The organism is Streptomyces sp. NPDC003034, assembly GCF_053591375.1.
This window is the reverse complement of the sequence record NZ_JBSFTS010000013.1, coordinates 57,425-112,560: the sequence shown is the minus strand read 5'-3', so window position 1 is coordinate 112,560 and position 55,136 is coordinate 57,425. Positions and strand designations below refer to the sequence as shown.

The 55,136-nt window shown below is 71.9% G+C and carries 53 protein-coding genes and 1 pseudogene (2 of these 54 running past the window's edge); 24 read left to right on the top strand and 30 right to left on the bottom strand.

Annotation, left to right across the window (positions count from 1 at the left end):
• The 4 genes in view from panC to ACWDX7_RS15930 are tightly spaced (at most 3 nt apart) and all read left to right on the top strand, a layout consistent with a single transcriptional unit that may run on beyond the window.
• Nucleotides 1-174, top strand: partial view of a pantoate--beta-alanine ligase gene (gene panC, locus ACWDX7_RS15945; RefSeq protein WP_451491365.1) — the final stretch only. It extends 822 nt beyond the left edge of the window; 174 of the gene's 996 nt are visible here — the last part of the coding sequence; its start codon lies off the left edge, out of view; it ends in the stop codon at nt 172-174.
• Nucleotides 171-1,958: an L-aspartate oxidase gene (locus tag ACWDX7_RS15940; protein WP_451491366.1), complete on the top strand. Its 1,788-nt coding sequence runs from the start codon at nt 171-173 to the stop codon at nt 1,956-1,958. Before panC ends, ACWDX7_RS15940 begins: the two co-directional genes overlap by 4 nt.
• Entirely contained in the window at nt 1,955-2,923 is a 969-nt protein-coding gene (gene nadC / locus ACWDX7_RS15935) for a carboxylating nicotinate-nucleotide diphosphorylase (protein ID WP_451491367.1), read from the top strand. Before ACWDX7_RS15940 ends, nadC begins: the two co-directional genes overlap by 4 nt.
• Nucleotides 2,924-2,926: 3 nt before the next feature.
• Nucleotides 2,927-3,736, top strand: coding sequence for a type III pantothenate kinase (locus ACWDX7_RS15930; protein WP_451491368.1), 810 nt, complete (start codon nt 2,927-2,929; stop codon nt 3,734-3,736).
• Nucleotides 3,737-3,766: 30 nt separating this feature from the next.
• On the opposite strand, the gene ACWDX7_RS15925 is transcribed toward ACWDX7_RS15930, so the two are convergent.
• A complete protein-coding gene (locus ACWDX7_RS15925) occupies nt 3,767-3,988 on the bottom strand; it encodes a hypothetical protein (RefSeq protein WP_451491369.1) in 222 nt (73 codons plus the stop codon).
• Between the two features lie 93 nt (nt 3,989-4,081).
• Here ACWDX7_RS15925 and ACWDX7_RS15920 point away from each other — a divergent pair, with 93 nt between their 5' ends.
• Complete coding sequence (locus ACWDX7_RS15920) at nt 4,082-5,203, top strand: DUF5937 family protein (protein WP_451491370.1); 1,122 nt, start codon at nt 4,082-4,084, stop codon at nt 5,201-5,203.
• A 240-nt stretch (nt 5,204-5,443) separates the two neighbouring features.
• Nucleotides 5,444-6,997, top strand: a complete 1,554-nt coding sequence (locus ACWDX7_RS15915) for a M28 family metallopeptidase (RefSeq protein ID WP_451491371.1) — start codon at nt 5,444-5,446, stop codon at nt 6,995-6,997.
• 216 nt (nt 6,998-7,213) lie between these two features.
• On the opposite strand, the gene ACWDX7_RS15910 is transcribed toward ACWDX7_RS15915, so the two are convergent.
• Nucleotides 7,214-8,224 (bottom strand): SAM-dependent methyltransferase, encoded by a 1,011-nt coding sequence (locus ACWDX7_RS15910; RefSeq protein WP_451491372.1) that lies wholly within the window; start codon nt 8,222-8,224, stop codon nt 7,214-7,216.
• Nucleotides 8,225-8,330: 106 nt separating this feature from the next.
• Between ACWDX7_RS15910 and ACWDX7_RS15905 the strand changes: the two genes are divergently transcribed.
• Together ACWDX7_RS15905 and ACWDX7_RS15900 are read left to right on the top strand one after the other, a co-directional pair.
• Nucleotides 8,331-9,530, top strand: a complete 1,200-nt coding sequence (locus ACWDX7_RS15905) for a sensor histidine kinase (RefSeq protein WP_451491373.1) — start codon at nt 8,331-8,333, stop codon at nt 9,528-9,530.
• Nucleotides 9,531-9,580: 50 nt separating this feature from the next.
• Nucleotides 9,581-10,249: a response regulator gene (locus tag ACWDX7_RS15900; RefSeq protein WP_451491374.1), complete on the top strand. Its 669-nt coding sequence runs from the start codon at nt 9,581-9,583 to the stop codon at nt 10,247-10,249.
• 31 nt (nt 10,250-10,280) lie between these two features.
• Here the strand turns inward: ACWDX7_RS15900 and ACWDX7_RS15895 are convergent, their stop codons facing one another.
• Together ACWDX7_RS15895 and ACWDX7_RS15890 are read right to left on the bottom strand one after the other, a co-directional pair.
• Nucleotides 10,281-11,567, bottom strand: a complete 1,287-nt coding sequence (locus ACWDX7_RS15895; RefSeq protein WP_451491454.1) for a PH domain-containing protein — start codon at nt 11,565-11,567, stop codon at nt 10,281-10,283.
• Nucleotides 11,568-11,773: 206 nt separating this feature from the next.
• On the bottom strand, nt 11,774-12,265 hold the full coding sequence (locus tag ACWDX7_RS15890; protein ID WP_451491375.1) for a PH domain-containing protein: 492 nt from the start codon (nt 12,263-12,265) through the stop codon (nt 11,774-11,776).
• A gap of 94 nt (nt 12,266-12,359) precedes the next feature.
• On the opposite strand from ACWDX7_RS15890, the gene ACWDX7_RS15885 reads away from it, so the two are divergent.
• From ACWDX7_RS15885 to ACWDX7_RS15875, 3 genes are all read left to right on the top strand, one after another.
• The gene (locus tag ACWDX7_RS15885; protein WP_451491376.1) at nt 12,360-13,502 is read left to right on the top strand and encodes an NADH-quinone oxidoreductase subunit D; all 1,143 of its coding nucleotides are present in this window, start codon (nt 12,360-12,362) and stop codon (nt 13,500-13,502) included.
• A gap of 83 nt (nt 13,503-13,585) precedes the next feature.
• A complete protein-coding gene (locus ACWDX7_RS15880; protein ID WP_451491377.1) occupies nt 13,586-14,428 on the top strand; it encodes an arylamine N-acetyltransferase family protein in 843 nt (280 codons plus the stop codon).
• Nucleotides 14,429-14,456: 28 nt separating this feature from the next.
• Entirely contained in the window at nt 14,457-14,672 is a 216-nt protein-coding gene (locus ACWDX7_RS15875) for a hypothetical protein (protein ID WP_451491378.1), read from the top strand.
• Nucleotides 14,673-14,684: 12 nt separating this feature from the next.
• Here the strand turns inward: ACWDX7_RS15875 and ACWDX7_RS15870 are convergent, their stop codons facing one another.
• On the bottom strand, nt 14,685-15,509 hold the full coding sequence (locus ACWDX7_RS15870; protein WP_451491379.1) for a LysR substrate-binding domain-containing protein: 825 nt from the start codon (nt 15,507-15,509) through the stop codon (nt 14,685-14,687).
• A gap of 58 nt (nt 15,510-15,567) precedes the next feature.
• Between ACWDX7_RS15870 and ACWDX7_RS15865 the strand changes: the two genes are divergently transcribed.
• Nucleotides 15,568-15,963: a DUF5997 family protein gene (locus ACWDX7_RS15865; RefSeq protein ID WP_451491380.1), complete on the top strand. Its 396-nt coding sequence runs from the start codon at nt 15,568-15,570 to the stop codon at nt 15,961-15,963.
• Nucleotides 15,964-16,273: 310 nt separating this feature from the next.
• On the opposite strand, the gene ACWDX7_RS15860 is transcribed toward ACWDX7_RS15865, so the two are convergent.
• The 4 genes from ACWDX7_RS15860 to ACWDX7_RS15845 all read right to left on the bottom strand — a co-directional run bounded on the left by ACWDX7_RS15860 (nt 16,274) and on the right by ACWDX7_RS15845 (nt 19,902).
• Nucleotides 16,274-17,335: a hypothetical protein gene (locus ACWDX7_RS15860; RefSeq protein ID WP_451491381.1), complete on the bottom strand. Its 1,062-nt coding sequence runs from the start codon at nt 17,333-17,335 to the stop codon at nt 16,274-16,276.
• Nucleotides 17,336-17,433: 98 nt separating this feature from the next.
• Entirely contained in the window at nt 17,434-18,423 is a 990-nt protein-coding gene (locus tag ACWDX7_RS15855) for an ABC transporter substrate-binding protein (protein WP_451491382.1), read from the bottom strand.
• An 89-nt stretch (nt 18,424-18,512) separates the two neighbouring features.
• Nucleotides 18,513-19,208 carry an ABC transporter permease gene (locus ACWDX7_RS15850; protein WP_451491383.1) on the bottom strand — a complete coding sequence of 232 codons (696 nt, stop codon included), beginning with the start codon at nt 19,206-19,208 and terminating at the stop codon, nt 18,513-18,515.
• 4 nt (nt 19,209-19,212) lie between these two features.
• The gene (locus tag ACWDX7_RS15845) at nt 19,213-19,902 is read right to left on the bottom strand and encodes an ABC transporter permease (RefSeq protein ID WP_451491455.1); all 690 of its coding nucleotides are present in this window, start codon (nt 19,900-19,902) and stop codon (nt 19,213-19,215) included.
• Nucleotides 19,903-20,066: 164 nt separating this feature from the next.
• Between ACWDX7_RS15845 and ACWDX7_RS15840 the strand changes: the two genes are divergently transcribed.
• On the top strand, nt 20,067-21,029 hold the full coding sequence (locus ACWDX7_RS15840; RefSeq protein WP_451491384.1) for an ABC transporter ATP-binding protein: 963 nt from the start codon (nt 20,067-20,069) through the stop codon (nt 21,027-21,029).
• Between the two features lie 143 nt (nt 21,030-21,172).
• Here the strand turns inward: ACWDX7_RS15840 and ACWDX7_RS15835 are convergent, their stop codons facing one another.
• Nucleotides 21,173-22,282, bottom strand: a complete 1,110-nt coding sequence (locus ACWDX7_RS15835; protein WP_451491385.1) for an alpha/beta hydrolase-fold protein — start codon at nt 22,280-22,282, stop codon at nt 21,173-21,175.
• A gap of 152 nt (nt 22,283-22,434) precedes the next feature.
• Here ACWDX7_RS15835 and ACWDX7_RS15830 point away from each other — a divergent pair, with 152 nt between their 5' ends.
• From ACWDX7_RS15830 to ACWDX7_RS15805, 6 genes are all read left to right on the top strand, one after another.
• Nucleotides 22,435-24,285 (top strand): phosphatidylglycerol lysyltransferase domain-containing protein, encoded by a 1,851-nt coding sequence (locus ACWDX7_RS15830; protein WP_451491386.1) that lies wholly within the window; start codon nt 22,435-22,437, stop codon nt 24,283-24,285.
• Nucleotides 24,286-24,368: 83 nt separating this feature from the next.
• A complete protein-coding gene (gene folP, locus ACWDX7_RS15825; protein WP_451491387.1) occupies nt 24,369-25,241 on the top strand; it encodes a dihydropteroate synthase in 873 nt (290 codons plus the stop codon).
• A 25-nt stretch (nt 25,242-25,266) separates the two neighbouring features.
• Nucleotides 25,267-25,710 (top strand): nuclear transport factor 2 family protein, encoded by a 444-nt coding sequence (locus ACWDX7_RS15820; RefSeq protein ID WP_451491388.1) that lies wholly within the window; start codon nt 25,267-25,269, stop codon nt 25,708-25,710.
• A gap of 131 nt (nt 25,711-25,841) precedes the next feature.
• Nucleotides 25,842-26,201, top strand: coding sequence for a dihydroneopterin aldolase (gene folB / locus ACWDX7_RS15815; RefSeq protein WP_371677964.1), 360 nt, complete (start codon nt 25,842-25,844; stop codon nt 26,199-26,201).
• Nucleotides 26,198-26,806, top strand: a complete 609-nt coding sequence (folK, locus tag ACWDX7_RS15810) for a 2-amino-4-hydroxy-6-hydroxymethyldihydropteridine diphosphokinase (protein WP_451491389.1) — start codon at nt 26,198-26,200, stop codon at nt 26,804-26,806. The genes folB and folK overlap by 4 nt, the downstream gene beginning before the upstream one ends.
• Nucleotides 26,807-26,899: 93 nt before the next feature.
• Nucleotides 26,900-27,388 carry a DUF3180 domain-containing protein gene (locus ACWDX7_RS15805; protein WP_451491390.1) on the top strand — a complete coding sequence of 163 codons (489 nt, stop codon included), beginning with the start codon at nt 26,900-26,902 and terminating at the stop codon, nt 27,386-27,388.
• A 40-nt stretch (nt 27,389-27,428) separates the two neighbouring features.
• Here ACWDX7_RS15805 and folE read toward each other — a convergent pair whose 3' ends face one another.
• The 6 genes from folE to dacB form a co-directional block, all read right to left on the bottom strand.
• Entirely contained in the window at nt 27,429-28,037 is a 609-nt protein-coding gene (gene folE / locus ACWDX7_RS15800) for a GTP cyclohydrolase I FolE (protein WP_451491391.1), read from the bottom strand.
• 107 nt (nt 28,038-28,144) lie between these two features.
• A complete protein-coding gene (gene ftsH / locus ACWDX7_RS15795) occupies nt 28,145-30,178 on the bottom strand; it encodes an ATP-dependent zinc metalloprotease FtsH (protein WP_451491392.1) in 2,034 nt (677 codons plus the stop codon).
• A gap of 205 nt (nt 30,179-30,383) precedes the next feature.
• The gene (hpt, locus tag ACWDX7_RS15790; RefSeq protein WP_355410052.1) at nt 30,384-30,944 is read right to left on the bottom strand and encodes a hypoxanthine phosphoribosyltransferase; all 561 of its coding nucleotides are present in this window, start codon (nt 30,942-30,944) and stop codon (nt 30,384-30,386) included.
• 66 nt (nt 30,945-31,010) lie between these two features.
• Nucleotides 31,011-32,081, bottom strand: coding sequence for a tRNA lysidine(34) synthetase TilS (gene tilS / locus ACWDX7_RS15785; RefSeq protein WP_451491393.1), 1,071 nt, complete (start codon nt 32,079-32,081; stop codon nt 31,011-31,013).
• A gap of 297 nt (nt 32,082-32,378) precedes the next feature.
• Nucleotides 32,379-33,524, bottom strand: a complete 1,146-nt coding sequence (locus ACWDX7_RS15780; protein WP_451491394.1) for a zinc-dependent metalloprotease — start codon at nt 33,522-33,524, stop codon at nt 32,379-32,381.
• Between the two features lie 104 nt (nt 33,525-33,628).
• Nucleotides 33,629-35,080, bottom strand: coding sequence for a D-alanyl-D-alanine carboxypeptidase/D-alanyl-D-alanine endopeptidase (dacB, locus tag ACWDX7_RS15775; RefSeq protein WP_451491395.1), 1,452 nt, complete (start codon nt 35,078-35,080; stop codon nt 33,629-33,631).
• Between the two features lie 133 nt (nt 35,081-35,213).
• Between dacB and ACWDX7_RS15770 the strand changes: the two genes are divergently transcribed.
• Both ACWDX7_RS15770 and ACWDX7_RS15765 read left to right on the top strand, forming a co-directional pair.
• Nucleotides 35,214-35,708, top strand: a complete 495-nt coding sequence (locus ACWDX7_RS15770) for an inorganic diphosphatase (RefSeq protein ID WP_008742522.1) — start codon at nt 35,214-35,216, stop codon at nt 35,706-35,708.
• 198 nt (nt 35,709-35,906) lie between these two features.
• Nucleotides 35,907-37,547, top strand: a complete 1,641-nt coding sequence (locus ACWDX7_RS15765; RefSeq protein WP_451491396.1) for a threonine/serine exporter family protein — start codon at nt 35,907-35,909, stop codon at nt 37,545-37,547.
• A gap of 101 nt (nt 37,548-37,648) precedes the next feature.
• On the opposite strand, the gene ACWDX7_RS15760 is transcribed toward ACWDX7_RS15765, so the two are convergent.
• The 6 genes and pseudogenes from ACWDX7_RS15760 to ACWDX7_RS15735 form a co-directional block, all read right to left on the bottom strand.
• Complete coding sequence (locus ACWDX7_RS15760) at nt 37,649-38,359, bottom strand: VTT domain-containing protein (protein WP_451491397.1); 711 nt, start codon at nt 38,357-38,359, stop codon at nt 37,649-37,651.
• Nucleotides 38,360-38,487: 128 nt separating this feature from the next.
• Nucleotides 38,488-39,246 (bottom strand): MerR family transcriptional regulator, encoded by a 759-nt coding sequence (locus tag ACWDX7_RS15755; protein ID WP_451491398.1) that lies wholly within the window; start codon nt 39,244-39,246, stop codon nt 38,488-38,490.
• A 119-nt stretch (nt 39,247-39,365) separates the two neighbouring features.
• Entirely contained in the window at nt 39,366-39,881 is a 516-nt protein-coding gene (locus ACWDX7_RS15750; RefSeq protein WP_451491399.1) for a DinB family protein, read from the bottom strand.
• 107 nt (nt 39,882-39,988) lie between these two features.
• A pseudogene (gene mrdA, locus ACWDX7_RS15745) lies at nt 39,989-42,070 on the bottom strand (penicillin-binding protein 2); the annotation flags it as partial.
• A 142-nt stretch (nt 42,071-42,212) separates the two neighbouring features.
• Nucleotides 42,213-43,670, bottom strand: a complete 1,458-nt coding sequence (locus ACWDX7_RS15740; protein ID WP_451491400.1) for an aldehyde dehydrogenase family protein — start codon at nt 43,668-43,670, stop codon at nt 42,213-42,215.
• A gap of 89 nt (nt 43,671-43,759) precedes the next feature.
• Nucleotides 43,760-44,638: a helix-turn-helix domain-containing protein gene (locus ACWDX7_RS15735; protein WP_451491401.1), complete on the bottom strand. Its 879-nt coding sequence runs from the start codon at nt 44,636-44,638 to the stop codon at nt 43,760-43,762.
• 321 nt (nt 44,639-44,959) lie between these two features.
• Here ACWDX7_RS15735 and ACWDX7_RS15730 point away from each other — a divergent pair, with 321 nt between their 5' ends.
• Entirely contained in the window at nt 44,960-45,469 is a 510-nt protein-coding gene (locus tag ACWDX7_RS15730) for an ATP-binding protein (RefSeq protein WP_451491402.1), read from the top strand.
• 121 nt (nt 45,470-45,590) lie between these two features.
• On the opposite strand, the gene ACWDX7_RS15725 is transcribed toward ACWDX7_RS15730, so the two are convergent.
• Entirely contained in the window at nt 45,591-45,836 is a 246-nt protein-coding gene (locus tag ACWDX7_RS15725) for a DUF397 domain-containing protein (protein WP_451491403.1), read from the bottom strand.
• A 124-nt stretch (nt 45,837-45,960) separates the two neighbouring features.
• Nucleotides 45,961-47,145 (bottom strand): DUF2786 domain-containing protein, encoded by a 1,185-nt coding sequence (locus ACWDX7_RS15720; RefSeq protein WP_451491404.1) that lies wholly within the window; start codon nt 47,143-47,145, stop codon nt 45,961-45,963.
• Between the two features lie 353 nt (nt 47,146-47,498).
• On the opposite strand from ACWDX7_RS15720, the gene ACWDX7_RS15715 reads away from it, so the two are divergent.
• Nucleotides 47,499-49,247, top strand: a complete 1,749-nt coding sequence (locus ACWDX7_RS15715) for a bifunctional 3'-5' exonuclease/DNA polymerase (protein ID WP_451491405.1) — start codon at nt 47,499-47,501, stop codon at nt 49,245-49,247.
• A 74-nt stretch (nt 49,248-49,321) separates the two neighbouring features.
• Here ACWDX7_RS15715 and ACWDX7_RS15710 read toward each other — a convergent pair whose 3' ends face one another.
• Nucleotides 49,322-50,401: a DMT family transporter gene (locus tag ACWDX7_RS15710; protein ID WP_451491406.1), complete on the bottom strand. Its 1,080-nt coding sequence runs from the start codon at nt 50,399-50,401 to the stop codon at nt 49,322-49,324.
• Between the two features lie 159 nt (nt 50,402-50,560).
• Between ACWDX7_RS15710 and ACWDX7_RS15705 the strand changes: the two genes are divergently transcribed.
• Nucleotides 50,561-51,013 carry an Lrp/AsnC family transcriptional regulator gene (locus ACWDX7_RS15705; RefSeq protein ID WP_451491407.1) on the top strand — a complete coding sequence of 151 codons (453 nt, stop codon included), beginning with the start codon at nt 50,561-50,563 and terminating at the stop codon, nt 51,011-51,013.
• A gap of 72 nt (nt 51,014-51,085) precedes the next feature.
• Here the strand turns inward: ACWDX7_RS15705 and ACWDX7_RS15700 are convergent, their stop codons facing one another.
• The 5 genes from ACWDX7_RS15700 to ACWDX7_RS15680 form a co-directional block, all read right to left on the bottom strand.
• Nucleotides 51,086-52,267: a histidinol-phosphate transaminase gene (locus ACWDX7_RS15700; protein ID WP_451491408.1), complete on the bottom strand. Its 1,182-nt coding sequence runs from the start codon at nt 52,265-52,267 to the stop codon at nt 51,086-51,088.
• Between the two features lie 30 nt (nt 52,268-52,297).
• On the bottom strand, nt 52,298-53,284 hold the full coding sequence (locus tag ACWDX7_RS15695; RefSeq protein ID WP_451491409.1) for an ornithine cyclodeaminase family protein: 987 nt from the start codon (nt 53,282-53,284) through the stop codon (nt 52,298-52,300).
• 103 nt (nt 53,285-53,387) lie between these two features.
• The gene (locus ACWDX7_RS15690) at nt 53,388-53,984 is read right to left on the bottom strand and encodes a prephenate dehydratase domain-containing protein (protein WP_451491410.1); all 597 of its coding nucleotides are present in this window, start codon (nt 53,982-53,984) and stop codon (nt 53,388-53,390) included.
• 113 nt (nt 53,985-54,097) lie between these two features.
• Complete coding sequence (locus tag ACWDX7_RS15685; protein WP_451491411.1) at nt 54,098-55,066, bottom strand: branched-chain amino acid transaminase; 969 nt, start codon at nt 55,064-55,066, stop codon at nt 54,098-54,100.
• Nucleotides 55,063-55,136, bottom strand: partial view of a phenylacetate--CoA ligase family protein gene (locus tag ACWDX7_RS15680; protein WP_451491412.1) — the 3' portion only. 1,351 nt of this gene lie beyond the right edge of the window; 74 of the gene's 1,425 nt are visible here — the last part of the coding sequence; its start codon lies beyond the right edge, outside the window — the gene reads right to left on this strand; it ends in the stop codon at nt 55,063-55,065. Before ACWDX7_RS15680 ends, ACWDX7_RS15685 begins: the two co-directional genes overlap by 4 nt.

The window sequence follows — 55,136 nt, the reverse complement described above, 5'->3', positions numbered from 1 at the left end:
GCGGGCCGCTACGATCCGCCGCTGGTCCTGGACTACCTGGCGCTGGTGGACCCGCAGGACTTCACCGACGCCGGCTCGGAGTTCACCGGGCAGGCCGTGCTGGCCGTCGCCGCGAAGGTGGGCACGACCCGACTGATCGACAACATCCCATTGCAGTTCGGAGCACACCCGTGAGCACCCCAGGCGAAGGCCCCGCCGCCGGCGGCACCGGCACAGGCATACGGCTGCACGCCCCGGCCCCCGGCTGGGCCCTGGACGCCGACGTCGTGGTCGTCGGATCCGGCGTCGCGGGGCTGACGGCCGCGCTGCGCTGTGCCGCAGCTGGCCGCCGTACGGTCGTGGTCACCAAGGCCCGGCTGGACGACGGCTCCACCCGCTGGGCGCAGGGCGGCATCGCCGCGGCGCTCGGCGAGGGCGACACCCCCGAGCAGCACCTGGAAGACACGCTGGTCGCGGGCGCCGGCCTGTGCGACGAGGCAGCCGTGCGGCTCCTCGTCACGGAGGGGCCGGACGCGGTGCGCCGCCTCATCGCGGCCGGCGCCGTCTTCGACACCTCCGCCGAGACCGGGGAGATCGAGCTGACCCGCGAGGGCGGCCACCACCGCCGCCGGATCGCGCACGCGGGCGGCGACGCCACCGGCGCCGAGATCTCCCGGGCGCTGGTCGAAGCCGTCCACGCGGCCGGCATCCGGACCGTCGAGAACGCCCTCGTACTGGACCTCCTCCAGGACGCGGAGGGCCGTACGGCCGGGGTCACGCTGCACGTCATGGGCGAGGGCCAGCACGACGGGGTGGGCGCCGTCCACGCGCCCGCCGTGATCCTGGCGACCGGCGGCATGGGCCAGGTCTTCTCCGCCACCACCAACCCGGCGGTGTCGACGGGCGACGGCGTGGCCCTCGCGCTGCGCGCCGGGGCGGAGGTCTCCGACCTCGAATTCGTGCAGTTCCACCCCACGGTCCTCTTCCTCGGCCCGGACGCCGAGGGGCAGCAGCCGCTGGTGTCGGAGGCGGTCCGGGGCGAAGGCGCGTACCTCGTGGACGCGGACGGCGTCCGCTTCATGGTGGGGCAGCACGAACTCGCCGAGCTGGCGCCGCGGGACATCGTCGCCAAGGGCATCATGCGCCGCATGCAGGAACAGGGCACCCGGCACATGTACCTGGACGCCCGGCACTTCGGCGCCGCGATGTGGGAGCAGCGCTTCCCGACCATCCTCGCCGCCTGCCGCGCCCACGGCATGGACCCGGTCACCGAGCCCATCCCCGTGGCGCCGGCCGCGCACTACGCCTCCGGCGGCGTACGGACCGACCTGCACGGCCGCACCACCGTCCCCGGCCTGTACGCCTGCGGCGAGGTGGCCTGCACCGGCGTGCACGGCGCGAACCGGCTGGCCTCCAACTCCCTGCTGGAGGGCCTGGTCTTCGCCGAGCGCATCGCCGAGGACATCGCCCGGCACGCGCCGTCCGGCGGCGGCCCGGGCGTACCGGTCCCCGCGACCGGCCCCCTGCAACCGGCCGAGGCGCGCTTCGAGATCCAGCGGATCATGACGGACGGCGCGGGCGTGCTGCGGTCCGCCGAGTCCCTGCGCACGGCCGCCGAATCCCTCGAAGCCCTGTACGCCAAGGCCCTGAACGAGCTCGAAGCGCACGGCAAGACCGCCGAACCGGGTGTGGACACCTGGGAGGCCACGAACCTGCTGTGCGTGGCCCGGGTGCTCGTCGCCGCCGCCGAGCGGCGGGTGGAGACCCGCGGCTGCCACTGGCGCGAGGACCACCCGGACCGGGACGATGCGGCGTGGCGCCGGCATCTCGTCGTCCGGCTCTCCGCGACTCGGAAGCGGGCGCTGGTCGTCACCCCCACCGAGTCCGCGCAGTTCCCGTCCGTACGCGTCCCCCTCGGCACCCCCAGCACCCCGAACACCCCCACCCCGAGCACCCCGAGCCTGGAGCAGCGACCGTGAGCACCCCCGAACTCCCCCTGATCGACCAGAACGAAGGCGGCTGCGGCGACGACTGCGGTTGCGGCGACGGCGAGGAGAGCGGCCTCGACCCGGCGCTGGCCCAGCTGCTGGCCGACGCCGGCCTGGACCCCATCGAGGTCGAGGACATCGCCCACATGGCACTGTCCGAGGACCTGGACGGCGGCGTGGACGTCACCACCGTGGCCACGGTGCCCGAAGAGGCCGAGGCCGTCGCCGACTTCATCGCGCGCGAGGACGGCGTCGTGGCCGGGCTGCGCATCGCGGAGGCCGTCTTCTCCGTGGTCTGCACGGACACCTTCGAGGTGGAGCGCCACGCGGAGGACGGCGACGCCGTCCAGGCCGGGCAGGTGCTGCTCTCCGTACGCTCCCGCACGCGCGACCTGCTCACCGCGGAGCGCAGCGCGCTGAACATCATGTGCCGCCTGTCGGGCATCGCGACCGCCACCCGCCGCTGGGCCGACGTCCTGGACGGCACCGGGGCGAAGGTCCGCGACACCCGCAAGACCACCCCCGGCCTGCGCGCCCTGGAGAAGTACGCGGTGCGCTGCGGCGGCGGCGTCAACCACCGCATGTCGCTCTCCGACGCGGCGCTGGTCAAGGACAACCACGTCGTCGCCGCGGGCGGCGTCGCGCAGGCCTTCAAGGCCGTACGGGAAGCCTTCCCGGATGTCCCGATCGAGGTCGAGGTCGACACGCTGGAGCAGATCGGGGAGGTCCTGGAGGCCGGCGCCGACCTGATCCTGCTGGACAACTTCACCGTCGAGCAGACCGCGCGGGCCGTCGCCCTGGTGGCCGGCCGGGCGGTGCTGGAGTCCTCCGGCCGGCTGACCCTGGACACCGCCCGGGCGTACGCGGAGACCGGGGTGGACTACCTGGCCGTCGGCGGCCTGACCCACTCCTCGCCGATCCTGGACATCGGCCTCGATCTCCGCGAGGCGGTGTAACCGGTGCTCCTCACCATCGACGTAGGCAACACCCAGACCGTCCTGGGCCTGTTCGACGGTGACGAGGTCGTCGAGCACTGGCGCATCTCGACCGACCCGCGCCGCACGGCCGACGAGATGGCCGTGCTGATGCAGGGCCTGATGGGCATGCACCCGATGCTCGGCAACGAGCTGGGCGACGGGATCCACGGCATCGCGATCTGCTCGACGGTGCCGTCGGTCCTGCACGAGCTGCGCGAGGTCACCCGCCGGTACTACGGCGACGTGCCCGCGGTGCTCGTGGAGCCCGGCATCAAGACGGGCGTGCCGATCCTCATGGACAACCCGAAGGAGGTCGGCGCGGACCGCATCATCAACGCGGTCGCGGCGGTCGAGCTCTACGGGGGTCCGGCGATCGTGGTCGACTTCGGTACGGCGACCACCTTCGACGCGGTGTCCGCGAAGGGGGAGTACGTGGGCGGGGTGATCGCCCCGGGCATCGAGATCTCCATGGAGGCCCTCGGCGTACGCGGCGCCCAGCTGCGCAAGATCGAGCTGGCCCGCCCGCGCAACGTGATCGGCAAGTCCACGGTCGAGGCGATGCAGTCGGGCGTGCTGTACGGCTTCGCGGGCCAGGTCGACGGGGTCGTCACCCGCATGGCCAAGGAGCTGGCGGGCCCGGACGGGGAGCCGGACGACGTCCGCGTCATCGCCACCGGCGGGCTGGCCCCGATGGTCCTCGGAGAATCCTCGGTGATCGACGACCACGAACCCTGGCTGACCCTGATCGGGCTGCGGCTGGTCTACGAACGCAACGCGCCGAACTTCGCGTAGCGGGGGCGGGGGCGGGTCCGGGTGGGGCGGTCAGGACCCGCGGGTCCGGGCCGCCGCGCGCCCCAGGAGCCGGCGCAGGGCGGCCCGCCAGGGGTGGCGGGCCGGGCGGCCCTCCAGGACGGCCCGGAACTGCTCGTACGACCGCGCCGCCCGCAGCACGGCCAGATCGTCCCGCCCCGGCGGCGGAGGCATGGGAGCGCCCAGCCGGGACGCCCGGTAGGTGTCGAGGAGGTACTGCTCGATCGCGCTCATACCCCCAGCCTCACCCCGTCGGCGGCACCAGGCCAGGGCCACCGGCCACGGGGCACCGGTCCGGCCCGGATGGGGCCCCCGGAGAATGGGGCGATGAGCGTCACCATCGACATCGCCGGGCTCCCCACCGAGCGGATCACCTTCGCGCCCTCGCCGCTCGCGGAGCTCTGCATGGCGCTGCACGCCCTGTCCCAGCCCGCCCACCACCCCCGGCTCAGCTCCTGGACCACCGCCACCGCCGCCGGTCTCGATCCGTGCCTCGCGGACCGGCTGCTGGAGGCCGAGTTCATGTGGCGGAGCTCGTTCTCCGACATCTTCATGGCCTTCGCCCACGCCGGCGCGAGCGGGCTGCCGGCCGCGACCCTGGCCGAGGAGCTCGACGTACTCGACCGGATGGACGACGAGACGTTCGTGATGGCGGCCCTGGAGCACTGCTGGATGGCGCTGTACGACGAGGGCGGCGGACCCTCCCCGCTGACGGACCCCGCCGCCCGGGCCAAGGCGCTGGGGGCGGCCGCCGCCCGCGGACCCCGGCAGCTGGACTTCTCCGTGCGGCTGCTGGAGGATCCCGCCGCCGTCCGCGTCTGGCTGCGGCGACTCCTGGAGGACTGCGACGATGCCTTCTTCGCCGAGACCTGGAAGCGCGTGGAGCCGGGCCAGAGCGCCGACGCCCGGCACAAGACGCGGATGCTGCGCCACAAGGGGCTGGGGGCCACGCTGAAGGAGGTCTCCTCCGCGCTGAGCGTGGACGAGGGACTCACCACCATCACCGCCGACAAGATGGTCAACGGGTCGGCGACCGCCACCGATCCGCGCACAGGCGCCGGACTGGTCTTCATACCGACCCACTTCGGCTGGCCGCACCTGCTGGTGCTGCACGCACCGGGCTGGCGGCCGGTGGTGCACTATCCGCTCGGCTCCCCCGAACTGGCTTCCGGGTCCGGCTCGGTGGAGCTGCTCCGGCTGCGGATGGAGGCGCTGGCGCATCCGGTGCGGATGAAGCTGTGCCGGAGCGTGGCCCGGGCCCCGTACACGACGGGCGAACTGGCGACCCTGTACGGGATCACCGCGCCGGAGGTCTCCCGGCACCTGGCGGTGCTGAAGAAGGCCGGTCTGCTGCATACGCGCCGCCAGGGGCGTTATGTCCAGCACCAGTTGGACCTGGGCGCGGTCGCCCGGATCGGATCGGACTTCATCGAGGGCATCCTCCGTTAGGCGGACGGCCGTTCGGCACCGATATGCGGAATTCGTACACCGGAATCAGTGAAAACTCTGGTCAGAGCGGCCATCCGCTGTTTAACGTGCGTCCACCACTCCCGCGTACTGCGGACGGCGTACGCGGGGGCGTACTTCTTCCGCCCGTCTGCTCCTATTAGTCGTACTCATCCCGCTTGTCGCGCTCCTCGTACGCGTCTTGCCTCACCTATTCGCCGTGCTTGTCGTGGAAGGATCTTGATGCCCTCACGCCGTATAGCCGCCGCCACCGCCGCCCTGGCAGCCGCGGCCCTCGTCTCCCCGCTGCTGCTCGCCGGGCCCGCCGGCGCCACCGGGAGCCCGCAGAGCGACGCCGCCCGGGGTGATGCGCTCGCCAGGAAGCTGGTCAAGGAGGCGACCGGTAAGGGCGCCTACAACCACCTGAAGGTTTTCCAGTCGATCGCCGACTACAACAACGGCAACCGCGTGGCCGGCTCCAAGGGCCACGAGCAGTCCGCCCGGTACGTCGAGGCCGTGATGCGGGCCGCCGGCTACACGGTGACGAAGAACGAGTTCGACTTCGTGTACGTCGAGACGATCGCCGAGAAGCTCACGGTGAACGGCTCCGCCGGCCGCGACGTCCCCATCAAGCTGATGACGTACACCGCGAGCGGACCGGCGAACGGCGTGACGGCCCCCATCGCCGTCGCCCCGGTCGACGCGGACGGTACGAACGGCTGCGAGCCCGGCGACTTCGCCGCCGGCACCTTCACCGGCAAGATCGCCCTCGTCAAGCGCGGCGGCTGCCCCTTCGCCGCGAAGCAGGCCAACGCGGCGGCGGCCGGCGCGGTGGGAGCGATCATCTACAACAACACCGAGGGCGCCCTGAACGGCACCCTCGGCGACCCGAACGCGGGCAAGGTCCCGACCGGTGGCATCACCCAGGCGGACGGCGAGAAGCTCGCCGCCGACGCCGCGGCCGGCCCCGTCGAGGTCACCCTCGACATCCGGCAGCTGCGCGAGAACCGCAAGACGTACAACGTCATCGCGGAGACCCGCGGCGGCGACGCGGACAACACCGTCTTCCTCGGCGCGCACCTCGACTCGGTCGCGGCGGGCGCGGGCATCAACGACAACGGATCCGGCTCGGCCGGCATCCTCCAGGTCGCGCAGCGCCTCGCGAGCAGCCAGACGAAGGTCAAGAACAAGGTCAAGTTCGCCTGGTGGTCGGCGGAGGAGTTCGGCCTGCTCGGCTCCGAGGCGTACGTCGCCGGGCTGACGGACGTGCAGAAGAAGCAGATCAAGCTCTACCTGAACTTCGACATGATCGCCTCGCCGAACGCCGCGTACTTCGTCTACGACGGCGACGACTCGGACGGCACCGGCGCGGGCCCCGGCCCGGAGGGCTCCGCCCAGCTGGAGAAGGGGATCACCAGCTTCCTCGACTCGAAGAACATCCCGCACGAGGGCACCGACTTCTCGGGCCGCTCGGACTACGGCCCGTTCATCGAGGTGGGCATCCCGTCGGGCGGTACGTTCACGGGCGCCGAGGGCATCAAGACGGCGGCGCAGGCGGCCAAGTTCGGCGGCGAGGCGGGTGTCGCCTACGACGTCAACTACCACGGCGCGGGTGACGACATCACCAACATCGACCAGAAGGCGCTCGACATCAACGTCGACGTCATCGCGGACGCGGTCGGCCACTACGCGCACGACCTGGCCCCGCTGTCGCAGCCGGTCGTCTCCGTTCCGTCCGACGGCACGGGCAGCGGAGGCGGCCTGCACGAGGGCCACGACCACGACGTGACGGAGTAACCGGGCCCACCGACCGGGCGCGGCAGCGGCAGCGACCGCACCCGCCGAGGCCACCGGAGCGACCGGAGCGACCGGAGCGACCGGAGCGACCGGAGCGACCGGAGCCACGGATGCCAGACCGCCGGCGGGGCTGACACCAGCCCCGCCGGCTTCTCGCGTCACGGGGGCGGGGACGGCGCCGACCGGCTTGAAGGGGGTGTTTCTCGAAGACGCCCCCTAACCGCTCCCGTCCGGCCACGGTGCGATGCCCACCGACTGGACCAGCCAGCCGAAGTCCCCGAGGCCGCCGCGGGCCGTGAGTTCCGCCGCCTCGCCCGCCGCGGCGAGGGCGCGTACGTACGCGGCCGGGTCCGTCGACGCCAGCGCCAGCGGCGGGCGCGCACCGGACACGCCGAGGGCGGTCAGCGCCTCGCGCTGGGTCATCAGCCTCGCGCCCCCGCCCGGCCCGGCGCAGGCGTCCGCGCAGGCGGCGGCGCAGGCGTCCAGGGCCACATGGGCCGTCACGTCACAGCTGCCGTCCGGCACCGGCGGGACCTCCCGCCCCCCGCGAAAACCCGTCAGCGTGCCGTACGGGGGCCTCGTCCCCCGGGTGTGCGCGTAGTCCACCGCCACCGCCAGCCCCCGCTCCAGGGTCCGGGCGGCCGCCGCCCAGGCCTCGTCACGCGGGCGCCCGATCTCCGCACGGCCCCCGCCCGGCCACCACCGGTCCAGCCACATCCGGTCCGCGCCGTCCACGCGCTCGCCCCGGCTCTCCGTACCGTCCCGCGCGACCAGGACGTAGTGCCCGTCCTGCGCGACCTCCAGGGGGACGTTGTCCAGCCATTCGTTGGCGAAGAGGAGGCCTGTCGTCCGTTCGGGTGGGGCGCAGGCCCAGCGGATCCGCGGGTCGAGGCCGGGGGGCCGCTGCGCCCGCTCCACGGCGTACGGGCGCACCCGCGCGGCGATCTCCGGCTCCAGCGCGGCGAGGACCCCGGTCAGCAGCTCCCCCCGCCCGGCCCCCATGTCGACCAGGTCCAGCCGCCGCGGGTGCCCGAGCCGGCCGTCCACCCACCGCAGCAGCCGGGCCACGGCGCCCGCGTACAGCCGCGAGGCGTGCACCGACGTGCGGAAGTGCCCAGCGGGGCCCGGCCCGCCGGGACGTACGTAGAAGCCGCCCGGTCCGTACAGCGCGGCCTCCATCGCCGCCCGCCACCGGACCGGACCCGCGTCTTCGCCCTGAGCACTCATCACACGAAGGCTATGCTCAGCTCCACCTTGCGGAGTACACCCCCGGGCCACGGATCGCACCTGTGGTTGACTCCAGCACCTATCTTCCTTTCCTACTCTGGGTTACGTGCAGCGCCTCTACGACTTCCTCCGCAGACACCCGACGGGCGTCGACAGCTTCTGGGCTGTCCTCCTGTTCGGGTTCTCGATGATGAACGTGGCGGCCGCCGAAGTGAGCCCGGCCCTGCGGCTGGCCACCGTCCCCCTGGTGATCGCCCTCAGCGTGGCCGTGGCCCTGCGCCGCAAGTGGACGCAAGCGATGTTCTGGCTGGCCGTGGGGGCGGGCGTCTACCAGCTGGTCCTCGGGCTGGAGGCGCAGTTCTGCGACGTCGCCATGCTCGTGATGCTGTACACGGTCGCCGCGAGCGATGTCCCGCGCTGGGTCTCGCGCGCCGCCCTGGGCGTCGGGCTCCTGGCCTCCCCGCTCTACTTCCTGCGCTTCGGCGTGGACAAGGGCCTGGGGGCCGTGGAGAGCGCCCTTTTCGCCGCCTTCGTCGTGGTCCCCTTCGCCCTGGCCTGGGTGCTGGGCGACTCACTGCGCACCCGCCGGGCCTACTACGCCCAGCTGATCGAGCGGAACCAGCGGCTGGAGAAGGAGCGCGAGGCCCAGGCCAAGGTGGCCGTCGCCGCCGAGCGCGCCCGGATCGCCCGGGAGCTGCACGACGTCGTGGCGCACAACGTCTCGGTGATGGTGGTGCAGGCGGACGGCGCGGCGTACGTCATGGACGTGGCCCCCGAGCAGGCCAAGGAGGCCCTCCAGACCATCTCCGGCACCGGCCGCCAGGCGCTCGCCGAGATGCGCCGGCTGCTCGGCGTACTGCGCACCGGCGAGCCCCAGGAGTCCGAGGACTACGTACCGCAGCCGGACGTCGAACAGATCGAGGTCCTGGTCGAGCAGGTACGGGCGGCCGGCCTCCCGGTGGACTTCGAGGTGGAGGGCGCCCCCCGGCGGCTGCCCAGCGGCGTGGAGCTGACGGCGTACCGCATCGTGCAGGAGGCGCTGACGAACACGCGCAAACACGGCGGCCCGGATGCGCGGGCCAGCGTCCGGCTGGTCTACTTCGACGACGGGCTCGGTCTCCTCATCGAGGACGACGGCCGGGGCGCGGCCCACGAACTGTACGAGGACGGCGGCGCGGACGGCGCCGGACACGGCCTGATCGGCATGCGCGAGCGCATCGGCATGGTCGGCGGCACCCTGGACGCGGGCCCCCGCCCGGGCGGCGGCTTCCGGATCAGCGCCCTGCTCCCCCTCAAGAAGACCTGACGAAGACCTGCCGAAGAACCGACGAAGAACCGACGAGGACGAGGTAACCGATGTCCATCCGCGTGATGCTGGTCGACGACCAGGTGCTGCTGCGCACCGGCTTCCGGATGGTGCTCGCCGCGCAGCCGGACATGGAGGTCGTCGCCGAGGCCGGCAACGGCCTGGAGGCGCTGGAGGTGCTGCGGGCCACGAAGGTGGACGTGGTGCTGATGGACGTCCGGATGCCGAAGCTCGACGGGGTCGAGGCCACGCGGCGGATCTGCGAGCCGCCGGAACATCCGAAGGTCATCATCCTGACCACCTTCGACCTGGACGAATACGCCTTCTCGGGTCTGAAGGCCGGCGCGAGCGGCTTCATGCTGAAGGACGTCCCGCCGGGCGAGCTGCTCTCCGCCATCCGCTCCGTGCACAGCGGTGACGCCGTCGTCGCCCCCTCCACGACGCGGCGGCTGCTGGACCGCTTCGCCCCGATGCTGCCGTCGAGCGCGCAGGAGCCGCAGAACAAGGAGGTCGAGCGGCTGACCGAGCGCGAGCGCGAGGTGATGCTGCTGGTGGCGCAGGGCCTGTCGAACGGTGAGATCGCCGCCCGGCTGGTGCTCTCCGAGGCGACCGTGAAGACCCACGTCGGCCGGATCCTGACGAAGCTGGGCCTGCGCGACCGCGTCCAGGTGGTGGTCCTCGCGTACGAGACGGGCCTGGTCCGCGCCGGCGGGCGCTGACCCCCTGCGGACGCCGGCCCCCGCGCCCGCGTCAGGTCATCCAGCGGTCCGGTCGGGCCGCCGCCCGTGAGGTGCGGGAGCGGGCCGCCTGGGCCGGCAGCAGCTCGGCGGCTTCGGCCGCCGACCGCAGGCGGGCCGTGACCGTGCCGTTCGCGCCGGTGTCGACGTGGACGTCGGCCACGCCGCGGGCGCGTTCCCAGGGGCCCTGGCTGAGCCGGACGCTCTGGACCTTGGCGTGCGGGACGATCTCCGTACGGCGGCACAGGCGTCCGCGCCGGGCCGCGAACACGTCCGGGGAGACGGCGAGGCCGTAGCCCTTCCACCACACCGGGACCACCCACCGCGACCCCGCCCGCGGGGACGGCGCGAAGGTGAGGCCGGCCAGGTCCACACCCGGCAGGACCCGCGCGACCACCGCGTAGGCCGCCGCCCGCGTGGCCACCGGCACCAGGACGTCGTTCTTCGAGCCGGCCACCGCGAGCTCCACCCGGACCCAGCCGCGCCGCCGCCACAGCAGCGGCTCCACGATCCGTACGGTCTGCACGCGCCCCGGCGGCACGGTCTCGTGGGCCCGGTCCAGCAGTCCGTGGTCCAGGCGCAGCCCGTCCGGGGACTCGGCCACCGTCCAGTCGTACTCGGCGAGGAAGCGGCCCGCGGTGCCCGCCCAGACCGCGCCGAGGACGGGGAGCAGCGTCACGGCGGCCGCCCACAGGTTCTCGCTGAGCCACCACACGACCGCCGGCCCGATGAGCCCGCTGATCAGCGCGGTCCAGACGCCGAGGCTGAGCAGCAGCGATACGGCGAGGTCGCGCGGGCGCACGCGCAGCAGTTCCCGTTCGGGCGCCTCGCCCAGTTGAACCGCCTCGGCCGGGGCGAAACCGGCCGCGCGGGCCAGGAGTTCGGCGCGCAGGGCGACCGCCTCCTTCTCGCCGAGGAAGGCCAGTTCGTCCTTGTCCTCGGTTCCGATGACGTCCAGCCGCAGTTTGGCGACCCCGACCAGCCGCGCCAGCAGCGGCCGGGTGACGTCCACCGCCTGGATGCGGTCCAGCCGGATGTGCGCGGTGCGGCGGAAGAGCACGCCGCTGCGGATGCGCAGCTCGGTGTCGGTCACGGCGTAGTGCATGACCCACCAGCTGAGGAATCCGTACAGGCCGAAGACCAGGACCAGCCCCGCCAGCCCGGCGGCGCGGAACAGGGCGGACAGGTCCGCTATCCACTCCCCCACCTTGTCGCCCTGCTGGGCGATCACTCCGACGGTCGCCGCGATCGGCACCCAGGCGCGGCGCAGCGGAGTGAAGGGGTGCAGCCGGCTCTCCATGACGACCGACTGCCCGCCACCTTGCCCCACAACGGGCGGGGCGTAGATCGGCGGCGCACCGATCGGCGTGCCGGGCTCCGTACCGGATTCCGTGGCGGGAACCCGCGCGGCCCCGCCCGGGGAACCGCCCGGCGAACCGCCCGGGGAACCGCTCGGGGATTCGCCCACGGGCTCCCTGTCGCGCACGGGTTCGGTCACCGGGTCGCTCACAGGCCCGCGGACCTTGCCTGGCCCAGCTCGGTGAGCCGGTCGCGCAGCCGCTCCGCCTCGGCCGGCACCAGCCCCGGGATCTTGGCGTCCGTCGCCGCGGCCGCCGTGTGCAGCTGTACCGAGGCCAGCCCGAAGCGCCGCTCCAGCGGGCCCGAGGTCACCTCGACCAGCTGCATCCGCCCGTACGGGACGACCGTCTCCTCCCGCCACAGCACACCGCGGCTGATCAGCAGGTCGTCAGCGCGTTCGGCGTAGCGCCAGGAGCGCCAGTTGCGGCCGAGCAGCACCCAGCCCCAGCCCAGGACCGCCAGCCAGAAGGCGCCGAGGGCCGCCCACGCCGGTCCGGCCGTCAGCCCCGCCACCACCCCGGTCACGACGGCGAACAGCGTCATCCAGATCACCAGCAGCAGCCGCCGCAGGGTGAGCAGCCCGCCCGGCAGCCCGACCCACTCGGTCCGGCCCGTCCCGCCCGATGTCCCCGTTTCCATACGTCCACCCTAGGGCGTGCCTTTCGGATCTTGCCGGGCCCGCGTTGCCCGGCCTGGGCGCCACCCCGGGCCCCGCGGCTGAGACAATGCCAGCATGACGGAGACCACGGTCGGCATCGGCGGTGCGGCGGAGAGCACCGACATGGTGCTCAACATCGGACCCCAGCACCCTTCCACGCACGGCGTGCTGCGCCTGCGCCTCGTCCTGGACGGCGAGCGGATCGTCAGCGCCGAGCCGGTCGTCGGATACATGCACCGCGGTGCGGAGAAGCTCTTCGAGGCGCGCGACTACCGCCAGATCGTGATGCTCGCGAACCGCCATGACTGGCTGTCCGCCTTCTCGAACGAGCTCGGCGTGGTCATGGCGGTCGAGCGGATGCTCGGCATGGAGGTCCCCGAGCGGGCCGTGTGGATGCGGACGCTGCTGGCCGAGCTGAACCGGGTGCTGAACCACCTGATGTTCCTGGGCTCCTACCCCCTCGAACTGGGCGGAATCACCCCGATCTTCCACGCGTTCCGCGAGCGCGAGGAGATCCAGGCCGTCATGGAGGAGATCTCCGGCGGCCGTATCCACTACATGTTCAACCGCGTCGGCGGCCTCAAGGAGGACCTCCCGGCCGGCTGGCTCGGCCGGGCGCGCGCCGCGATCGCGGACGTCCGCACCCGCATGGACGTGTACGACAAGCTGGTCCACGGGAACGAGATCTTCCGCGGCCGCACGCGGGGCGTCGGCGTCCTGTCCGCCGAGGCGGTGCACGCGTACGGGGTCTCCGGCCCCATCGCCCGCGCCTCCGGCGTCGACTTCGACCTGCGCCGCGACGAGCCGTACCTGGCCTACGGCGAGCTCCAGGACGTCCTCAAGGTGGTCACCCGCACCGAGGGCGACTGCCTGGCCCGTTTCGAAGTCCTGCTGGACCAGACGCACAACGCGCTCGACCTCGCCGTCGCCTGCCTGGACCGGATGGCGCAGCTGCCGCCGGGGCCGGTCAACCAGCGCCTGCCCAAGGTCCTGAAGGCGCCCGAGGGCCACACGTACGCCTGGACGGAGAACCCCCTCGGCGTCAACGGCTACTACCTCGTCTCCAAGGGCGAGAAGACCCCGTACCGGCTGAAGCTGCGCAGCGCCTCGTACAACAACATCCAGGCCCTGGCGGTGCTGCTGCCGGGGCAGCTCGTCGCGGACATGGTGGCGATCCTCGGCTCGCTGTTCTTCGTGGTCGGCGACATCGACAAGTAGCCTTCCCGTAGGCGCGGTTCACCCGGATCAGCGGATGTGCCAGGACCGGTCGGCACGGCGCGGTCGCGCCCTAGGGTGAGCGCATGACCTCTGGCATATTCGACGGCTATCTGCGGCGCCTCGGCATCACCGATCCCGGTTCCCCCTCCACCGAGGCGCTCTTCGCCCTCCAGCGGGCCCACCTGGAGCGCGTCCCGTACGAGAACATCGAGATCCACCTCGGCCGGCCGCCCGGCATCGACCCGGAGCTGTCGGTACGGCGCTTCGCCGCCGGGCGCGGCGGCTACTGCTTCCACCTCAACGGGGCCTTCGCCGCGCTCCTCGGCCACCTCGGCTACGACGTCACCCGCCACCTCGGCGGCGTGTACGAGGAGGCCGACGCGCTGGGCGTCAACGGAAACCACCTCGCGCTGACCGTGAGGGTCGACTCGGCCGCCTACCTCGTGGACGTGGGGCTCGGCGACGGGCCGTTCGACCCCCTGCCCCTGCGCGAGGGCGACTACGAGGAGGGCGGCTTCTCCTACCACCTGGAACCGTTGGCGGGCCCGGAGCCCGGCTGGACCTACCGCAACGCCGGCGGCCCCTTCCCCGTGATGAACTTCTGGTCCGCGCCCGCCTCGATGGACGACTTCGCGGCGGAACACCTGCACCTGTCCACCGCCGAGGACTCGCCCTTCATCCGGACGCTGGCCCTGCTGCGCCGCGACGCGGACGGCCTCGACGTGCTGCGCGGCCGGGTGCTGTCCCGGATCGATCCGGCGAAGGGGACGAGCAAGCGGGAGCTGACCACGCCGGAGGAGTTCTACGAGGTCGTCGGCGGCCTCTTCGGGCGGGAGCTCGACGACCTCACCCCGGTGGACCGCTCCGCGCTGTGGGCCCGCGTCTGCCGGGCCGACGAGGCGTGGAGGGCCGGCCAGGAGGGCTGATGTCGGTGCGGCAGGGCAGACTTGGGGCATGTCCCACTCCCCCCGCCGGGCCTGCCCCGCCTGCGGCCGCGACTGCGCCGTCACCGCCGGCCGGATCGCCCGCCACGACCCTCCCGCCGGACGGGGCCGCGGTGATCTGGTGTCCTGCCCGGGCTCCCGGGCCCGGGTGGTGCTCGGCGCGTCGACGCCGACGCTGGACGGCTACGTCCTGCCCGAGCACCCCGGACAGCTCCCGCTGTTCTAGGCCTGTTCGGTCCTACCGGCCGCGCGGCTTCCCCCGCTTGGCGCCGCCCTTGGGGCCGCCCTTGGCGCCGCCTTTGGCAGCCCCCTTCGCGCCGCCCGAACCGCCGCGGGCGCCCTTCCCGGCCGCCTGGCCGCCCGCCTTGCCCGCCGCCTTTCCGGCCGCCGGCTTCTGCCGCGCGCCACCACCCGTACCGGCGCGCCCGCCCTTGGGCTGCGGGGGCGTCGGCGGGCGGCCGCGGGTGCTGTTGACGGTGCGGCCGCGGACGATCCCGATGAACTCCTCCACCAGGTCGGTGGTCTCCTCCTCGGGCCACGACAGGGCGACGCGCGACTCGGGGGCGTCCGACAGCGGCCGGTAGGTGAGGTCCCTGCGGTGGTACAGGCGGGCCAGCGACTGCGGCACGACGAGGACCCCGATCCCGGCCGCCACCAGCTCCACGGCGTCCTCCGTCGTGGCGGGGCGCTCGATCGCGGGCCGCCCCGGCAGGTGCTCCCAGGTGAGGGTGTCGTCGAGGGGGTGCAGCACGATCTCGTCGGCCAGATCCGCGGTGGACACCTCTTCGACGGCCGCCACGACGTGGTCCTTGGGGACCACGACCACGGTCGTCTCGGTGTACAGGGGGATCGCGCTGAGGTCCGTACGGTCCACCGGCAGCCGCAGGAAACCGGCGTCGGCGCCACCGCCGCGCAGCAGCCCGGCCGCTTCCGCGGCGGGCACCGCCACGAGGGTCAGCGGGACGCCCGGCAGCCGCTCGTTCCAGATCCGCACCCACTTCGTGGGCGTCACGCCCGGGACGTACGCGAGCCGGAACGAAGGGGATACTTCCGAGCCTGTCACGTGGCCAGGTTACCGGTCGTGGTCGGCACGCTCGCACACGCTCGATACCCTTGGCACCATGACGTCGCACCAGACCACCCAGACGATGAAGCCCGCCACGGCTGCCAAGAAGCTGGGTGTGTACCTAGAGGCCACCCCCGCCGAGTTCCAGGAGGGTGTCATCTCGCGCGCCGAGCTGAACGCCCTCCAGGCCGATCCCCCGGAGTGGCTGCAGGAGCTGCGGCGCAACGGCCCCCACCCCCGGCCCGTGGTCGCGTCGAAGCTCGGCATCTCCATCGCGGGTCTCGCCCGTGGCGGAATCACCGAGCCCCTCACCACCGAGCAGATCGAGGCCCTGAAGGCCGAGTCTCCCGAGTGGCTCCAGAAGGAGCGCGCCACGCAGGCCGAGGTCCGCAAGGAAGCGGTGCGCATCAAGGAGATGAAGGAAAAGAAGGCACAGGAAAAGGACGCCTAGGGGGCCGGGGCCACCTCCCCGGCGGCCGACCCCTACGACCCCTACGAGCGCTGCGCCGGGCCCCCGCCGCCCAGCAGGTCGATCAGCCGCGAGCTGCTGTCGGCGCGGAAGCCCGCAAAATGCACCCTCGTGGCGGGCCGCCACCTGGCCCGGCTCATCTCCGCCGACCGGGGCTTCCCCGACGCGCCCCCTGCAGTGGCCTGAGGGCTGTCGGGCGTAACCCCGGAGGACGGGGTTCTGGCGCAGGCCGAGCTAGGCCTGTCCGGGCGAGACAACGCGGCCTGATCCACGAAGATCGCCCGGACAGGACCTACGAGATCGCGGTGCGGAGCCGGACCACCTCGGCCGGTTCCGTCTCGTCGTGGGCCGTCAGGTCGATGACCTGGCCACCCGGTTCACGGGCTTCGGGGCTCTGCGGGGCTTCCTCGCCCTCCGGGCTCTCGGGCGCCGCAGGCTCCGTGGCCTCCGCGCCGCGCGCCGGTTCGGCGGGGGGCCGGCCCGACTCCTCCGCCTTGTGGGCCGCGAGGGCCTCCTCGCCCACCACGTCGGCCAGGTCCTCGTTCTGGACCGCCTCGATGGCCGCACGGGCCCGCGCCGCGTTCTGCGTACCGAAGAAGTCGAAGCCGCCCTCGACACGCGAGGCCGTACGCCGCTGGGACGCGTACGGGGCCACCGCGGCCGGGGGCCGGCGCGCCGGGACCGCTGCCGCGGGAGCGCCGCCGATCGCGGGGCGCCCGCGGCCGTCGGCCGCGGTGAGCGCCGCAGGGGTCGCGGGCAGCGCCGCCTTGCGGGCCAGCTCCCGCAGCGCCGCGTGCGCGCGGGCGTAGCCGACCGGGGTCGGCGCGCCCGCTGAGGTGCGCTCCGGGGAGACCGCCGGCAGTTCCTTCGGCGCGGGGGCCGGGGTCGCGGAGGCCTCGATGGCCAGCAGCCGCCGGCCTTCCAGCGCGCTGGCGCGCTCGGTCTCGGCCGTCGCGTACCGCCTCAGCAGCGCCGCGTGTTCGCCGCGCAGCCCGGCCAGTTCGACCCGCTTGGCGCGCAGCTTGGTGTCGAGCTTGGCGCGCAGGGCGCGCGCCTCCTCCAGCTCGGATTCGAGCTCGGCTATCCGCTCGTCCGTCTTCCACTCGTCTCTGATCCGCTCGCGCGCGAGCTCCGCCACCCGGCGGCCCGCCGAGCGGTCCCAGGCGCGCATCACGACGGCCCCGGTGACACCGGACGCCGCCGCGAGGGAGACGAGCAGGCGCAGGGCAGTACCGTCGTCGGGCCCCGCGAGCAGCCAGGCCGCGACGGCACTGGTCAGGGAGACACCGGCGACGGTCGTCGGCGTGAGCAGCCGGTGCAGAGGTTCGGGATTGCGGTGGCGTCCACGGGGCATGGCTTGAAATTTACAGGGCGTGGACGGCGAGTGGGGTAACTGCCCGGCAATCTCTTCCCGGACAGTTACCCGTCATTTCTCCATCAATCGCGTAGCCGCTACTTCTTCAGCAGTCCCTTGGACTCCAGGTAAGCCTTCGCGACGTCAGCCGGCTTGGCGCGCTCCGCGTCCACCTTGCGGTTCAGGCCCACCAGATCGGCCGTCGTGAGCACCTTGGTGAGCTTCTCCAGGGCCGCGGCGACCTCCGAGGCGCCCGCCTCCCGCGCGTTGACGACCGGCAGCACGTTGTCCGCGTTCTGGAGCTTCTTGTCGTCCTCCAGCAGGATCAGGCCGAAACCGTCGAGGGTGGCGTCCGTGGTCGTGGTCAGGACGAGCTGGTCCGCGCCGTCCTTGACCGCCTGCTTGGACTGCGGGGTGCCGACGCCCTTCGGGTCAATACCGGAAACGTCGATTCCGTATGTCTTCTTCAATCCCGGTGCGCAGTACGGGCGGACGGCGCATTCGTCACCTGCCGCGATCTTCACCTTCAGTCCGGACTTGCCAAGATCGGAAAGCGTCCTGAGGTTGTTCTTCTCGGCGAATTCCCTGCTCACCGCGAAAGCGTTCTGGTCGACCGCCTCCCCCGCCGGCAGGGCCTTCAGTCCGAGCGGCGCCGCGAGCTTCTCCAGCGCCGCCACCGTCGCGGCGACATCGCTCGACGCGACCGGCTTCGCCTCCGCCGCCTGCGGGCCGTTCACCTTCGCGTTGAGGAACTCCGCGAGGGTGGCCGCGTACTCGGGGACGACGTCGATCTCGCCCTTCTCCAGCGACGGTTCGTACAGCTCGCGGTTGCTGACGGTCTTGACCGACGTGCCGTAGCCGGCGTCCTTGAGCAGCTGCGCGTACAGCTCGGCCAGTACGTTGGACTCGGTGAAACCGGCCGCGCCGATCACCAGACTTCCCTTGGCCCCCGCGCCGGAGGCGGAGGGAGCGGACGACGAGCCGCCCTCCTTGCTCTTCTCCAGGCTCTCGCCGGCGCACGCGGCCAGTGACACCGTCAGGGCCAGGGCGCCCAGGGACGCGCCGAGGGCGCGCGTGGTCTTGCTCATGGGGGTACTCCGTTCAAGGCGATGGACAGGACCGTTGGACAGGAATCCGCGGGGACGCCGCTCAGCGGCGCGGCGCTCACAGCACACCCTCAGAGGGGCGGCAGGCCGCGGGAGGGCGTCGCGCGGGACGCGGTCCGCGGCAGCAGCCGGTCCGCCACCACCAGGGCGCCCTCCACCAGCAGGGCCAGCGCCGCCACGAGCAGGGCTCCCGCGACGACCTGCGCGGTGTTGTACGTGTTGAAGCCGGCGGTGATGATCCGGCCCAGGCCGCCCTGGCCGACCATCGCCGCGATCGTGGCCGTGGCGATGACCTGGACGGCGCCGGAGCGCAGCCCCGTCATCACGAGGGCGCGCGCGAGCGGCAGTTCGACCCGCCAGAAGAGCTGGACGCCGGACATCCCCATGCCGCGCGCCGCCTCCACGACCGAACGGTCGACCTCGCGCATGCCCACATACGCGTTGGTCAGCAGCGGAGGTACGGCGAACAGCACCAGCGCGGCGATGGTGGGCAGATGGCCCGCGTTGCGCAGCGGCGAGACCATGAACAGCGCCAGCACCGCGAAGACGGGGACGGCCCGGCCGGCGTTGGACACATTCACCGCGAGCGCGCCGCCCCTGCCGAGGTGGCCGAGCCACAGGCCGAGCGGCAGCGCCACCGCGCAGGCGATTCCGAGGGCGGTGCCGCTCACGTACGCGTGCTCGGCCAGCCGGTGCCAGACGCCGCTCTCGCCCGACCAGTTGGCGCCGTCGGCCAGCCACTCCCATGCCCCTGCCAGCACTCCCACGGCCTCAGGCCCCCTTCCCGGAGCGGGTGGCGGCCCGGGTCCACGGCATGAGGAGCCGCTCGGCGCCCAGCAGCAGCACATCGGCCACGAGGGCGAGCAGCACGCACAGCACGGAGGCGGTGAGCACCTGCGCCTTGAAGGAGCTGCTGACGGCGGGCGCGATGAGATTGCCGAGCCCGCCCTTGCCGACGATGGACCCGACCGTGGTCAGCGCGACCGTCGAGACGGTGGCGATCCGCACGCCGGCGAGCACCGCGGGCAGCGCCAGCGGCAGTTCGACCTGCCACAGCAGCCGCCGCGGGCCGTACCCCATGCCCCGCGCGGCCTCCCGGACCTCCTCGGGGACGGCTTCCAGCCCGGCCAGCACATTGCGGACCAGGATGGTCAGCGAATACAGCACCAGGCCGGTCACCACGAGCGACGCCGAGAGGCCGAACACCGGCAGCAGCAGGGAGAACATGGCGAGCGAGGGGATCGTGTAGAGCAAGGTGGTGAGGCCCAGCACGGGCGCCGCCCAGCGGCGGCCCCGGCGGGCCAGCAGGGCCAGCGGAACCGCCACGAGGAGACCGATCAGGACCGATACGCCGGTGATCCAGACGTGTTCGAGGGTGGCGTCGGTGAGCTCCCGGGAGCGGGAAGTGACGTACTCCCAGCAAATCCAGTCGTTCGCCACCAGGCAGTTCTGCCCGGCCATGCCCCCCACCCCCTCATCGAACACGCGTTCCTCCGACCGCACGGTCTTGCGACGACACGGCCGAGAGCGACCCTATCCCCCGGCACCGACAATGCCCGGAAGGCTTCGCGGGCGGCCGGCGCACCCTTCGCGAAACCCGGGGGCCCGTACGGAAGGATGGGCCCGTGATCCGATTCGAGCACGTGACCAAGAGCTATCCCGACGGGACGACCGCCGTCGAGGACCTGTCCTTCGAGGTGGCGGAGGGCGAACTGGTCACGCTCGTCGGGCCGTCCGGCTGCGGCAAGACCACCACCATGAAGATGGTCAACCGGCTGATCGAGCCGACCTCGGGCCGGATCCTGCTCGGCGGCGAGGACATCGCCGCCGCCGACCCGGTCGAGCTGCGCCGCCGCATCGGCTACGTCATCCAGCAGGTGGGACTGTTCCCGCACAGGACGGTGCTGGAGAACACCGCGACCGTCCCGCAGCTGATCGGCACCCCGAAGGCCAAGGCCCGCGCCCGGGCGGCCGAGCTGCTCGAACTGGTGGGCCTGGACCCGGCCGTCTACGGGGGCCGGTACCCGGAGCAGCTGTCCGGCGGGCAGCGCCAGCGCGTCGGCGTGGCCCGCGCCCTCGCCGCCGATCCGCCGGTGCTGCTGATGGACGAGCCCTTCGGCGCCGTGGACCCGGTAGTGCGCGAGCGGCTGCAGAACGAGTTCCTGACGCTGCAGAAGACGGTGCGCAAAACGATTCTCCTGGTGACGCACGACCTGGAGGAGGCCATCCGGCTCGGCGACCGCATCGCGGTCTACGGGGCGGGCACCATCGAGCAGTTCGCCCGCCCGGCCGCGGTGCTCGGCGCGCCGGCCACCGCGTACGTGGCCTCCTTCGTCGGCGCCGACCGGGGGCTCAAGCGGCTCGCCGTCACCCCGGTCGGGGCTGCCGACCTCGCCGCGGCGGACGGGCGGGCTCCGGCCGCCGCGGTACCCCTGGGGGCGACGCTGCGCGAAGCCCTCTCCGCCCTGCTCCAGCAGGACTCCGGGCGGATCGGGGTCACGGACCCGGACTCCGGCGCGCTGGTCGGCGTACTGACCCCGGAGGGCGTGCACCGGGCGCTGCGCCGGGCCGGGCTCCAGGAGGCTTAACAGGCGAGGACCCGGCTCCCAGAACCGCAACGCGCAGGAGCCCGGCTCCAGGAGGCGCAACGCGCAAGGGCCCGACCGGAGTCGGGCCCTTCCTTCTCTTCGCGTCCATGCCGCCGCGCACGCGGACGGCGGTGCACCGGCCGTCAGGCCTTGATGCGGTCGCTCACCCAGGTGAGCATCGGCGGGATCTCGCGACGCCACGTGTTGAAGTTGTGGCCGCCGCTGTCGAGGATGATCGAGGAGACCCGGTCGGGGCCCTTGACCTTCTTGATGAACTTCTTGGTGTCGCCGAGGTTCGGCTCGCCCTTCTCGCTGCTGGTGACGAGGAAGGAGGTGCCGGTGGGCTTCTTGTTCTCGATGCTGTGGAGCACGTCCGCCCGCTTCCTCAGCTTGTCGTCGCCGTGGAAGAGGTCGCCGGTCGTCGGGTCCTCCGGGGCCTCGTAGTACGCGGACAGTGCCGCGGCGGCGCCGAAGGTCTGCGGGTAGTGCGCGGCGATCTTCAGGGCGCAGTAGCCGCCGGTGGAGTTGCCGATGAAGCCCATGTTCTCCGCCTTCTTGCCGACCCGGAAGGTGTCGGTGATGGCCTGCGGGAGGTCCACCGCGAAGAAGGTCTCGGTCTGCGGTCCATCGGGTATGTCCACGCACTCCGTGTCACGCGGCGGGGCGACGGTCGGGCGCAGCATGACCAGGATCATCGGCTTCATCTTGCCGGCCTTGGACATGCTGAAGGCCTTCATGGGGTAGTCGAGTCCTTTGATCAGGTTCTCGGCGGTACCCGGGTAACCCGTGAGGACGACGGAGGCGGGGAAGTTCTGCTCCTTGTACGCGGGCTGGAAGTACTCCGGCGGCAGCCACACGTAACCCGGGCTGGTGATCTTCGACTTGCGGCCCTCGATGGAGACCTTCAGGATCTGTCCGCCCACCTGGGGCTTGCTCCCGCCGGGCACGTCCAGCGCCTGCTTGTCGACGACTTTGATGTCCTTGCTGCTCATGGAGTGGTCGACGACCTTGCCGATCGACGTCTCCTGGCCGAACAGGTCGGCCCAGGAACCGTAGAAGAGAAAGGACTTGTTGGCCGCGAGACCCACAGCGGAGAACAGCGCCAGCTGGGTCGCCAGCAGGAGGCCGATCCGCCCGGCGACCGCGCGCCACGTGCGGCCCGAAAGCTTGGGCCAGAACCAGACCGTGGCCGCGAAGAGCAGCACACCGGCGAGAATGGCGAGCGCCAGAACCGTATAACTGGTGAGACCCATGAGCAGTCAGTCGACTTTCTGATGGCAGGACTGTTTTTTCCGACGGAAGAGTGAACCCGCTCCTCCTCGATGTCGTCCTAATGGACGCACCACACACCGGAGGCTGTCGCAGCCTTCGGCCCACATGATCTCTCGCGGAGCAACGGGAAGCGATGTCTAGCAGGATAGATGGCGATAAGTCGGGACAGGTTCCGAGCAGGGTCCGCCGAATCCTCCGAGGCCCACAGCCGGAGTCGGTGCCCGGCCTGGTAGGCACGGCCGTCATGATCGTCGGCCTTCTGGACATCGCGGCGGGGGTGTTCCCCCGCTTCCGGCACAGCCGGATCCACGCGGTCACCGAGGTGCTGCCGTTCTCCCTGGGCCCGTTCGCGGCAGCCCTCGCGATCAGCGTGGGCGTACTGCTGCTGCTGCTCGCCCACGGCCTCAAGCGCCGCAAGCGGCGCGCCTGGCGGGCCGCCGTCGTACTGCTGCCGGCCGGCGCGGCGGCGCAGTTCGCGTACCGGCACTCCATCCTCGGGGTCATCCTCGGGGCGGTGCTCCTCGCGCTGCTGCTGCGCCACCAGAACGAGTTCAAGGCACTGCCGGACCCGCGCAGCCGCTGGAAGGCGCTCGCCAACTTCGTCCTGATGAGCGCCGGCTCCATCGGGCTCGGTCTGGTCATCGTCAACGTCCATCCGGGCAAGGTCGTCGGCAACCCGGGCCTGTACGAGCAGATCACCCACGTCGTCTACGGCCTCTTCGGCTTCGAGGGCCCCGTCGACTACGCCGGCCGCGTGTCCTGGACCGTCGGCTACTCCCTGGGCGCCCTCGGCATGCTGACCGCCCTCACCACCATCTACCTGGCCTTCCGCCCCGAACACCCGGCCGCCCGGCTCACCTCCGAGGACGAGACCAAGCTGCGCGAGCTGCTCGCCAAGCACGGCGGCCGCGACTCCCTGGGCCACTTCGCGCTCCGCCGCGACAAGGCCGTCGTCTTCTCCCCCAGCGGCAAGGCCGCCGTCACCTACCGCGTCGTCTCCGGCGTGATGCTCGCCTCCGGCGACCCCATCGGTGACGTCGAGGCCTGGCCCGGCGCCATCGAGCGGTTCATGGAAGAGGCCAAGGCGCACTCCTGGACCCCGGCCGTCATGGGCTGCAGCGAAACCGGCGGCGAGGTCTGGACCCGGGAGACCGGCCTGGACGCCCTGGAACTCGGCGACGAGGCCATCGTCGACGTCAAAGACTTCTCCCTCTCGGGCCGTGCCATGCGCAACGTCCGCCAGATGGTGAAGCGCATCGAGCGCAACGGCTACACCACCAAGGTCCGCCGCGTCAGCGAACTCACCGAGACGGAGCTGGAGCAGGTGCGCGGGGCCGCGGCGGCCTGGCGCGGCACCGACACCGAGCGCGGCTTCTCCATGGCGCTCGGCCGGGTCGGCGACCCGGGCGACGGCGACTGCTTCATCGCGACCGCCCACCGGGTGGAGGAGGGCGACACCAGCCCCTTCGGCGACCTGAAGGCCGTCCTCCACTTCGTCCCCTGGGGTACGGACGGCATGTCGCTGGAGCTGATGCGCCGCGACCGCGCCGCCGACCCCGGCATGAACGAGCTGCTGATCGTCGCCTCTCTGGAGGCCGCCCCGAGCCTGAAGATCGAGCGGGTCTCCCTGAACTTCGCGATGTTCCGCTCGGCCCTCGCCCGCGGCGAGAAGATCGGTGCGGGCCCGGTCCTGCGCATGTGGCGCGGCCTGCTGATCTTTCTGTCCCGCTGGTTCCAGATCGAGTCGCTGTACAAGTTCAACGCGAAGTTCCGGCCCCGCTGGGAGCCCCGCTTCGTCGTCTTCCGCACCACCCGCGACCTTCCCCGCATCGGTTTCGCCGCGATGCAGGCCGAGGGCTTCGTGACGCTGGCCCTGCCCCGGCTCTTCGCCGGACGCCGCCGCCCCAAGCCGGTCCGCGCCTGCGCCCACCACCACATGACGACCGTGCCCAAGCAGCAGGAGCGCGAGGTCCAGGCCGCGTAACCACCCGTACGAAGGGGACCGGCCCCGGCAGCCGAAAGGCGCCGGGGCCCTTCCGTATCCAGGTCAGCCCTACCCTTGGAGCCATGAACACGAAGCGCGGAGCCACCAGCAGGGGCCGGGTCGCAGGTCTGCCGGAGTGGGACCGCTGCGCCGTCATGGGCGTGGTCAACGTCACCCCCGACTCCTTCTCCGACGGCGGACGCTGGTTCGACACCACCGCGGCCGTCAAGCGGGGCCTCGACCTCGTCGCCCAGGGCGCCGACCTCGTCGACGTCGGCGGCGAGTCCACCCGCCCCGGCGCCTCCCGCGTGGACGAGGAGGAGGAGCTGCGCAGGGTCGTCCCCGTGGTGCGCGGCCTGGCCTCCGAGGGGATCGCCGTCTCCGTCGACACGATGCGCGCCTCCGTCGCCGCCCGGGCCGTGGCCGCCGGCGCGCTGCTGGTCAACGACGTCAGCGGCGGACTCGCCGATCCGGACATGGTCGCGGCCGTCGCGGCCGCCGAGGTGCCGTTCGTGGTCATGCACTGGCGCGGCTTCAGCGCCGGCATGAACAGCCTCGCCCACTACGAGGACGTCCTCGCGGAGGTCACCTCCGAGCTGCGGGAGCGCATCGACGCCGTCGTGGCCGGCGGGATCACCCCCGAACGCCTCATCGTGGACCCCGGCCTCGGCTTCGCGAAGCAGGCCGAGCACGACCTCGCCCTGGTCGCCCATCTTCCCGAGCTGCGCGCGCTGGGCTTCCCGCTGCTGGTCGCCGCGTCGAGGAAGCGTTTCCTCGGCCGGATCCTGGCGGGCGCCGACGACACCGCCCCGCCGCCGGCCCGGGAACGCGACGCCGCCACGGCCGCCGTCTCCGCCATCGCCGCCCACCAGGGCGCCTGGGCCGTACGGGTCCACGAGGTACGGGCGACCGCGGACGCGGTTCGGGTGGCCCGCGCCGTGGAAGGGGCACTGTGATCCGCACCGACCGAGAAGGAGTCCAGTGAGCAGAACCGACATCGAAGCGGTCGAAGAGATCAACACGGCCTTCTACGAGGCCATGGAGGAGGGGGACTTCGACTCACTGTCGGCGATCTGGCTGGAGGACGAGATCTCCTGCGTGCACCCCGGCTGGCCGGTGCTCTCGGGCCGCGGCGAGGTGCTGCGCTCGTACGCGCTGATCATGTCCCACACGGACTACATCCAGTTCTTCCTGACGGACACCAAGGTGGCCGTCATGGGTGACACCGCGCTGGTGACCTGTACGGAGAACATCCTCAGCGGCGGGCCCGCCGAGGACGGCGGGGAGCTCGGTCCCCTGGTCGGCCAGCTCGTCGTCGCCACGAATGTGTTCCGACGCACATCCGCGGGCTGGCGCCTCTGGTCCCACCACGGTTCTCCCGTCCTCACGGAGGACGACGAGGACGACGAGGACGACGCCGCGTGACCCCTCCGGCGGGGACCGGGGTGTTTCGCGGGTAAATTCGAAGTCGGACGACGCCGACCGCACTCGGCGTAGGCCCATGGCCCCGGGGAGTCCCGGGACCGGATGTACCTACGAAAGCAGGAGTGATTCGCGTGGATCGTGTCGCGCTGCGCGGCCTCAAGGCTCGCGGGCACCACGGCGTCTTCCCCCGGGAGCGCGAGGAAGGCCAGACCTTCATCGTGGACCTGGTGCTGCACATCGACTCCCGCCCCGCGGCGGCCGACGACGACCTGGCGAAGACCGTGCACTACGGGGTCGTCGCCGAGGAGGTCGTGGATGTGGTCCAGGGAGAGCCCGTCGACCTGATCGAGACGCTCGCCGAGCGGATCGCCCAGCAGTGCCTCAAGCACGAAGCGGTGGCGCAGGTGGAGGTGGTCGTCCACAAGCCGGACGCGCCCATCACCGTCCCCTTTGACGACGTGACCATCACGATCACCCGGAGCCGCGCATGAACAACGGACTGAACGCACAGAGCGACCCGACCGTACAGCCGGTCCCCGCCTCCGTGGTGGAGAAGGTCGACGCGGCGGACGTCACCCTGTCCAACCCGAAATGGGCCGTCATCGCGCTCGGCGCGAACCTCGGGAACCGGCTGGAGACCCTGCAGGGCGCCATCGACGCCCTCGGCGACACCCCGGGCCTGCGGGTCAAGGCCGTCTCCCGCGTCTACGAGACCGAGCCGTGGGGCGTCGAGCCCGGCTCCCAGCCCGCGTACTTCAACGCGGTCGTCTCGGTGAAGACCACCCTGCCGCCGTCCTCGCTCCTGGAGCGCGGACAGGCCATCGAGGAAGCCTTCGACCGCGTCCGCGAGGAGCGGTGGGGGCCGCGCACGATCGACGTGGACATCGTCGCGTACGCCGACGTGGTCTCCGAGGACCCCGCGCTCACCCTCCCGCACCCCCGGGCCCACCAGCGGGCCTTCGTCCTGGCCCCCTGGAACGACGTGGACACCGCGGCGCAGATCCCCGGGCACGGCCCGGTGGCGGCGCTCCTGGCCGGAATCGGCCTGACCGGTGTCACGCCGCGCCCGGACCTGGAACTCCGCCTGCCCGAGTAGTCGTTAACCTGTGGACTGCTGACGGATCGGCGTATCGCCCGGTCTACGGATCGGCGGATCGACGGATCGGCGCGGAAAGCGGGGAACAGGCACGTGAAGCAACTGAGGCCGGCGGTCCTGGCGGGCATCTTCGCGGTCGCGGGGATCCTGTCCTGGGCGGGCGCCCGCCTGTGGCACGCGTACGGCACGCTGCCCGGCGTGCCGCTGGCCGCGCCGATCGTCCTGGCCGTGATCGCCGTGGTGCTCTTCGCGACGGCGCTGTCCCTGCGGTCCCGGCTCAAGGCCCAGCGCGAGCGCCGGCCGGGAGCCAAGGGCGTGGAGCCGCTGATGGCGGCCCGCGCGCTGGTCTTCGGCCAGGCCAGTGCCCTGGTGACGGCCCTGGTGGCGGGCATGTACGGCGGTGTGGGGGTCTTCCTGCTGGCCGAGTCCCTCGACAGCCCCGTCCGCCGCGACCAGGCCTGGTACGCCGGCTTCGCGGTCCTGGCGGGCGTGGCGGTCATCGCCGCCGCCCTCTTCCTGGAACACGTCCTCAAGCTCCCCGAGGACGACGACGAATCCCCGGAGGCCCCGGCCCGCGCCTGACGGCCCGGCCGGGGCGCCGCAGGTGCGGGGGCCTTGAGCCTCAGCGGGCGATGATCAGGCTCATGGCCTCGTTGCGGGTCGCCGAGTCGCGCAGCTGGCCGCGGACCGCGGAGGTGATGGTCTTCGCGCCGGGCTTGCGGACCCCCCGCATCGTCATGCACATGTGCTCGCACTCGATGACTACGATGACCCCGCGGGGCTCCAGGATCTCCATCAGGGAGTCCGCTATCTGGGTGGTCAGCCGCTCCTGGACCTGGGGGCGGCGGGCGAACACGTCCACGAGGCGGGCCAGCTTCGACAAGCCGGTTATCTTGCCGTCGCTGGACGGGATGTAGCCGACGTGCGCCACGCCGTGGAAGGGCACCAGGTGGTGCTCGCAGTTGCTCATGACCTCGATGTCCTTCACGAGGACCATCTCGTCGTGACCCAGGTCGAAGGTCGTGGTCAGCACCTCTTCGGGCTTCTGCCACAACCCGGCGAACAGCTCCCGGTACGCCCGCGCCACGCGCGCCGGGGTCTCCTGGAGCCCTTCGCGCTCCGGGTCCTCACCGACCGCGATCAGGAGCTCGCGGACCGCCGCCTCGGCGCGCTTCTCGTCGAACTCGCCGATCGTGCCCTCGCCACCGCTCAGGGTCACCGGGTCGGTCATCACTGCCTCGTTCCTTTTTCTTTTCGTTCACGCGCATGAAAGCGCCGCGCCCCCCAGGCTAGAACCTGGGGGGCGCGGCACGCATTCCGGGTGGGCCGGGGCTCCGATTACTCGGTGCGGTCCTCGGGGACCACCTCGATGCCCTTCTCCGTGACGACCGGCGTGACGGCGGCGGCCGCCGACGTTCCGTTCGCCGCGTTCGTCAGCTGGAGCTCCTTGGGAGAGAGCACCGGCGGGCGGGTGGAGGGGGTGCGGCGGGAGGAGCCGGTCCACGCGGGGCGGGCCGGACGCTTCACGATCGTGGAGAAGATCTCGGCGATCTGCTCCTTGTTCAGCGTCTCCTTCTCCAGCAGCGCGAGGACCAGGTTGTCGAGAACGTCGCGGTTCTCGACGAGGATCTCCCAGGCCTCGTTGTGCGCGGTCTCGATGAGCTTCTTGACCTCTTCGTCGACCAGCGCCGCGACCTCTTCCGAGTAGTCGCGCGGGTGGGCCATCTCGCGGCCCAGGAACGGCTCGGTGTTGTCGCCGCCGAACTTGATCGCACCGAGACGCTCGGTCATGCCGTACTGCGTGACCATGGCCCGCGCCGTGGCGGTGGCCTTCTCGATGTCGTTGGCCGCGCCCGTCGTCGGGTCGTGGAAGACCAGCTCCTCGGCCGCGCGCCCGCCCAGCATGTATGCCAGCTGGTCGAGCATCTCGTTGCGCGTGGTCGAGTACTTGTCCTCGTCGGGCAGGACCATGGTGTAACCCAGGGCCCGGCCACGGGACAGGATCGTGATCTTGTGGACCGGGTCGGAATTGGGGGAGGCCGCCGCGACCAGGGCGTGTCCGCCCTCGTGGTACGCGGTGATCTTCTTTTCCCGGTCCGACATGATCCGGGTCCGCTTCTGCGGGCCCGCCACGACGCGGTCGATGGCCTCGTCCAGCGAGTGGTTGTCGATCAGCTTCTTGTCCGAGCGGGCCGTGAGCAGCGCGGCCTCGTTCAGGACGTTGGAGAGATCGGCACCGGTGAAGCCGGGCGTGCGACGGGCGACGGCGCCGAGGTCGACGTCCGGGGCTACCGGCTTGCCCTTCTGGTGGACCTTGAGGATCTCCAGCCGGCCCTGCATGTCCGGACGGTCGACCGCGATCTGCCGGTCGAAGCGGCCGGGGCGCAGGAGCGCCGGGTCCAGGATGTCGGGACGGTTCGTGGCGGCGATCAGGATGACCCCGCCCTTCACGTCGAAGCCGTCCATCTCCACGAGCAGCTGGTTGAGGGTCTGCTCGCGCTCGTCGTGGCCGCCGCCGAGACCCGCACCGCGGTGCCGGCCGACGGCGTCGATCTCGTCCACGAAGACGATCGCCGGAGCGTTGGCCTTGGCCTGCTCGAACAGGTCGCGGACACGCGAGGCACCGACGCCGACGAACATCTCGACGAAGTCGGAACCGGAGATCGAGTAGAAGGGCACACCGGCCTCGCCCGCGACGGCGCGCGCCAGCAGGGTCTTACCGGTGCCGGGCGGGCCGTAGAGCAGCACACCCTTGGGGATCTTGGCGCCGACGGCCTGGAACTTCGCCGGCTCCTGGAGGAATTCCTTGATCTCGTGGAGTTCCTCGACGGCCTCGTCCGAACCCGCGACATCCGCGAACGTGGTCTTCGGGGTGTCCTTGGTGATCAGCTTGGCCTTGGACTTCCCGAACTGCATGACCCGGGAGCCGCCGCCCTGCATCTGATTCATCAGGAACAGGAAGACTACGACGATGAGGACGAAGGGCAGGAGCGAGAGCAGCACGCTCAGGAACGGGCTGGTCTTGTCCGGCGTGACGGAGTACCCGTCCTGGATCTGACCGGCTTCGTACTTGGTCTGGAGGTTCTGGGCGAGCTGGACGCCCTGATCCCCGATGTAGTTGGCCTGGAACTTGGTGCCGTCATGCTTGCCGAGCTTCTGGTCGCCCTTCAGCTCGATCTTGATCATCTGGCTGTCGCCGGTGGTCAGCTTGGCTGTCTCCACCTGACCACTGTTGATCGCCTTGATGACCTCGCTGGTGTCCACCGACTTGTAGCCGCCGCCGGAGCCGACGACATTCATCAACACGACCACGGCGAGGACGGCCAGCACGATCCACATGACCGGCCCACGGAAGTATCGCTTCACGTCCATCCATACGGGGCGCTAGGCACCCCGTCCCTCCTGCCCGTAGGTAAATGCTGCTGTGAGTAAAGACTGTTCTTCGGAATGTACCCCTGTATTGTCACCCGCGGCCCCGTGGGACGGCTGACATACCCGCCTTCCCCTGCTCCAACGGCGGGAGCGTCCCCCAGGTTCCCTGTCGGTTCCCCGGGGGCCGGAAAAAGGCGCGGCGGGGTCAGCCGCCGTAGACGTGCGGGGCGAGCGTGCCGACGAACGGCAGGTTGCGGTACTTCTCCGCGTAGTCGAGGCCGTAGCCCACGACGAACTCGTTGGGGATGTCGAAGCCGACCCACTTCACGTCGATCGCGACCTTGGCGGCGTCGGGCTTGCGCAGCAGCGTGCAGACCTCCAGGGAGGCCGGCTCGCGCGATCCCAGGTTCGACAGCAGCCAGGACAGCGTCAGGCCCGAGTCGATGATGTCCTCGACGATCAGGACGTGCTTGCCCTTGATGTCGGTGTCCAGGTCCTTGAGGATCCGGACCACACCCGAGGACTGGGTCCCGGCGCCGTACGAGGACACCGCCATCCAGTCCATGGTGAGCGGGGTGGACAAGGCACGCGCCAGGTCCGCCATCACCATCACCGCGCCCTTGAGGACACCGACGATGAGCAGGTCCTTGCCCGCGTACTCCGCGTCGATCTTCGCTGCCAGCTCGGCCAGCTTCGCGTCGATCTCTTCCTTGGTGATGAGCACCGACTGGAGGTCGCCGCCCATGTCCTTCTCGTCCACCCGCATCACTTTCGTCGACGGCTGGGGCTCCGGGGTGTGCCCCCGGAGGACTCAGCCGTGTTTCAGCACCAATCAGCCCTGCCGGATGACCAGTCTGCCACCCTGCCGCTGAGCCTCCACCCGGCCGGGCAGGTTGATGGCGCCCTGACCGCGCCATCCGGTGATGAGCCGGTCGACTTCCTCGATGTGGCGGGCGAAGAGCGAGCCCGCGGGGGAACCGGCCGCGACCACGGCCCTGCGCAGCACCCGGCGGCGGACGGCCGGGGGCAGGGCGTACAGCTTGGCGCACTCCAGCCGGCCGTCCGCGTCCCGTACGCCGCCCTCCGCCTCGGCGGCCCAGGCGTCCAGGGCGTCGGCGTCGTCGCGGGAGAGCTGGGCGGTGCGGGCCAGCGCCTCGACGACACCCTTGCCCAGCGCCTTCTCCAGGGCGGGCAGTCCCTCGTGGCGCAGCCGGGAGCGGGTGTAGGCGGGGTCCATGTTGTGCGGGTCGTCCCAGACGGCCAGGGACTGGACCATGCAGGCCTTGCGGGCGGTCTGCCGGTCCACCTGGAGGAAGGGGCGGCGGTAGCGGTGGGTGCGCCCGGGCCCGCCGGGGCCCCGGGAGACCTCGGGCATGCCGGAGAGCGAGCGGATGCCGGAGCCGCGGGCGAGGCCCAGCAGGACGGTTTCCGCTTGGTCGTCGCGGGTGTGGCCGAGCAGCACGGCGGCGGCGCCCAGCCGGTCGGCGGCCTCGTCCAGGGCGGCGTAGCGGGCGTCGCGGGCGGCGGCCTCGGGTCCGCCGTCACGGCCGACGCGCACGGCGACGGACTCCACCGGGTCGAGGCGGAGCGCGGTCATGCGGGAGACGACCTCGGCGGCGCGCAGGTCGGATCCGGCCTGGAGCCCGTGGTCGACGGTGATGCCGCCGGCCCGGATGCCCAGTTTGGGGGCCTCGAAGGCGAGGGCGGAGGCGAGCGCCATGGAGTCGGCGCCACCGGAGCAGGCGACGAGGACGAGTGGTGCGGTGTCCGCGGGGGTGCGGGCCCCGGCACGGGGGGCTGCCCCGGACGGAGTCCGGCTGTGGTCGGTGAGTTCGGTGAGGACGTCGTGGAGTACGCGGCGGACCGCCAGGCGTATCGCCGCGACCGCAGGATGGGGACCCATGTCCGGTGCCCTTCGGTGGTGTTCGGATGCCTCGAAGGCGTTGGGGGTGTCGTGCCGGGGTGGCCGGCTGCTGGAGCGCGTTCGGTGGTGCTGCCCGGTGTCCCGCGGGTTCCCCGGGTGCGGGGCCACGCGAGAGGAGCCCGCGAGGAGCCCCACGAGACAAGGACTGTCACTCAGAGTGCGTCGATGGTGACAGAACCGAGCCGTTCCCTGAGCATCGCACGGCCATGCGCGGCCTACGGTCCCTCGGACGGGTGACGCTGCTTCCCCCAGTGAGACATCTTCACGCCCCCTGCGTCACCCCTGTTCGCTCTCTTCGCTCCCCTTGCGGTGCACGCGGGCCACCCAGTCCGCCGGCCTGGCGATCTCCGCCTTCGTCGGCAGTGTGTTCGGGGAGGTCCAGACGCGGTTGAAACCGTCCATGCCGACCTGGCCGACGACGGCGCGCACGAAGCGCTCGCCGTCGCGGTACTGGCGCAGCTTGGCGTCGAGGCCGAGCAGCTTGCGCAGGGCGACGTCGAGACGGCCGGCGCCGGTTGCCCGGCGCTGCTGGAACTTCTCCCGGATCTCGGCGACCGAGGGCACCACCTCGGGGCCGACCCCGTCCATCACGAAGTCCGCGTGGCCCTCCAGCAGGGACATGACGGCGGTGAGCCGGCCGAGCACCTCCCGCTGCTCTGGGGTCTGCACCAGCTCGACCAGGGACCGGCCCTCCTCGCCCCGCTCGGCCTCGGGGCGGGCGCCGGCGAAGGACTGGACGGCCTCGCGCAGGCGCTCCAGGACCGTCATCGGGTCCACCTCGGTGGCGCCGAGGAACGTCTGGATTTCGCCTTCGAGGTGATCTCGGAGCCACGGAACGGCGGTGAACTGCGTACGGTGCGTCTCCTCGTGGAGGCAGACCCACAGCCGGAAGTCGTGCGGGTGCACCTCCAGCTCGCGTTCTACGTGCACGATGTTGGGGGCGACGAGGAGAAGCCGGCCGCCGCCGGTCGCGGAGCCCGGCAGGTCGCGGCTGACCGGCGCGAAGGTCTCGTACTGGCCGAGGACCCGGGAGGCCAGGAAGCTCAGCAGCATGCCCAGCTCGACGCCGGTGATCTTGCCGCCGACCGCGCCGAACACGGCCCCGCCCGGGATGTTGCCGCGCCGCTCCTGGAGCTTGCCGAGGAGCGGCGCCAGCAGCTCCCGGAAGCCGGCCACATTGGCCCTGACCCACCCCGGCCGGTCGACCACGAGCACGGGGGTGTCCTGGAAGGGCGCGCCTTCGGGGATCATCCGGGTGAACTCGCGTACGTGCCGTTCCGAGGTCCTGGCGTGCTCGCGCAGCTCCGCGACCACGGCCCGGGCCTCGTCCCGGCTGACCTCCGGGCCGGGCCGCACGAACCGGGTCGCGGTCGCCACCGCGAGCTTCCAGTCGACCAACTCCGCACCACCGATGCTCGTCATGCGTCAACCGTACGTGGACCGGCCTCAGGGCGGACCCCCCACGGCCGGGTCAGCCGCCTCCAGTCGGCCGGGCGGCGGCCCGGCGCCCGGCCGGCGGAGCTTCGCTACGAGGTCCCGGCGACGGCCGCCGCCACCTTGTCGAGGGCCTTCTCGGCGCCTTCCTGGCCGGGGCCGTTCGCGGTCAGGAAGGCGAAGGCGAGCAGCCGCCCGGAGGAGTCCACGACCGTACCGGCGAGGGAGTTCACGCCCGTCAGGGTGCCGGTCTTGGCCCGGACCAGGCCGGCGCCCGGGGAGCCGGCGGAATTGCGGGTGCGCAGCGTCCCGGTGAATCCGGCGACGGGCAGTCCGGTGAGGACGGGCCGCAGCTCCGGCCGCTGGGGGTCGGCGGCCTTCGCGAGGAGCCCGGTCAGCAGCCCGGCGGTGACCTTGTCGGCGCGGCCCAGGCCGCTGCCGTCGGCGAATCGGGAGCCCGCGACGTCGACGCCGAGGCCGGCGAGGCGGGCGGTGACGGCCTTCTCGGCGCCTTCGAAGCTGGCGGGCTGCCCGGAGGCGAGGGCGGTCTGCCGGGCCAGGGCTTCGGCGATGTCGTTGTCGCTGTTGGTCAGCATGCGCTCCACGAGACCGGCCAGCGGGGTGGAGTGGGTGGTGGCCAGCGGCTGGATTCCGGCCGCGGCCTTGGCCCGGGCCGGTTCGCCGGTGACTTCGATGCCGCGTTCCGCCAGCAGGGCGGCGAAGGCGCGGGCGGTCTCCCCGGACGGGTCCTCGGCCCGTTCGACGGGGCCGGAGGCCGAGTCGTCGGGGCGGCCCTCATCGGCCATCAGGGCGGTCACGGGCGCGATGTTGGGGTTGGCGCCGATCGGGTGGCGGACGGGGCCGGTGTAGAGGGTGTCGTCGTAGCCGAGGGTCACGGTGTCCGTGCCGGCGGCCTTGAGGGCCCGCGCGGTGTCGGCGGCCAGGGCGACGAGGCTGCCGCCGGATCCGGCGGGGCTCTTCTTCTTCGCGGTGAGCGAGGGGTCCCCTCCGCCGACGAGGAGGATCTGCCCGGGGGCGGCGCCGGGCGTCACGGTGGTCCGGATCCGGTGCTCGGGCCCGAGGGCGGCCAGCGCGGCCGCCGCGGTGGCGATCTTGATGGTGGAGGCCGGGGTCATCGCGGCCCGCGCCCCCGATTCGTACAGCACCTGCCCGCTGGCCGTGTCGATCACGGAGGCGGTACGGACACTGCCGAGGGCGGGGTCGGCGAGCAGCGGCCCGAGGGCGGCGGCGAGGCTCTGCGGGGCGGCGGCCTGCCGGCCGGCTCGGCCGGGGCCGGTCCCGCCGAGCACCCCCGGGGCGCTGGGCGCGGCCTGCGGGAGGGGTCCGGCGCCGTGATCTGCGCCACCCGTACGGCCCCAGGAGGCGGCCCTGTCCCGCTCGGCCTTACGCTGGCCGGAGTCCCAAGGACCGGCGGCGGCCACCGCTGCCACCGACAGGGCGAGGCCGGCCACGGCCGACCCCGCGATGAGCTGCCACGTCTTGACCAATGGCACCTCGGACCAGCCCCTTTCGCGATCACACATATGCGTGAGGGACACTTAACCACTGCGTCTTGCCGCGAGCATGGCATCCCGCCCGGCAGGGCTGGGCCGGACGCGCACGCAGGTGAATCAACGCAGTCTCGAAGCAATGAAGCTGATCATGGAGGAGCAGGACGTGGAGTTCGACGTCACCATCGAGATCCCCAAGGGTTCGCGGAACAAGTACGAGGTGGACCACGAGACCGGCCGGATCCGTCTGGACCGTCGCCTCTTCACCTCGACCAGCTACCCGGCCGACTACGGCTTCGTCGAGAACACCCTCGGTGAGGACGGCGACCCGCTGGACGCGCTGGTCATCCTTGACGAGCCGACCTTCCCGGGCTGCCTGATCAAGTGCCGCGCCATCGGCATGTTCCGCATGACGGACGAGGCGGGCGGCGACGACAAGCTGCTGTGCGTGCCGGCCTCCGACCCGCGTGTCGAGCACCTGCGCGACATCCACCACGTGTCCGAGTTCGACCGCCTGGAGATCCAGCACTTCTTCGAGGTCTACAAGGACCTGGAGCCGGGCAAGTCCGTCGAGGGCGCCAACTGGGTCGGTCGCACCGAGGCCGAGGCCGAGATCGAGGCCTCGTACAAGCGCCTTGAGGCGCAGGGCGGCCACCACTGAGCTCGCGCTCGGCCGGACGGGGCAGGCGGGCTTTCCCGCACCCCTTGTGACATGGCGGGCGGCACCCCCTCCGCGGGGGTGCCGCCCGCTGTCGCGTTCCCCCCGCCCGGGCTACGGCGTTCCCCCGGCGCCGGTTTCGCCGTGGACGAAACGGTTCCGCATACTGATACCGCAGGTGATGACGGGACTGGAGGACGCGTGGCGGAGGCCGACGGGGCAGAGGACAGGAAGCCCACGTCCGACGAGGCGCACAGCGCCTTCACGCCGCCGCCCGGAATGGAACCGGAGGCGCCGGAGGAGGACCAGCCGACCTCGGAGTTCTCCGTCCCCGTCGGCATGGAGGCCCAGCCGGCCGGGCCCGAGGGGTCCGCCTTCGCCGCCCCGGCCACCTACCGAGCCCAGCACTCCCCGCCCGCCTACACCCCGGGCCACGGTTTCCCCGTGGCCGGGATGAAGGAATCCCCCTGGCAGGACCGCATGCGCACGATGCTGCGCATGCCGGTCGACGTCCGGCCCGTCCCGGAGGCCGCCCAGCGGACGAGCGAGAGCGGGCCCGCCGTCGGCCGCGTCCTCGACCTGACCCTGCGCATCGGCGAGCTGCTGCTCGCGGGCGGGGAGGGCGCCGAGGACGTGGAGGCCGCGATGTTCGCCGTGGCCCGCTCCTACGGGCTGGACCGCTGCGAACCGACCGTCACCTTCACCATGCTGTCGATCACCCACCAGCCCTCCCTGGTGGACGACCCCGTCTCGGCGAACCGGACCGTGCGCCGCCGCGGCACCGACTACAACCGCCTGGCGGCGGTGTACCGGCTCGTGGACGACATCAGCGCGCACGAGATGGACGTCTCGCTGGAGGAGGCCTACCGGCGCCTCGCCGAGATCCGCCGCAACCGGCACCCGTACCCCGGCTGGATGCTCACCGCCTCGGCCGGGCTGCTCGCCGGCGCCGCCTCCACCCTCGTCGGCGGCGGGGTGCTCGTCTTCTTCGCGGCGGCCCTCGGGGCCGTGCTCGGCGACCGGCTGGCCTGGCTGTGCGCCGGACGCGGACTGCCGGAGTTCTACCAGTTCGTGGTCGCCGCCATGCCGCCGGCCGCGATCGGGGTGGCGCTGAACATGACGGGGATCGACGTCCGCGCCTCCGCCGTGATCACCGGCGGGCTGTTCGCGCTGCTGCCGGGGCGCGCCCTGGTCGCGGCCGTGCAGGACGGCCTGACCGGCTACTACATCACCGCCTCGGCCCGGCTGCTGGAGGTCATGTACCTCTTCATCGGCATCATCATGGGCGTGCTGGTGGTGCTCTACATCGGGCTCCAGTTCGACGCCTCCCCGAGGCCGGAGGAGGTCCTCCAGATCACCCAGCGGCCGCTGATCCAGATCGCGGCCTCGATGGTGCTGGTGTTCACCTTCGCGATCCTGCTCCAGCAGGAACGCTCCACCGTGTGGATCGTGACCCTGAACGGCGCGGTCGCCTGGGTCACCTTCGGGGCCCTGCACTACGCGGGCGGCATCCCGCCGGTGCCCTCCACGGCGGTCGCGGCCGGCCTGGTGGGCCTCTTCGGGCAGCTCTTCTCCCGCTACCGCTTCGCCTCCGCACTTCCGTACGTGACGGCGGCCATCGGCCCGCTGCTGCCCGGCTCGGCGACGTACTACGGGCTGCTGCTGATCGCCGAGAACCGGCTGAACGAGGGGCTGGGCTCGCTGACGAACGCCGCCGCCATCGCCCTCGCCATCGCGATCGGGGTCAACCTGGGCTCGGAGACCTCGCGGCTGTTCATGCGGATCCCGGGAGCGGCGAGCGCAGCCAAGCGCCGGGCCGCGAAGCGCACCCGCGGCTTCTAGAGCGTACGAAGGGGGCCCACGGGGGCCGCGTACGGGTACACGTACGCCCCGGGGCTCTCGCGAGGCTCCGGGGCGGTACGGGCGGTACTCCTGGTGCGGCCCTAGCGCTTGGCGTGGCGGCCGCGCTGGCCCGTGGTCTGCGGGCCGGCGCCGTCGCCGTCCTCCGCGAGGGCCTCGGCCGCCGCCGCGGCGGCCTTGCCCTCCTTGCGCGCCTTGATGACCTCGAAGACCACCGGGATGACCGAGACGAGGACGATGCCCACGAGGATCGGCTCGACATTGGTCTTGATGAACTCGATCTGGCCGAGCCAGTAGCCCGCCACCGTGACACCCGCACCCCAGCCGATGCCGCCGATGATGTTGTAGGTGAGGAAGGTGCGGTACTTCATCGAGCCCGCGCCCGCGACCATCGGGGCGAAGGTGCGGATGATCGGCACGAAGCGGGCCAGCACGATGGCCTTCGGCCCGTGCCGGTCCATGAACTCGTGTGCCTTGTCCAGGTTCTCCCGCTTGAAGAGCTTGGAGTTCGGCCGGTTGAAGATCTTCGGCCCGAAGAACTTGCCGATCATGTAGCCGACCTGGTCACCGATGATCGCGGCCGCCACGATCAGGGTGCAGACCAGCCACAGCGGCTGCTTGATGTACTGGCCGTCCGCGACGAGCAGGCCCGCCGTGAAGAGCAGCGAGTCACCCGGCAGGAAGGCGAAGAGCCCGGACTCCGCGAAGACGATGACCAGGATGCCGATCAATCCGAAGTGCGAGATCAGATAGTCCGGGGTCAGCCACTCTGGGCCGAGCGCAATCGTATTCACGTGTCCGGACTCTCCTGGATCGGGGTGATGGGTCTGCTTGCGGGGCGGTGCGAGTGGTCTCAATTATCAACGCACACGACCCCCGCCCGGTTCCAGGTACCGGAAGGGGGCCGTACGGGAACTCCGCCCTACGCCTTGCGGACGGCGTTGGCCGTGATCGCGTCCCTCAGGAACACCGCCAGGCCCGGCCGGACGGCGTCGTAGTGGGCCGCGAAACGCTCGTCCGCGACGTACATCTCACCCAGGCAGACGTGCATCTCGTACGAGCACGTGTAGTGGTTCCGGTCGATCCAGCCGCGGTGCTCCTCCGCCAGGTCCATGGCCCCTGCGGATTCCGGGGAGGCCCCGGAATCCATCAGCGCGGCCAGCCGCCCGTTGATCGCCTCGGCCTCGGCCAGGATCCGCTTCCAGTCGTCCTTCGTGTAGGCGGCGGCCCGGCGGGTGGACTCCGCGTACGCGTCCGTGCCGCCCCAGCGCCGCTCGACCTCCTCGGCGTGGTCGTCGGGGTCGAACTCCCCGAAGACCTCGAACTTCTCCTCGGGCGTGAGGTTGATGCCCATCTTCTTCGCCTCCATGGCGTGCTCAACGGCCTTGGCCATCTGCTGGAGCCGGGCGATCCGGTCGGACAGCAGGGCGTGCTGCCGGCGCAGATGCTCCTGCGGATCCGACCGCGGATCGTCCAGCAGGACCGCGACCTCGTCGAGGGGGAAGCCGAGCTCCCGGTAGAACAGGATCCGCTGCAGCCGGTCGAGGTCGGCGTCGTCGTACCGCCGGTGTCCCGCGTGGCTGCGGCCGCTCGGGCAGAGCAGCCCGATCTCGTCGTAGTGGTGCAGCGTGCGCACCGTGACTCCGGCGAAACCGGCGACCTGGCCCACGGAGTAGCTCATCGCCTTCCCCTCCTCTGTTCGGGTACGCCCTTCACTGTGGTCCCTCACGTGGCGTGAGGTGCAAGCGCCGAGGGGGGAAAGCGGGGAGCACGCCGCTGGAGCGCTGAGGACGGGGGCGGTTACGCGGACATGGCGCGGGTGCCGTCCAGGGTTTCGCGGACGATGTCCGCGTGGCCCGCGTGCCGGGCGAACTCCTCCACGAGGTGCAGGAGCATCCAGCGCAGCGAGACCTTGCCGTTTTCGGGGAACCAGGGCGCCGGGGGCAGCGGGAAGGTCTGGTCGAGGCTGGGGGCGGCGGTGATGAAGGCCGCCGTCTGCTCCGCCACCCCGTCCCAGAAGGCCAGGACGGCCGGGATGGACTCGCCCTCGACCAGGCGGAAGCCGTCTTCCCGGCTCTGCCCCGTCTGCGCGCGCTCGTCGGGCCGCTCCTGGGCCATCCGCAGCCAGCCGAGCTCGACCTGCGCCACGTGCTTGAGCAGCCCCGACAGCGAAAGCTCGCTGGCACTGGGGCTGCTCGCCGCCTGCTCCTCGCTCAGCCCGAGCAGCGATTCGCGGATCGCGACGCGCTGGGCCTCGACGAAGGCCAGCAGGGTGCCCCGCTCGTCACCGGGGACCTCTGCGGAAATCTGAGCCATGACCGACCGCCTTCGTGTGTGGGTTTCCTGCGGATCGCCGCCGGGGCCCTTGCCCTGCCGACACCCGTCAAGCTAGGGGGACTTGCGGTCAGGTTCCGTCCTCAATGAGCGGCGATCTCACCGTCCGGGCGGATCGCCGGCAGTGCGGTGGCGGGCTGCGGCAGGAGGGCCTTGGAGAGGTCCTGCCTGCCCGTCGCGTCGAGCCCGTACATCGCCTCGTAGATCTTGCGCACCGCCGGCCCGGAGGCGCCGGAGCCGGTGCCGCCCTGAGAGATCGTCATGACGATCGTGTACTCCTCGGTGTAGGAGGCGAACCACGAGGTGGTCTGCTTGCCCTGGACCTCGGCCGTGCCCGTCTTGGCGTGCATCGGGATCCGCTGGTGCGGCCAGCCGCCGAACCGCCAGGCGGCGCTGCCGGTCGTGGCGACCGAGGCGAGGGCGCCGTCGATGTCGTCGAGCGTCTTGGCGTCCATCGGCAGCTTGCCCTGCACCTTCGGGGTGATCTCGCGGACCGAGGTGCCGTCGGCGCTGACGATCGCCTTGCCGACGCTGGGCTGGTGGAGCGTGCCGCCGTTGGCGATCGCGGCGTAGACGGAGGCCATCTGGATCGGCGTGACGAGCGTGTCCCCCTGCCCGATCGAGTAGTTGATCGCGTCGCCCTCGCGCAGCTGGTTGCCCTGGCGGCAGTTCTCGTAGGCGATCTTCTCCGCGAAGGTGCCGTTCTTCTTGCCGTCCCGGCACCAGGCCGCCTTGTTCGCCTCGAAGAAGTCCTGCTTCCACTGGCGGTCCGGGACCCGGCCGGGCACCTCGTTCGGCAGGTCGATGCCGGTGCGCTTGCCGAGCCCGAACTCGTGGGCGGTCTTGAAGAACCAGTCGGCGGGGTTCTTCTTCGGGTTGATGCCGCCGTCCTTCTTCCACTCCCGGTCCGCGAGGCTGTAGTAGACGGTGTCGCAGGACACTTCCAGGGCCCGGCCGATGGTGATGTCGCCGTAGCCCTGCGACTCGAAGTTCGTGAAGGTCTGATTGCCGACCGTGTACGAGCTGGGGCAGGGGTAGCGGGCGTTGAAGGGGTAGCCGGCGTTCACCGCGGCGGTCGAGGTGACCACCTTGAAGATGGAGCCGGGGGCGGCCTGGGCCTGGATGGCCCGGTTCAGCAGGGGGTAGTTGGAACTCTTGTCGGTGAGGGCCGCGTAGTCCTTGGCGGAGATGCCGCCCACCCAGGCGTTCGGGTCGTAGGTCGGATTCGAGGCCATCGCGACGACGCGGCCGGTCTTGGACTCCATGACCACGACGGCGCCCGAGTCCGCCTCGTAGTTGCGGTGCGTGTTCCGGTCGTACCCCTTGCGGGCCTCGACCATCGCGTGGTGCAGCTCGCGCTCGGCGACGGCCTGCACGCGCGAGTCGATCGACGTGACGACGTTCGAGCCGGCCTGGGCCTTGTCGCTCCGGGCCTGCCCGATGACGCGGCCGAGGTTGTCCACCTCGTACCGCGTGATGCCGGCCTTGCCGCGCAGCTCCTTGTCGTAGGTGCGCTCCAGGCCCGAGCGGCCCACCTGGTCGGACCGCAGGTAGGGCGAGTCGGAGTTCTTCGCCTTGGCGATCTCCTCGTCGGTGACGGGCGAGAGGTAGCCGAGCACCTGGGAGGTGTTGGCCTGGTCGGGGGCCGCGTAGCGCCGCAGGGCGGTCGGCTCGGCGGTGATGCCGGGGAACTCCTCGGCGTGCTCGCGCAGGTGCAGGGCCTGCTCGGTGGTGGCCTCGTCGCTGACCGGGATGGGCTGGTAGGGCGAGCCGTTCCAGCAGGGCTGCGGGGTTTTGGCGTCGCAGAGCCGGACCTTGTCGATGACGTCCTGGGGGTTCATGCCGAGGACTCCGGCGAGGCGGGTGAGGACCTCCTTGCCGCGGTCCTTCATGGTGAGCAGCTCGGTGCGGTTGGCGGAGACCACGAGGTGGGTGGCGTTGTCGGCGAGGGGGACACCGCGCGCGTCCAGGATCGAGCCGCGCACGGCGGGCTGGACGACCTGCTGGACGTGGTTGTTCTTCGCCTCGTCCGTGTACTCCTGGCCATTGCGTATCTGGAGGTACCAGAGCCGCCCGCCCAGGGTGAGCAGCAGCGAGAAGACCACGATCTGGATGACGACGAGCCGGTTCTGGACCCGAGGGGTCCGGCCGGTCTCCGGTATGTTGCTCAACTCTGATCTCCCCCGGGCGACGCCGTACTCGCCCGGCCGAGTCTAGGGGGTGTCCCGCCGCCGCCGGCGGGGGCACGGCGACGGCCGCGGCGGCTGTGAGCGTGCCCGGTCGGATGCCGAAGACGCGCCTCGGCCGCGCCCCTCAGAACGGGAAGCGCGTCCGGCCGTGCTGTACGGAGATCCACTTCTGCGTGGTGAACGCCTCGACCGTGGCCTCGCCGTTCAGCCGACCCAGGCCGGAGGCCTTCTCGCCGCCGAAGGCCGGGAGGGGCTCGTCCCCGATGGTGGAGTCGTTGACGTGGATCATCCCGGTCTCGATCCGCTGCGCGAAGCGGACACCGCGCTCCACGTCCCGCGTGTGGACCGCGCCGCTCAGGCCGTAGGGCGTCGCGTTGGTGAGCCGTACGGCCTCGTCCTCGCCGTCGAAGACCACCAGCAGGGCGACGGGCCCGAAGATCTCCTGGCGCAGGAGCGGGGAGTCCTCGGGGAGCCCGGCCAGGACGGTCGGCTCCACGACGTTGCCGCGCGTGGTCCCCCGTACGAGCGCCCGCGCACCGCCCTCCACGGCCCGGTCCACGAGCGCGGTCAGGGCGTCGGCCTGGGAAGAGTTGATCAGCGGGCCGATCTGGGTCTCGGCGTCGCGCGGGTCGCCCGCCTTCAGGCTCCGCACGCGGGCGGTGAACTTCTCGGTGAACTCCTCGGCGACCGAGGCGTCGACCAGGATCCGGTTCGCGGCCATGCACACCTGGCCCTGGTAGACGAAGCGGCTGAAGACGGCCGCGTCCACCGCGTAGTCGAGGTCGGCGTCGTCCAGCACGACCAGCGCGCTGTTGCCGCTGAGCTCCAGGACCGTGCGCTTGAAGTGGCGGGCGGCGACCGCGCCGACGTGCCGGCCGACCCGGTCGGAACCGGCGAAGGAGATGACCTTGGGCACGGGGTGGGTCAGGAGCGCGTCGCCTATCTCGGCGATGTCGGTGACCAGGACGTTGAGGAGGCCCGCCGGAAGCCCGGCGTCCTCGAAGATCTTGGCGATGACCCCGCCGCCGACGACGGGCGCGTTCTGGTTCGGCTTGATCACGACGGCATTGCCCAGCGCCAGGGCGGGGGCGACCGACTTGAGGGTGACCAGGAAGGGGAAGTTGAAGGGGCTGATCACGGCGACGACCCCGACGGGCAGCCGCTGGACCCGGTTCTCCTTGCCCTCGACCGGCGAGGGCAGGATGCGGCCCTCGGGCCGGACGGCCAGCTGGATCGCCTCGCGGATGAACTCCATGGCGAGGTAGACCTCGTACTGGGCCTTCGGGCGCGTCCCGCCGAGCTCGTCGATCATCACCTCGACGAGCTCCTTCTCGCGCTCCTCGATGATCCGAAGGGCGCGTTCCAGGACCGCGCGTCTCACGTAGGGGCTGGTGGCGGCCCAGTCCCTCTGCGCGCGTTCGGCGGCGCGGTAGGCCCGGTCCACCTGGTCGACGGTGGCCACGGTGATGGCCGCGAGCTTCTCCCCGTTGTACGGGTTGACGTCGATGATGTCCCACGAACCGGTGCCGGCCAGCCATTCGCCGTCGATGTACTGGCGAGCCAGGTCGGTGAATATGGACATGCCATCCCTTACTGCGAGCGCGCACCCTTGCGCTGCACCGGAGACCGATCGGTCATCATGCACTGATCAGACGTCATAGTACGTGCCGATCAAGACAGTTGGAGCAGACCGCGCAGGAGATCCCGCGTCCGGTCCGGGTCGGGGCAGTCGGCCTGGAGCCGTTCCATGACCCGCTCGTACTGCCCCACTTCCTCGTCCTTGTCCAGGTAGAGGGCGCTGGTGAGCTGTTCCAGATAGACGATGTCCTGAAGGTCCGACTCGGGGAACCGCAGCAGGGTGAAGGCTCCGCTCTCGCCGGCGTGGCCGCCGAAGGAGAACGGCATCACCTGGAGCTGCACATTGGGCCGCTGGGAGACCTCGATGAGGTGCTCCAGCTGGCCGCGCATGACGTCGCGGTCGCCGTACGGGCGGCGCAGCGCCGCCTCGTCCAGCACGGCATGGAAGACGGGCGCGCTCTCGGAGACGAGCACTTTCTGCCGCTCCAGGCGCAGTGCGACGCGGCGGTCGATCTCGGCGGCGGTGGCGCCGGCCATGCCGCGGGCGACGACGGCGTGGGCGTACGCCTCCGTCTGCAACAGCCCGTGCACGAACTGCACTTCGTAGATCCTGATGAGCGAGGCCGCGCCCTCCAGGCCGACGTACGTCTGGAACCAGCCGGGCAGCACGTCGCCGTAACTGTGCCACCAGCCCGTCGCGTTGGCCTCCCGGACCAGTCCGAGCAGGGACTCGCGCTCAGCGGCGTCCGTGACTCCGTAGAGCGTGAGGAGGTCCTCGACGTCTCTGGACTTGAAGCTCACCCTTCCCAACTCCAAGCGGCTGATCTTCGATTCTGATGCGCGGATCGAGTAGCCGGCCGCCTCACGGGTGATGCCGCGGGATTCACGCAATCGCCTGAGCTGTGAACCCAGGAGGATGCGGCGCACCACAGAACCGCTCGCTTCTGCGGTCACTTGTCCTGCCCTCCCCATCGCCGTGGTGTGCGCGGGGCCCCCGTACCCCAGGGGCCGCAGTCTGCCACCAAAACGCATTGGCCCGTACTCGTTCTGTAACGGAATCCCGCCTCCGGGAAAAGAAGTCCGCAAGGATGCGCCGGAAGAAATGAGCAAGAACCGTCACGGGAGGGGACAGGTCCGGCGCGTGCACGTGCATCTGCCCTTGCATCCGGCGCGGCGTTTGGGAACGATGGTGCCGCGCACCTGCGTTCAGTTTCACGCCGGCGCCGGACCCACCCCGCAGTTCTCTTTGGCCGGAGCCCGCCGCTCCGTCCGCGAATCCCGGGAGTGCCTCGCATGGGGACGAATGGATCGACCATGCTGGAGCCGTTACGGCAGGGGCTTCCCCCGGTCGACCCCACGGCTGTCTCCGGGTCCGCGTCGTGCGCCCTGCCCGGCTGCTTCGAAGCGGTGCGCGCGGCGCGCACCTTCACCCGCTCGACACTGGCCCAGTGGGGGCTCGACGAGCGCTTCGACGACGTGTCGCTGGTCGTGTCCGAACTCGTCACCAACGCGCTGCGCCATGCCCTGCCGGACGATCCGCGGCGCGCGGGCGGCGAGGCGGAGCCGCCGGTACGGCTGCACCTGATGCGGTGGAGCACCCGGCTGGTGTGCGCGGTGCGCGACCCGAGCGAGGACCGGCCCGGCGGCGCCTTCTCGCCGGAGCGCACGGAGGAGAACTTCGACCTGGAGTCCGGACGCGGGCTGTTCCTGGTGGACTCGTACAGCGACAGCTGGGGCTGGCACCCGCTGGCGGGGCGGCTGACCGGCAAGGTGGTCTGGGCGCTCTTCCTGCTCCAGGACTGAGGGAGCACAGCGGAGCGCCTGGCGGATTCCAGGGCCGCCGGGATCCGGACGCGCACGGACGACGACTGGCCGGTACCGATCACGAGATCGGTACCGGCCAGTGCACGTGCACGGCTTGATCTCAGCTGGTCAGGTGGTCGAACTCGCCGTCCTTGACGCCCAGAAGCAGCGCCTCTATCTCGGCCGGCGTGTAGACGAGTGCCGGACCGTCCGGAAAACGCGAGTTGCGCATGGCGACATCGCCGCCGGGCAGTTTCGCGAACTCCACACAGGACCCCTGCGAATTGCTGTGTCTGCTCTTCTGCCAGGTCAGCTCATACAAGGAAGCGAGTTCTGCAGCTGCTATCCCGTTGTACGCGTGGTCCACAGGAAGCCCCCGATAGTGCAGATGTCAACTGCACCGGATCATAGCTCTGTTCCTCAGCGGCTGCACGGGCAGATGCACGTGCACGCGGCGTGGTGTCCCGATCACGCGGGGAGCCGGGCCCGGGCTACGGCAGGGCGCGGCGGTCCTCCCCGCCCATCCGTGCCCGGTCGGCGGCGGCCGTGCCGTGCTCCCAGCCCGCGTGGTCGGTCGCACCGCGCAAGCGGGTGGTCGTGGTGCGCGGGAACATCTCCTCCGCCCGCGAGGTCACCGCCACGTCGCGCGCCACCAGGGCCGGCAGGTTGTCCGGGGCCTCGGTGGCCGTGTGCTCGGCGGTCTCGGCGAGCCGCTGGCCGAGCCGGCTGGCGTAGGCGAGCAGGAAGGACTGCCTGAAGGTCTTCGTCCGCTTGCGTCCGCCGGAGCGCTGCGCGGCCTCCGCGCGGGTCATCGCGGCCGTGCCCTGCACGAGCAGGGAGGTGTACAGCAGCTCCACCGCCTCCAGGTCGCTCTCGAAGCCGACCACCGTGGAGAACTCGTAGCCGCTGTTCCACACCGCCCGGCAGCGGTTGGCCGTCGCCACCGCGTCCAGCAGGACCGCCTTGGCCTCCTCGTACGGCGGCTCGACCCCGATCCGGCAGGCGCCAGGCGGCCGGGCGGCGCCGCCCCCGCGCGCCGCCAGCAGCGCCTCGTCCACGGTGTGCCGGGCCATCAGCTCCTGGGCTTTGGCGCTGAGCGCCTCCGCCTCCTCCGGGAAGGTGGTGGCCTCCGCCTTGGCGAGCAGCGCGCGGATCCGGCCCAGCATGCGCGGTTCGATGTGCGCGGACGGCGACAGCCCGGCGATGTCGGCCGGGTCGCCCGGAAGCGGCCCGACCGGTTCGATCGAGGGCAGCCGGATCAGCAGCCGCAGCACCTCCAGGACCGCCGTGGCCAGGGTGAACCGGTCCGTCCGCTCCCGCTGCGCGAGCCGGTCGGCGTACGCCGTGTCCGCGCCCCACCAGACCTCGGCCTCGGTCCACCGCTCGGGCAGCCGGGCGTAGCGGCGCGCCTCGGCGGCGATCAGGTCACCGGTGATCCGCACGTGCCGCTCGTCGAGGTCCCGGCGGACCAGCCGCAGCACGTCGGCCGGCTGCCAGCCGCGCTCCCAGCCCTGCCGTACGTACGCCTCCCCGCGCGCCAGCAGTTCCTGCCCGACCCCGGCCCACTGCCCCGGCTCGGTGACGAGCAGCGAGGCGCCGGTGTCCAGGCCGGCGTCGTCCTGGGCGTAGAGGGCGGCCGCGAAGGCTCGGTCGACGGTTTCGGCAAGGTCTCTCACGCCTCTCAGCTTGGCATGTCAGCCCCGCGCCCCCTTCCCGGGGCGGACGGCCGCGGTGTGGGGGCGGCGGGCCGGGCGGCGGGCCGGGCGGCGGGCCGGGCGGCGGGCCGGGCGGCGGGCCGGTGAGGTCGGCATCGGCTGCGAGATGCCGTCCACGGCGTGCTGAAGCACTGGAACCCCCGGCCCCGACGGTCCCCGCCCGGTCCCGGTCCCCGCCCGGTCCCGGTCCGAGCTCCGGGCGCGGGCCGGGGGCCGAGCTCCGGGGTCGTCCCGGTCGGCCGGGCGGGCGAGCGGAGATCCGGCGCCGCGCGGCCCGGCCGGGCCTGTCACACCCCGGTGGGACACTCGCACCCATGAGCGACCGCATCCCCCGGTGGGCCCTCGCCGAGGACGGCGACGGATGGTGGCATGCCGCCCCCGTGGAACCGGTGGAACCGGTGGATCCCGTGGTCCCCGGCGGACCGGGGGCCCGCGTGGGCGGCGGGGGTCCCGGGGCTCCCGCGGGCGGCGGGCGGATCACCGTCCGCGACCCCGCCACGGCCGTGCGGGCGGCCCCCGCCGGTACGCGGTGGGTGTGGCGCTCCACCGCGGCCGTCTACCCCCGTCTCCTCACGGCCGGCGTCCGCGTCGAGCGGTGCTACGACGTGGAGGACGCCGAGGTCCTGCTGCTCGGCCACGAGGGCCGCGGCGGCGAGCCGCGCTCCGCCGCCGCCGCGTGGGCACGGCTCACCGGTGGCCCCGTACCGGCCGACCCACCGCAGCGCGCCGCCGAGCCCGGTACCCAGTCCTCGCTCTTCGACCCGCAGCCGGCGCCGCTGCCCCTGGAGGCACTGCTCGCCGTCCACGCCGACCAGGCGCGCCGGCTCGACGCCACCGCCCACCCCGACCGCATGCGGCTGCTCACCGCCGCCGAGTCCGCGGCCTTCCTCGTGGCCGCCGAGATGAACCGCGCGGGCCTGCCCTGGCGGGCCGACGTACACCGGGCGCTGCTGAGCGAGCTGCTGGGCGAGCGGTATGCCGGCGGCGGGGAGCCCAGGCGGCTGGCCGAGCTGGCCGACGAGGTGTCGGCGGCGTTCGGGCGGCGGGTCCGCCCGGAGCTGCCCGCGGATGTGATCAGGGCTTTCGCCGGGGCGGGGATCAAGCTCAAGTCCACCCGCCGCTGGGAGATCCAGGAGCTCGACCACCCGGCCGTCCGCCCGCTGATCGAGTACAAGAAGCTCTACCGGATCTACACGGCCCACGGCTGGGGCTGGCTCGCCGACTGGGTCCACGACGGCCGGTTCCGCCCGGAGTTCGTCCCGGGCGGCACCCTCACCGGCCGCTGGGTCACCAACGGCGGCGGGGCCCTGCAGATCCCCAAGGTGATCCGCAGGGCCGTCGTGGCCGACCCGGGCTGGCGGCTCGTCGTCGCCGACGCCGACCAGATGGAGCCGCGCGTGCTCGCCGCCATCTCCCGGGACCCCGCCTTCATGGAGGTGGCCGGGCGGCCCGAGGACCTCTACACCGCCGTCTCCCGCGAGGGCTTCTCCGGCGACCGGGACAAGGCCAAACTCGCCGTGCTCGGCGCCGTGTACGGGCAGACCTCCGGAGACGGGCTGAAGAACCTGGCCGCGCTGCGCCGCCGCTTCCCCCGGGCCGTCGCGTACGTGGACGACGCGGCCCGGGCCGGGGAGGAAGGCCGGCTCGTACGGACCTGGCTGGGCCGCACCTGCCCGCCGCCCGTCACCGCCGCCGAGTCCGACGACGGGGAGGCGGGCATCCCCGCGCCCCGGCAGGACGACGGCTGGACCCCGAGCTACGCCTCGACCGACACCCGGGCCCGCGGCCGGTTCACCCGTAACTTCGTCGTCCAGGGCAGCGCCGCTGACTGGACCCTGCTGCTGCTCGCGGCGCTACGGCAGGCCACCGCCGGGATGCGCGCCGAGCTGGTGTTCTTCCAGCACGACGAGGTGATCGTGCACTGCCCGGCCGAGGAGGCGGAGGCGGTCGTGGAGGCGATCCGCGCCGCCGGAGCCCGGGCCGGCCGCATCGCCTTCGGCGACACCCCGGTCCGCTTCCCCTTCACCACGGCGGTGGTGGAGTGCTACGCGGACGCCAAGTGAAGTCACCTTGAGTACGAGTACGTGGTGGCGGCGCCCGCGGGGTCGTGAAGCTCCCCGTACAGCCGCGGCCAGGCTCAGGCCCGGGCGGTCGCGGTCTCGGTCTCGGTCTCGGCCTGGGCCACGGTCTGGGCCACGGTTTCGGCCTCGGTCTCGGCCTGGGCCTGGGCCTGGGCCTGGGCCACGGTCTGGGCCACGGTTTCGGCCTCGGTCTCCGTCTCCGTCTCCGTCTCGGAAGACCGGCTCGCGCCCGCTGCCTCGCCCGGCTGCTGCCTCTGCTTCGCGGTGGTTCCCGGGCCCCGCTCGATCATGCCCATCACCACCCCGACCATGATGATGACGCCGCCCGCCGCCTGCGCCAGCCGGATCGACTCCCCGTTGATCACGACGGCGCCGAGGACGCCGAAGACCGGGACCAGGTTGAGGATGTTCACGGCGACGCTCGACGCCATCCTGCGCAGGCCGTAGTTGTAGAGCAGGAAGCCGCCGACCGAGCACGCCACGGCCAGGTAGACGAGCAGCGAGGAGGAGGTCAGGCCCGGCATGCGCCAGTCGCCCGCCTCCAGCAGGGAGGCGAGGAGGAATCCCGCCGCGCCCGCCACGGTCTGGTAGTAGGTGACGCTCACGGCGTTCTGCCCGGCGCTGGCACGCTTGCCGAGTACGTTGTACCCGGCCCAGGCCAGCCCGCCGAGCAGCAGCAGGATGTCTCCCGTCCATCGCGCACTGCCGCCGACCTCGGCTCCGTTGCGTACGACGAGGAACGCGCCGACGGTGGCCAGCAGCACGCCCGCCACACGCAGCAGCGGCATCCGGGTCCGGTAGAGGACCAGTTCCAGCAGCATCGTCATCAGCGGGTACGTGGCCACGATCAGGGAAGCGTCGGACGCCGTGGACAGGTCGACGCCGACGTTCTCCAGGACGAAGTAGACGGTGATGCCGAGGAATCCGCTCACGTAGAGCTGCCGCCGCTGCGGTGCGTCCGGCCGCGCCGGGCGATTGCGGTTCAGCCGCACCAGTACGGCCAGGAGTACGGCCGCCAGGGTGAATCTGATGGCGCCGATACTGAGCGGGCCGACGTCCTGCAGCACGTGCTTGGTCACCGCGTACGAACTGCTCCAGAACAGTGCGGCCGCCACCACCGCACTCACCGCCCCCATGCTGGGCCCTCGCTCACGCACCTGAATCCCCTCTCCACCACCGCCGAACGCACCGCCGTCCGAACAAAAGCCAGTCGACTGAGGAGGAGGTTAGCAAGATCATCGAAGGTGACGCGTAGAATCCGAATTACCTTCGGAATACGGCAGAGTGAGGCGAGCATGGACGAACTTGATTCGGCGTTGGTACGGATGCTCCAGGAAGACGGTCGGCGCACCAACCGGGACATGGCCCAAGCGCTCGGTATCGCCCCGTCCACCTGCCTGGAGCGGATCCGGTCGCTGCGCGAGCGCGGCGTCCTGACCGGCTTCCACGCGGAAGCCGACCTCGCGGCGATCGGCCGCGGGCTGCAGGCCGTGATCGCCGTGCGCGTCCGCCCGCCGACGCGTGCGGTGATCGAGTCCTTCCAGGCCTTCCTGGAGCGGATGCCCGAGGTGATCTCGCTCTTCGTCCTCGCCGGGAACGACGACTTCCTGGTGCACGTCGCCGTCCGCGACACCGACCACCTGCACGCGGTGGTCCTGGACAAGCTGACGAAGCGTCCGGAGCTCGCCGACGTACGGACATCGCTGGTCTACGGGCACATGCGCAAGAAGGTCATCGGCCCGGCGTAACCCCCGTACGACCGCCTCGCGAGCAGGTCACCGGCCCGGCGTGACGCCCGTACGGACCCCCGCGCGAGCAGGTCACCGGCCCGGCGGCGGGGTCTCCTTCGCCGCCGTGATCAGCAGGTCGTTCGCCTCCAGGCCGCCCACGGTCACCCGCAGGCCGCTGCCCGGGAAGGCCCGGACGAGCAGGCCGCGCCGCTCCCACTCCCGCGCCACCGACTCCGTGCCCTCCCCCGTCGGCAGCCACAGGAAGTTGGTCTCACTGGGCAGTACCTCCCAGCCGAGCCCGAGCAGCGCCGCGCGGATACGCTCCCGCTCCGCGACGATCCGCTCCACCCGCTCGAAGAGTTCCCCCTCCACCCGCAGCGCGGTCAGCGCGGCCTCCTCGGCGAGACGGCCCACCCCGCACGGCACGGCGCACTTGCGCAGGGCCTCGGCGATCGCGGGTTGCGCGACGCCGTAGCCGACGCGCAGCCCCGCCAGCCCGTAGGCCTTCGAAAAGGTGCGCAGCGCCAGCAGGTTGGGCCGTGCCTGGTGCAGCTTCATGCCGTCAGGGGCGCTGGGTGAGCGGTAGAACTCGAAGTACGCCTCGTCCAGGACGACCAGGACATCACCGGGCACCCGGTCCAGGAACCGGTCCAGTTCGGCGGCGCCGACGGCCGTCCCGGTGGGGTTGTTGGGCTCGCACAGGAAGACGGCCCTGGTCCGGGGGGTGATGGCGGCGGCCATGGCGTCCAGGTCGTGGACGCCGTCGAGGAGCGGCACCTCCACGGGCACGGCACCGGCGATCCGCGCCACGATCGGATACGCCTCGAACGACGGCCAGGCGTAGACGACTTCGTCGCCGGGCTCCAGCATGGCCTGGCCGATCTGCTGGTAGATGCCGACCGAACCGGGACCGGTGACGAGATGCCCGGGCGGGACGTCGAACCGCCGGGCGAGGGCTTCCGTCAGACGCTCGGGGTGGATGGTCGGGTAGTAGTTGCTCCGCGCCGCCGCCTGGGCGATGGTCTCCCGTACGGAGGGCAGGGGCGGGTACGGGTTCTCGTTGAGGAACAGCCGGTGGGAGGGGCCCTCGGCGGGTGGGGCCGGGGGCTTGGGCACATAGGCGGGGACGGCGGCGAGCACCGCGCGGGGCGCGGGGGCCGTCGTACGGGCCGTACCGGTCGGCGTGTCCGTACCGGTCGGCGTGTCCGTACCCGTTGCTCTGGCCGTACCCGGTGCGCTGGGAGCGCTCGGCGACGTACTGGTTGTGCTCATGGCGGGTTGTGCGTCCTCTCGGGTGTCGCGTCAGTCCTGGTCCCAGGCTTGGCCGAGCCCCTGGGCGGCAGCCGCCTCGGCGATCGCGAAGCCGGACATGATGTCCTGCACGCCGAGCCCGAGCGACTTGAAGACGGTGATCTCCCGCTCGTCGCGGCGGCCCGGATGGCGGCCGAGCAGCACCTCGCCCAGCTCGGCGAGGATGTGGTCGGGTCCGACCAGCCCGGCGTCCAGCGGCGCCTTCAGGTCACCGGACTCGGCGAGCGCCGACTGGCGGCTGTCCACGAAGAACGCAGCTCGCGCCACCGCCCGCGCCGACAGCTCCCGGTGGTCGACGAAGGAGGCGCCGGCGGCGTTGACGTGGGCGCCCGGGGCAAGGTCGCCGGCCTCCACGACGGGCTCCTTGGCGGCGGTCGTGGTGCACACGATGTCGGCCCCGTCCAGGGCGGCGGCGGGACTGCCCATCACCTCGACCTCGATGCCGAGCTCCTTCGCGGCCCACTGGCGGTAGGCCTCGGCGTTGGCCGGGGTGCGACTCCACACCCGTACCCGGCGGAGCTCGCGGACCACCGCCATGGCCTCCAGGTGGCTGCGGGCCTGCACCCCGGAGCCGAGGACCGCCAGGTCCCCCGCGTCGGGCCGGGCCAGCGCGTCGGTCGCCACCGCGGAGACCGCGGCCGTCCGTACGGCCGTCACGGCGCCCGCGTCCATCAGTGCGAGCGGGGCGCCGGTCTCCGGGTCGAAGACCATGACGATCCCGATGTGCAGCTCCAGGCCGCGGGCCGGGTTCTCCGGCTTGAGCACCATCGCCTTCAGTCCGTATCCGGCCAGTTCCTCACCGGCCACGAAGCCCGGCATGGTCCCGAGGAGTCCGCTGTCGCGCTCCGGGCGCAGGATGGTGCGCAGCGGCTGGTCGACGAGGCCGGAGCTGTAGCGGCGCATGGCCTCGGCCATGACCTCGGTGGCGCGCTCGATGGGGTAGACCCGGCGGACCGTGGCACGGTCGATCAAGAGCATGGGTGGGCGTTTCCTTCCTCGGCGTTCGTGGGCAGCCCGGGCAGGGGTGACGTACGGCAGGGACCGGCCCGTACGCCACCCCTGCCCCCTGCTGACGGGTCGGTCAGGCCGTCTGACCGGCCAGCGTGAAGACCGACCAGAGCATGCGGATCGGGCGGGTCCGGGAGATGAACTCCAGGTCGTTGGCCAGGGCCGCGGGCTGGGTGGTCAGCGCCAGATCCGTCTCACGGCGGCGGGCCTGGCCGGCGGCGGCACTGGTGGAGGTCGCGTAGAGGATCTCCTCCACCGTGTACTCCTCGGGCAGCAGCTCCCCTACGAGGGCGAGCGGTGCGGGGTGCGTCGCGATGCGGGCCCGCTTCGGAATGGGGTGCCCGGGCGAGACGGCGATGCCGTAGTGCGGGGTGTCGAAGAGGAAGGCACCGGCGAAGCGGAGCTTCGGGTCCATGTAGAAGCTGTGCACGCCGGCGTACGCGTTGGCGATCACCAGATGGCTCACCGCGCCTTCGCGCAGCGCCTCGCCGGCCTGCTCGTAGGTGTCGTACAGCCGGATGTCCGGGACCGCGCCCCGGCCCCGGTCGGCCCACAGATATAAAGCGGCCTGCTCACTGCTGGTGCCGGCGGGGCCGAGCGTGCCGATGGTGTCGACCGACGGGCCGTAGGTGAGTGCGGTGTCTATCCAGTCAGATGCCTCAGTAGTCATCCAGTCCCCCTGAGTGTGCCGCTGAGTCGCGGCCCGAATTGCGGGTCAGGCACGGGTCACGCGCCTGTGTTGCGGGTCACGCTGTACCGCGGGTCACGCGCCGGTGTTGCGGATCACGCGTGAACGGGATGCAGCCAGTGGCCGTAGCGCGGTTCTCTGCCGCGGACGACGTCCTGGTACGCGCTCATCAGAGCGGTGGTGAGCGGGCCGGGGGTGCCATCGGCGACGGGACGCCCGGCGAGTTCGGTGACCGGGACGATCTCGGTTCCGGTGCCGGTGAGGAAGACCTCGTCCGCGCCGGCGAGTTCGTCACGGCCCAGGTCACGGGCGTCCGTCTGCGTCTGCAGCAGATCCGCCGCGATCGTCATCACCGTGTCGCGGGTGATGCCCTCCAGCAGATCGGCGGAGACCGGCGGGGTCACCAACCGCCCGCCGATGACGGCGAACACGTTGGAGGTGCTGGCCTCGGCGACCTGTCCCCTGCTGTTGAGGAGGATCGCGTCGTCGCACCCGGCCGCCCGCGCCTCGTCCGCGGCGAGCGCGTTGTTGACGTACCCGCCGGTGACCTTGGCGCGCACCGGCAGCACGTCGGAGCTGGGCCGGCGCCAGGAGCTGATGGCGCAGCGGATACCGGCCGGGTCGGTGTAGGAGCCCATCCGGAAGGCGTTGACGGACAGCGCGTCGGAGACCCCCGAGAGGCTGACGCCCGGTTTCTGGCCGGGCAGCAGGGCGCGCTTGTAGGCCAGTGGCCGGATGTACGTGTCCTCGGTCGCGCCGATCCGCCGCAGCAGTTCCGCGGTGAGCTCGCACAGCTCCTCGGCCGAGCGGCCGACGTCGATGCGCAGGGTGCGGGAGCTGCGCAGCAGCCGGCGGTAGTGGTCGTGGGCGCGGAAGACCGCGAGGCCGCCGCCGTCCTGGACGTAGGCCCGGATGCCTTCGAAGACTCCGGTGCCGTACTGCAGGGCCTGTGTGGTGACGGGCACCACGGCACGCTCCAGCGGCACGAACTCGCCGTCGTGGTAGGCGATCTGCGCAACGGCAGGGGAGACCTGCGCGGGAGCGCCGTTCTGGGTGACGGTCACTGGGCCCTCCCGCCCGCCACGGCGAGCGCGGCTGCCTGCTCCGCGTCGGGGACCGCCAGCCGGCGGTCCT

What these genes read in the sequence shown, in the direction of transcription:
- ACWDX7_RS15705 (WP_451491407.1), top strand. Translation starts at nt 50,561, where the DNA reads ATGGACGAACTTGATTCGGCGTTGGTACGGATGCTCCAGGAAGACGGT.
- ACWDX7_RS15875 (WP_451491378.1), top strand. Translation starts at nt 14,457, where the DNA reads ATGTCCCACTCCCCCCGCCGGGCCTGCCCCGCCTGCGGCCGCGACTGC.
- ACWDX7_RS15700 (WP_451491408.1), bottom strand. Translation starts at nt 52,267, where the DNA reads ATGAGCACAACCAGTACGTCGCCGAGCGCTCCCAGCGCACCGGGTACG.
- ACWDX7_RS15835 (WP_451491385.1), bottom strand. Translation starts at nt 22,282, where the DNA reads ATGGGTCTCACCAGTTATACGGTTCTGGCGCTCGCCATTCTCGCCGGT.
- ACWDX7_RS15910 (WP_451491372.1), bottom strand. Translation starts at nt 8,224, where the DNA reads ATGAGTGCTCAGGGCGAAGACGCGGGTCCGGTCCGGTGGCGGGCGGCG.
- folE (WP_451491391.1), bottom strand. Translation starts at nt 28,037, where the DNA reads ATGACCGACCCGGTGACCCTGAGCGGTGGCGAGGGCACGATCGGCGAG.
- ACWDX7_RS15865 (WP_451491380.1), top strand. Translation starts at nt 15,568, where the DNA reads ATGACGTCGCACCAGACCACCCAGACGATGAAGCCCGCCACGGCTGCC.
- ACWDX7_RS15690 (WP_451491410.1), bottom strand. Translation starts at nt 53,984, where the DNA reads ATGACTACTGAGGCATCTGACTGGATAGACACCGCACTCACCTACGGC.
- ACWDX7_RS15740 (WP_451491400.1), bottom strand. Translation starts at nt 43,670, where the DNA reads ATGTCCATATTCACCGACCTGGCTCGCCAGTACATCGACGGCGAATGG.
- ftsH (WP_451491392.1), bottom strand. Translation starts at nt 30,178, where the DNA reads ATGGACGTGAAGCGATACTTCCGTGGGCCGGTCATGTGGATCGTGCTG.
- ACWDX7_RS15845 (WP_451491455.1), bottom strand. Translation starts at nt 19,902, where the DNA reads ATGGCCGGGCAGAACTGCCTGGTGGCGAACGACTGGATTTGCTGGGAG.
- ACWDX7_RS15890 (WP_451491375.1), bottom strand. Translation starts at nt 12,265, where the DNA reads ATGGAAACGGGGACATCGGGCGGGACGGGCCGGACCGAGTGGGTCGGG.
- ACWDX7_RS15750 (WP_451491399.1), bottom strand. Translation starts at nt 39,881, where the DNA reads ATGGCTCAGATTTCCGCAGAGGTCCCCGGTGACGAGCGGGGCACCCTG.
- ACWDX7_RS15895 (WP_451491454.1), bottom strand. Translation starts at nt 11,567, where the DNA reads ATGGAGAGCCGGCTGCACCCCTTCACTCCGCTGCGCCGCGCCTGGGTG.
- ACWDX7_RS15710 (WP_451491406.1), bottom strand. Translation starts at nt 50,401, where the DNA reads ATGGGGGCGGTGAGTGCGGTGGTGGCGGCCGCACTGTTCTGGAGCAGT.
- folP (WP_451491387.1), top strand. Translation starts at nt 24,369, where the DNA reads ATGAACACGAAGCGCGGAGCCACCAGCAGGGGCCGGGTCGCAGGTCTG.
- folK (WP_451491389.1), top strand. Translation starts at nt 26,198, where the DNA reads ATGAACAACGGACTGAACGCACAGAGCGACCCGACCGTACAGCCGGTC.
- ACWDX7_RS15920 (WP_451491370.1), top strand. Translation starts at nt 4,082, where the DNA reads ATGAGCGTCACCATCGACATCGCCGGGCTCCCCACCGAGCGGATCACC.
- ACWDX7_RS15880 (WP_451491377.1), top strand. Translation starts at nt 13,586, where the DNA reads ATGACCTCTGGCATATTCGACGGCTATCTGCGGCGCCTCGGCATCACC.
- ACWDX7_RS15885 (WP_451491376.1), top strand. Translation starts at nt 12,360, where the DNA reads ATGACGGAGACCACGGTCGGCATCGGCGGTGCGGCGGAGAGCACCGAC.
- ACWDX7_RS15925 (WP_451491369.1), bottom strand. Translation starts at nt 3,988, where the DNA reads ATGAGCGCGATCGAGCAGTACCTCCTCGACACCTACCGGGCGTCCCGG.
- hpt (WP_355410052.1), bottom strand. Translation starts at nt 30,944, where the DNA reads ATGCGGGTGGACGAGAAGGACATGGGCGGCGACCTCCAGTCGGTGCTC.
- ACWDX7_RS15855 (WP_451491382.1), bottom strand. Translation starts at nt 18,423, where the DNA reads ATGAGCAAGACCACGCGCGCCCTCGGCGCGTCCCTGGGCGCCCTGGCC.
- ACWDX7_RS15735 (WP_451491401.1), bottom strand. Translation starts at nt 44,638, where the DNA reads ATGGGGAGGGCAGGACAAGTGACCGCAGAAGCGAGCGGTTCTGTGGTG.
- ACWDX7_RS15830 (WP_451491386.1), top strand. Translation starts at nt 22,435, where the DNA reads ATGTCTAGCAGGATAGATGGCGATAAGTCGGGACAGGTTCCGAGCAGG.
- ACWDX7_RS15715 (WP_451491405.1), top strand. Translation starts at nt 47,499, where the DNA reads ATGAGCGACCGCATCCCCCGGTGGGCCCTCGCCGAGGACGGCGACGGA.
- ACWDX7_RS15755 (WP_451491398.1), bottom strand. Translation starts at nt 39,246, where the DNA reads ATGAGCTACTCCGTGGGCCAGGTCGCCGGTTTCGCCGGAGTCACGGTG.
- tilS (WP_451491393.1), bottom strand. Translation starts at nt 32,081, where the DNA reads ATGGGTCCCCATCCTGCGGTCGCGGCGATACGCCTGGCGGTCCGCCGC.
- dacB (WP_451491395.1), bottom strand. Translation starts at nt 35,080, where the DNA reads ATGTGTGATCGCGAAAGGGGCTGGTCCGAGGTGCCATTGGTCAAGACG.
- ACWDX7_RS15860 (WP_451491381.1), bottom strand. Translation starts at nt 17,335, where the DNA reads ATGCCCCGTGGACGCCACCGCAATCCCGAACCTCTGCACCGGCTGCTC.
- ACWDX7_RS15915 (WP_451491371.1), top strand. Translation starts at nt 5,444, where the DNA reads ATGCCCTCACGCCGTATAGCCGCCGCCACCGCCGCCCTGGCAGCCGCG.
- ACWDX7_RS15695 (WP_451491409.1), bottom strand. Translation starts at nt 53,284, where the DNA reads ATGCTCTTGATCGACCGTGCCACGGTCCGCCGGGTCTACCCCATCGAG.
- ACWDX7_RS15780 (WP_451491394.1), bottom strand. Translation starts at nt 33,524, where the DNA reads ATGACGAGCATCGGTGGTGCGGAGTTGGTCGACTGGAAGCTCGCGGTG.
- ACWDX7_RS15900 (WP_451491374.1), top strand. Translation starts at nt 9,581, where the DNA reads ATGTCCATCCGCGTGATGCTGGTCGACGACCAGGTGCTGCTGCGCACC.
- ACWDX7_RS15730 (WP_451491402.1), top strand. Translation starts at nt 44,960, where the DNA reads ATGGGGACGAATGGATCGACCATGCTGGAGCCGTTACGGCAGGGGCTT.